At 65.1% G+C, this 56,042-nt stretch carries 56 protein-coding genes, 1 pseudogene and 1 riboswitch (1 of these 58 running past the window's edge); of the genes and pseudogenes, 25 read left to right on the top strand and 32 right to left on the bottom strand.

Annotation, left to right across the window (positions count from 1 at the left end; genetic code table 11):
• Positions 1-976 (bottom strand): beta-propeller fold lactonase family protein (locus KZ813_RS16630; protein ID WP_219756117.1); only part of this gene is annotated, 976 nt, incomplete at its 3' end.
• A 1-nt stretch (position 977) separates the two neighbouring features.
• Complete coding sequence (locus tag KZ813_RS16635; protein WP_219994278.1) at positions 978-1,343, bottom strand: DUF305 domain-containing protein; 366 nt, start codon at positions 1,341-1,343, stop codon at positions 978-980.
• Between the two features lie 163 nt (positions 1,344-1,506).
• Positions 1,507-1,583: riboswitch (Fluoride riboswitch) on the top strand.
• A gap of 23 nt (positions 1,584-1,606) precedes the next feature.
• Here KZ813_RS16635 and KZ813_RS16640 point away from each other — a divergent pair.
• Both KZ813_RS16640 and KZ813_RS16645 read left to right on the top strand, forming a co-directional pair.
• Positions 1,607-2,965 (top strand): voltage-gated chloride channel family protein, encoded by a 1,359-nt coding sequence (locus KZ813_RS16640; RefSeq protein WP_042489218.1) that lies wholly within the window; start codon positions 1,607-1,609, stop codon positions 2,963-2,965.
• On the top strand, positions 2,922-3,374 hold the full coding sequence (locus KZ813_RS16645) for a DUF190 domain-containing protein (RefSeq protein WP_204200589.1): 453 nt from the start codon (positions 2,922-2,924) through the stop codon (positions 3,372-3,374). Before KZ813_RS16640 ends, KZ813_RS16645 begins: the two co-directional genes overlap by 44 nt.
• 520 nt (positions 3,375-3,894) lie before the next feature.
• Here the strand turns inward: KZ813_RS16645 and KZ813_RS16650 are convergent.
• Positions 3,895-4,167, bottom strand: coding sequence for a DUF6894 family protein (locus KZ813_RS16650; RefSeq protein ID WP_219756118.1), 273 nt, complete (start codon positions 4,165-4,167; stop codon positions 3,895-3,897).
• Between the two features lie 924 nt (positions 4,168-5,091).
• Between KZ813_RS16650 and KZ813_RS16655 the strand changes: the two genes are divergently transcribed.
• Both KZ813_RS16655 and KZ813_RS16660 read left to right on the top strand, forming a co-directional pair.
• Entirely contained in the window at positions 5,092-5,724 is a 633-nt protein-coding gene (locus tag KZ813_RS16655; RefSeq protein ID WP_219756119.1) for a hypothetical protein, read from the top strand.
• Entirely contained in the window at positions 5,721-6,101 is a 381-nt protein-coding gene (locus KZ813_RS16660; RefSeq protein ID WP_219756120.1) for a hypothetical protein, read from the top strand. Before KZ813_RS16655 ends, KZ813_RS16660 begins: the two co-directional genes overlap by 4 nt.
• A 1,549-nt stretch (positions 6,102-7,650) precedes the next feature.
• Here KZ813_RS16660 and KZ813_RS16665 read toward each other — a convergent pair.
• The 3 genes from KZ813_RS16665 to KZ813_RS16675 form a co-directional block, all read right to left on the bottom strand.
• Positions 7,651-8,313: a heavy metal-binding domain-containing protein gene (locus KZ813_RS16665; protein ID WP_219756121.1), complete on the bottom strand. Its 663-nt coding sequence runs from the start codon at positions 8,311-8,313 to the stop codon at positions 7,651-7,653.
• Between the two features lie 284 nt (positions 8,314-8,597).
• A complete protein-coding gene (locus tag KZ813_RS16670; RefSeq protein ID WP_258046896.1) occupies positions 8,598-9,692 on the bottom strand; it encodes a hypothetical protein in 1,095 nt (364 codons plus the stop codon).
• A 173-nt stretch (positions 9,693-9,865) separates the two neighbouring features.
• On the bottom strand, positions 9,866-10,246 hold the full coding sequence (locus tag KZ813_RS16675) for a surface-adhesin E family protein (protein WP_219756123.1): 381 nt from the start codon (positions 10,244-10,246) through the stop codon (positions 9,866-9,868).
• A 323-nt stretch (positions 10,247-10,569) separates the two neighbouring features.
• On the opposite strand from KZ813_RS16675, the gene KZ813_RS16680 reads away from it, so the two are divergent.
• Entirely contained in the window at positions 10,570-10,773 is a 204-nt protein-coding gene (locus KZ813_RS16680; RefSeq protein WP_219756124.1) for a hypothetical protein, read from the top strand.
• 76 nt (positions 10,774-10,849) lie between these two features.
• Here KZ813_RS16680 and KZ813_RS16685 read toward each other — a convergent pair whose 3' ends face one another.
• The gene (locus KZ813_RS16685) at positions 10,850-11,041 is read right to left on the bottom strand and encodes a hypothetical protein (protein ID WP_219756125.1); all 192 of its coding nucleotides are present in this window, start codon (positions 11,039-11,041) and stop codon (positions 10,850-10,852) included.
• A gap of 113 nt (positions 11,042-11,154) precedes the next feature.
• On the opposite strand from KZ813_RS16685, the pseudogene KZ813_RS16690 reads away from it, so the two are divergent.
• Positions 11,155-11,404 (top strand): annotated as a pseudogene (locus tag KZ813_RS16690) (MerR family DNA-binding protein); the annotation flags it as partial.
• A gap of 15 nt (positions 11,405-11,419) precedes the next feature.
• On the opposite strand, the gene KZ813_RS16695 reads toward KZ813_RS16690, so the two are convergent.
• On the bottom strand, positions 11,420-11,689 hold the full coding sequence (locus tag KZ813_RS16695) for a metal-sensing transcriptional repressor (protein WP_219756126.1): 270 nt from the start codon (positions 11,687-11,689) through the stop codon (positions 11,420-11,422).
• A gap of 148 nt (positions 11,690-11,837) precedes the next feature.
• Here KZ813_RS16695 and KZ813_RS16700 point away from each other — a divergent pair, with 148 nt between their 5' ends.
• Genes KZ813_RS16700 through KZ813_RS16710 form a run of 3 tightly spaced genes read left to right on the top strand, consistent with a single transcriptional unit; the run spans position 11,838 to position 13,524 of the window.
• Entirely contained in the window at positions 11,838-12,983 is a 1,146-nt protein-coding gene (locus KZ813_RS16700) for a nickel/cobalt efflux transporter (RefSeq protein ID WP_219756127.1), read from the top strand.
• Positions 12,983-13,174, top strand: coding sequence for a DUF1289 domain-containing protein (locus tag KZ813_RS16705; protein WP_219756128.1), 192 nt, complete (start codon positions 12,983-12,985; stop codon positions 13,172-13,174). Before KZ813_RS16700 ends, KZ813_RS16705 begins: the two co-directional genes overlap by 1 nt.
• Positions 13,174-13,524, top strand: a complete 351-nt coding sequence (locus tag KZ813_RS16710; protein ID WP_219756129.1) for a DUF3147 family protein — start codon at positions 13,174-13,176, stop codon at positions 13,522-13,524. The genes KZ813_RS16705 and KZ813_RS16710 overlap by 1 nt, the downstream gene beginning before the upstream one ends.
• Positions 13,525-14,076: 552 nt before the next feature.
• Here the strand turns inward: KZ813_RS16710 and KZ813_RS16715 are convergent.
• The 15 genes from KZ813_RS16715 to KZ813_RS16785 form a co-directional block, all read right to left on the bottom strand.
• Positions 14,077-14,997 carry a cation diffusion facilitator family transporter gene (locus KZ813_RS16715; protein ID WP_219756130.1) on the bottom strand — a complete coding sequence of 307 codons (921 nt, stop codon included), beginning with the start codon at positions 14,995-14,997 and terminating at the stop codon, positions 14,077-14,079.
• A complete protein-coding gene (gene copM, locus KZ813_RS20245) occupies positions 14,997-15,380 on the bottom strand; it encodes a CopM family metallochaperone (protein ID WP_258046897.1) in 384 nt (127 codons plus the stop codon). The genes KZ813_RS16715 and copM overlap by 1 nt, the downstream gene beginning before the upstream one ends.
• Positions 15,381-15,435: 55 nt before the next feature.
• A complete protein-coding gene (locus tag KZ813_RS16725; RefSeq protein ID WP_219756131.1) occupies positions 15,436-16,122 on the bottom strand; it encodes a ZIP family metal transporter in 687 nt (228 codons plus the stop codon).
• Positions 16,123-16,640: 518 nt separating this feature from the next.
• A complete protein-coding gene (locus KZ813_RS16730) occupies positions 16,641-17,249 on the bottom strand; it encodes a DedA family protein (protein WP_219756132.1) in 609 nt (202 codons plus the stop codon).
• Positions 17,250-17,349: 100 nt separating this feature from the next.
• Positions 17,350-19,848, bottom strand: coding sequence for a heavy metal translocating P-type ATPase (locus KZ813_RS16735; protein WP_219756133.1), 2,499 nt, complete (start codon positions 19,846-19,848; stop codon positions 17,350-17,352).
• A gap of 197 nt (positions 19,849-20,045) precedes the next feature.
• On the bottom strand, positions 20,046-20,378 hold the full coding sequence (locus KZ813_RS16740; protein ID WP_258046898.1) for a hypothetical protein: 333 nt from the start codon (positions 20,376-20,378) through the stop codon (positions 20,046-20,048).
• A 65-nt stretch (positions 20,379-20,443) separates the two neighbouring features.
• Positions 20,444-21,331 carry a bestrophin family protein gene (locus KZ813_RS16745; protein ID WP_219756134.1) on the bottom strand — a complete coding sequence of 296 codons (888 nt, stop codon included), beginning with the start codon at positions 21,329-21,331 and terminating at the stop codon, positions 20,444-20,446.
• A gap of 28 nt (positions 21,332-21,359) precedes the next feature.
• Positions 21,360-21,701: a flagellar hook-basal body complex protein FliE gene (gene fliE, locus KZ813_RS16750; RefSeq protein WP_219756135.1), complete on the bottom strand. Its 342-nt coding sequence runs from the start codon at positions 21,699-21,701 to the stop codon at positions 21,360-21,362.
• Positions 21,702-21,768: 67 nt separating this feature from the next.
• Positions 21,769-22,137 (bottom strand): hypothetical protein, encoded by a 369-nt coding sequence (locus KZ813_RS16755; RefSeq protein ID WP_219756136.1) that lies wholly within the window; start codon positions 22,135-22,137, stop codon positions 21,769-21,771.
• Positions 22,134-22,634 carry an SRPBCC family protein gene (locus KZ813_RS16760; protein ID WP_258046899.1) on the bottom strand — a complete coding sequence of 167 codons (501 nt, stop codon included), beginning with the start codon at positions 22,632-22,634 and terminating at the stop codon, positions 22,134-22,136. The genes KZ813_RS16755 and KZ813_RS16760 overlap by 4 nt, the downstream gene beginning before the upstream one ends.
• Before the next feature lie 43 nt (positions 22,635-22,677).
• Complete coding sequence (locus KZ813_RS16765; protein ID WP_219756137.1) at positions 22,678-25,923, bottom strand: efflux RND transporter permease subunit; 3,246 nt, start codon at positions 25,921-25,923, stop codon at positions 22,678-22,680.
• A gap of 4 nt (positions 25,924-25,927) precedes the next feature.
• A complete protein-coding gene (locus KZ813_RS16770; RefSeq protein ID WP_219756138.1) occupies positions 25,928-27,088 on the bottom strand; it encodes an efflux RND transporter periplasmic adaptor subunit in 1,161 nt (386 codons plus the stop codon).
• Positions 27,088-28,365, bottom strand: coding sequence for a TolC family protein (locus tag KZ813_RS16775; protein ID WP_219756139.1), 1,278 nt, complete (start codon positions 28,363-28,365; stop codon positions 27,088-27,090). The genes KZ813_RS16770 and KZ813_RS16775 overlap by 1 nt, the downstream gene beginning before the upstream one ends.
• Positions 28,366-28,425: 60 nt before the next feature.
• Entirely contained in the window at positions 28,426-28,755 is a 330-nt protein-coding gene (locus KZ813_RS16780) for a hypothetical protein (RefSeq protein WP_308461922.1), read from the bottom strand.
• 238 nt (positions 28,756-28,993) lie between these two features.
• Positions 28,994-29,146, bottom strand: coding sequence for a hypothetical protein (locus KZ813_RS16785; RefSeq protein WP_219756140.1), 153 nt, complete (start codon positions 29,144-29,146; stop codon positions 28,994-28,996).
• A 183-nt stretch (positions 29,147-29,329) separates the two neighbouring features.
• Between KZ813_RS16785 and KZ813_RS16790 the strand changes: the two genes are divergently transcribed.
• The 5 genes from KZ813_RS16790 to KZ813_RS16810 all read left to right on the top strand — a co-directional run bounded on the left by KZ813_RS16790 (position 29,330) and on the right by KZ813_RS16810 (position 31,696).
• Positions 29,330-29,710, top strand: coding sequence for a MerR family transcriptional regulator (locus KZ813_RS16790; protein ID WP_308461923.1), 381 nt, complete (start codon positions 29,330-29,332; stop codon positions 29,708-29,710).
• Between the two features lie 105 nt (positions 29,711-29,815).
• On the top strand, positions 29,816-30,154 hold the full coding sequence (locus KZ813_RS20505) for an integrase core domain-containing protein (RefSeq protein ID WP_373369290.1): 339 nt from the start codon (positions 29,816-29,818) through the stop codon (positions 30,152-30,154).
• A gap of 175 nt (positions 30,155-30,329) precedes the next feature.
• A complete protein-coding gene (locus KZ813_RS16800; protein ID WP_219756143.1) occupies positions 30,330-31,079 on the top strand; it encodes a hypothetical protein in 750 nt (249 codons plus the stop codon).
• 256 nt (positions 31,080-31,335) lie between these two features.
• Positions 31,336-31,488 carry a hypothetical protein gene (locus tag KZ813_RS16805; protein WP_219756144.1) on the top strand — a complete coding sequence of 51 codons (153 nt, stop codon included), beginning with the start codon at positions 31,336-31,338 and terminating at the stop codon, positions 31,486-31,488.
• Between the two features lie 40 nt (positions 31,489-31,528).
• The gene (locus tag KZ813_RS16810; RefSeq protein ID WP_219756145.1) at positions 31,529-31,696 is read left to right on the top strand and encodes a hypothetical protein; all 168 of its coding nucleotides are present in this window, start codon (positions 31,529-31,531) and stop codon (positions 31,694-31,696) included.
• A gap of 37 nt (positions 31,697-31,733) precedes the next feature.
• Here the strand turns inward: KZ813_RS16810 and KZ813_RS16815 are convergent, their stop codons facing one another.
• On the bottom strand, positions 31,734-31,940 hold the full coding sequence (locus KZ813_RS16815) for a hypothetical protein (protein ID WP_219756146.1): 207 nt from the start codon (positions 31,938-31,940) through the stop codon (positions 31,734-31,736).
• Positions 31,941-32,237: 297 nt separating this feature from the next.
• Between KZ813_RS16815 and KZ813_RS16820 the strand changes: the two genes are divergently transcribed.
• On the top strand, positions 32,238-33,683 hold the full coding sequence (locus tag KZ813_RS16820; RefSeq protein WP_219756147.1) for a methyl-accepting chemotaxis protein: 1,446 nt from the start codon (positions 32,238-32,240) through the stop codon (positions 33,681-33,683).
• A 122-nt stretch (positions 33,684-33,805) separates the two neighbouring features.
• On the opposite strand, the gene KZ813_RS16825 is transcribed toward KZ813_RS16820, so the two are convergent.
• The 4 genes from KZ813_RS16825 to KZ813_RS16840 form a co-directional block, all read right to left on the bottom strand.
• On the bottom strand, positions 33,806-34,144 hold the full coding sequence (locus KZ813_RS16825; protein ID WP_219756148.1) for a hypothetical protein: 339 nt from the start codon (positions 34,142-34,144) through the stop codon (positions 33,806-33,808).
• A gap of 405 nt (positions 34,145-34,549) precedes the next feature.
• Positions 34,550-35,227 carry a hypothetical protein gene (locus KZ813_RS16830; protein ID WP_219756149.1) on the bottom strand — a complete coding sequence of 226 codons (678 nt, stop codon included), beginning with the start codon at positions 35,225-35,227 and terminating at the stop codon, positions 34,550-34,552.
• 315 nt (positions 35,228-35,542) lie between these two features.
• Positions 35,543-38,068, bottom strand: a complete 2,526-nt coding sequence (locus KZ813_RS16835; RefSeq protein ID WP_219756150.1) for a DEAD/DEAH box helicase — start codon at positions 38,066-38,068, stop codon at positions 35,543-35,545.
• Positions 38,069-38,096: 28 nt separating this feature from the next.
• On the bottom strand, positions 38,097-39,134 hold the full coding sequence (locus tag KZ813_RS16840) for a HamA C-terminal domain-containing protein (protein ID WP_219756151.1): 1,038 nt from the start codon (positions 39,132-39,134) through the stop codon (positions 38,097-38,099).
• A 160-nt stretch (positions 39,135-39,294) separates the two neighbouring features.
• Between KZ813_RS16840 and KZ813_RS16845 the strand changes: the two genes are divergently transcribed.
• The 3 genes from KZ813_RS16845 (at position 39,295) to KZ813_RS16855 (ending at position 41,936) form a co-directional block, all read left to right on the top strand.
• A complete protein-coding gene (locus KZ813_RS16845; protein ID WP_219756152.1) occupies positions 39,295-40,230 on the top strand; it encodes a DUF2971 domain-containing protein in 936 nt (311 codons plus the stop codon).
• A 587-nt stretch (positions 40,231-40,817) separates the two neighbouring features.
• Complete coding sequence (locus KZ813_RS20425; RefSeq protein ID WP_308461924.1) at positions 40,818-41,144, top strand: recombinase family protein; 327 nt, start codon at positions 40,818-40,820, stop codon at positions 41,142-41,144.
• A 12-nt stretch (positions 41,145-41,156) separates the two neighbouring features.
• The gene (locus tag KZ813_RS16855) at positions 41,157-41,936 is read left to right on the top strand and encodes a helix-turn-helix domain-containing protein (RefSeq protein ID WP_219756153.1); all 780 of its coding nucleotides are present in this window, start codon (positions 41,157-41,159) and stop codon (positions 41,934-41,936) included.
• 713 nt (positions 41,937-42,649) lie between these two features.
• Here the strand turns inward: KZ813_RS16855 and KZ813_RS16860 are convergent.
• From KZ813_RS16860 to KZ813_RS16870, 3 genes are all read right to left on the bottom strand, one after another.
• Positions 42,650-43,360: a hypothetical protein gene (locus KZ813_RS16860; RefSeq protein ID WP_219756154.1), complete on the bottom strand. Its 711-nt coding sequence runs from the start codon at positions 43,358-43,360 to the stop codon at positions 42,650-42,652.
• A gap of 101 nt (positions 43,361-43,461) precedes the next feature.
• Positions 43,462-43,896 (bottom strand): hypothetical protein, encoded by a 435-nt coding sequence (locus tag KZ813_RS16865; RefSeq protein WP_219756155.1) that lies wholly within the window; start codon positions 43,894-43,896, stop codon positions 43,462-43,464.
• 148 nt (positions 43,897-44,044) lie between these two features.
• A complete protein-coding gene (locus tag KZ813_RS16870) occupies positions 44,045-44,449 on the bottom strand; it encodes a hypothetical protein (RefSeq protein WP_219756156.1) in 405 nt (134 codons plus the stop codon).
• A 221-nt stretch (positions 44,450-44,670) separates the two neighbouring features.
• Here KZ813_RS16870 and KZ813_RS16875 point away from each other — a divergent pair, with 221 nt between their 5' ends.
• Both KZ813_RS16875 and KZ813_RS16880 read left to right on the top strand, forming a co-directional pair.
• On the top strand, positions 44,671-45,318 hold the full coding sequence (locus KZ813_RS16875; protein WP_219756157.1) for a DsbA family protein: 648 nt from the start codon (positions 44,671-44,673) through the stop codon (positions 45,316-45,318).
• 251 nt (positions 45,319-45,569) lie between these two features.
• On the top strand, positions 45,570-49,538 hold the full coding sequence (locus tag KZ813_RS16880) for a DUF8371 domain-containing protein (RefSeq protein ID WP_219756158.1): 3,969 nt from the start codon (positions 45,570-45,572) through the stop codon (positions 49,536-49,538).
• A gap of 237 nt (positions 49,539-49,775) precedes the next feature.
• On the opposite strand, the gene KZ813_RS16885 is transcribed toward KZ813_RS16880, so the two are convergent.
• The gene (locus KZ813_RS16885) at positions 49,776-50,444 is read right to left on the bottom strand and encodes an ATP-binding protein (RefSeq protein ID WP_219756159.1); all 669 of its coding nucleotides are present in this window, start codon (positions 50,442-50,444) and stop codon (positions 49,776-49,778) included.
• A 349-nt stretch (positions 50,445-50,793) separates the two neighbouring features.
• Between KZ813_RS16885 and KZ813_RS16890 the strand changes: the two genes are divergently transcribed.
• From KZ813_RS16890 to KZ813_RS16910, 5 genes are all read left to right on the top strand, one after another.
• Positions 50,794-53,172 (top strand): bifunctional diguanylate cyclase/phosphodiesterase, encoded by a 2,379-nt coding sequence (locus tag KZ813_RS16890; protein ID WP_219756160.1) that lies wholly within the window; start codon positions 50,794-50,796, stop codon positions 53,170-53,172.
• Between the two features lie 891 nt (positions 53,173-54,063).
• Positions 54,064-54,549, top strand: coding sequence for a hypothetical protein (locus KZ813_RS16895; protein WP_219756161.1), 486 nt, complete (start codon positions 54,064-54,066; stop codon positions 54,547-54,549).
• A gap of 279 nt (positions 54,550-54,828) precedes the next feature.
• Entirely contained in the window at positions 54,829-54,996 is a 168-nt protein-coding gene (locus KZ813_RS16900; protein ID WP_219756162.1) for a hypothetical protein, read from the top strand.
• Between the two features lie 333 nt (positions 54,997-55,329).
• Complete coding sequence (locus tag KZ813_RS16905) at positions 55,330-55,500, top strand: hypothetical protein (RefSeq protein WP_219756163.1); 171 nt, start codon at positions 55,330-55,332, stop codon at positions 55,498-55,500.
• Positions 55,501-55,848: 348 nt separating this feature from the next.
• Positions 55,849-56,042, top strand: the 5' portion of a protein-coding gene (locus KZ813_RS16910; RefSeq protein ID WP_219756164.1) for an HU family DNA-binding protein. It continues 82 nt past the right edge of the window; the window shows 194 of its 276 coding nt (coding positions 1-194); its start codon is at positions 55,849-55,851; its stop codon lies off the right edge, out of view.

The following is a 56,042-nucleotide window of genomic DNA, read 5'->3' on the forward strand; positions in this document are numbered from 1 at the left end:
CGGTGTCGATCGCGGCGAGCTCATCGGCATTCTCCAGCCCGACGTAGATGCGCCGGCCGTCGCCCGATGGCCAGACACCGTGCGGCATCTTGCCGACCGGGATGGTGGCGACGGGCGCGAAGTCGGACGTGCGGAACACCTTGACCACATTCTCTCCGCCGACCGTCACATACGCGAACTGCCCCTTGGCCGTGCGGGCGAAATTGACATGGTTCGTGATAGGCCCGGTATCCAGCACCTTCAGGATCGCGAAGGGTGGCCGAGCATCGAATGCGACCGTCTTGCCGATGTCCTTCAGCGTAAACCACACTTGCTTGCCGTCCGGCGTCGCGGCGATGTTGGGGCAGAAGGGGCTTGGCTGCGCCACCTGTCCGACCTGCGCGTGGGTCGCGACATCGAACACAGCCAATACCGGATTGAACGAAGAGCAGACATAGCCGTACCGGCCATCGGGAGAGAAGATCGTCATGCCCGGACCACCGGGCGTCTTGATGCGCCCCGTCTCCTTGTACGTCGTGGGGTCGAGCACGGCGATATAATCCTCGCCGCGGACCGTGACCCACACCTCCTTGCCGTCCGGCGTGAAGAACGCCTCGTGCGGACTGCGCCCGACATAGGTCGTGTGCTTGACGGTGTTGGTGGCGGTGTCGATCCACGACACGGCGTTCGATCCGATCGACACGACCGCCAAGGTCTTCCCGTCCGGCGAGAAGCCCAGGCCGTGAACCAGCACCTGTCCCTTGTAGAGCGGGGAGAAGTTCATCGGCTGGGGATCGCCGAGTTTGATGACGCCGAGCAGCCGGTTGTCGGCCGGGTCGGTCACCGACACCGTGTTGGAGAATTGTTCAGACGCATAGACGCGGTCGCGGTGGCTGACGGGCATGTCCTTAGCGTTCCACGGCGCCTGCTGGGCCATGGCGAGGCCCGGTGCGGCGCTCATCAGCAAGGCGGCCGAGCGCAGGATGGTCCGGATCATGTCAGTGCTCCATAGGGCTATGGTGGTCGCCGCCCTGCGTCGGGGCTGGCGTCGAAGGCGGTAGCGGCTGGCCGATCGCCAGCTTCATGGCGGCGATCTCCTGCTGCTGATCGATGATGATTTCCTGCGCGATGCGCTTGAGCTGCTCGTTATGGCCGTAGCGCAGCTCCGCCACCGCCATATCGATGGCACCCTGATGATGCGGAAGCATCATCGCCACGAAGTCGCGGTCGACGTCACCGGACGGCTTGACCATCATGCCCGCCATCATCCGGTCCATCGCGACAGACATCATGGTAGCGTAGCCATCGGCGGGGGCGGCCGCGACTGCGCCGGTAAGTAGGGCCGAAGCCGTCAGACCCAGCATCCAATCTCGTCTACGCATAAGCCTCCAGCGCATCGGTCTCGAAAGCGTAGACGATGCTCGTCGGGGTTTATTCCGTGGCCAAAGCCATTTTATCGGTCCTCACCAAAACGATAGTCTCATGCTTCTGCGGTTGGTTGACCGGGTCGCGGTCGGACAGCATATGCGCAGGCACGGAGATGGATTTCCGCCGGGCCATTCGGTCGAACCGCCCTCGCAAGGGCCGATGATTCCTACCAGGCGCCGCAAGGCAGCAAGGAGGAATCGTGCGCGCGACATTTCGCAATCTCTATGACCAGTTCAACATGGCAGCGTTCATTCGCGATCGCCGCACCCATGCCACGTCGGTACTGCGGTGGGCTTTGATCCTGGTCCCGATGGCCGCAGCGGTGGGAACGCTCTGCGCGGCCTTCCTGCGGAGCCTCGACGCCGTAACCCGGCTTCGCTTCGCCTTTCCCTGGCTGCTCTACCTGCTGCCGATCGGCGGGTTCGTGGTCGGACTGCTCTACCATCTGACAGGGCGCTCGGTCGAAGGCGGCAACAACCTCATCGTCGAGCAAATCCACGAACCGGGGGGCGGCGTGCCGCTGCGCATGGCTCCGCTCATCTTCTTCGGCACGGTCGTGACACATCTGTTCGGGGGATCGGCGGGACGTGAAGGCACCGCCGTGCAGTTGGGCGGCAGTCTTGCCAGCGGGTTTGGACGCGCGCTCAGATTGGATGCGGAAGCGACACGCACCCTCCTTATGACCGGGATCGCGGCTGGGTTCGGCGCGGTCTTCGGGACGCCGATTGCGGGCGCGGTCTTTGCACTGGAGGTGCTGGCGATCGGTCGGGTCGAGTATCGCGCGCTGGTGCCATGCCTGGTCGCGGCGCTGGTCGGTGACTGGACCTGTCTTGCCTGGGGCATTCATCACGGCGTCTACCATGTCGATGCGCTGGTGCCGGTCGACGCGCTGCTCGTCGCCAAGGCCGGTGTCGCCGGCATTGCCTTCGGTCTGACCGGGCTGACCTTTGCCGAGGCCAATCACGCGCTGGGCGGATGGTTGAAGCGCGTGATCCCCTATGGCCCACTACGACCCGTTATCGGCGGGCTGGCCGTGATTGCGCTGGTCTGGCTGCTCGGAACCCGCGACTATCTTGGCCTGGGTACGCTCGCCGCGACACCGGACAGCCTGACCATCGCCAGCTTCTTTGGTCCCGATACGCACTCGTGGAGCTGGGCGCTGAAGCTGCTCTTTACCGTCGTGACCCTGAGCGCGGGCTTCAAGGGGGGCGAGGTCACGCCGCTGTTCTTTATCGGCGCGGCGCTCGGCAATGCGCTCGCGCCGATGTTCGGAGTACCGTCGGGGCTATTCGCAGCGATCGGCTTCGTCGCGCTGTTCGCGGGCGCGGCCAACACACCGCTGGCTTGCACGTTCATGGGGATCGAGTTGTTCGGCGCGGCCTATGCGGTGCCGATCGCAGTCGCGTGCTTCGTCGCCTACCTCTGCTCAGGCCACAACGGCATCTACCTGTCGCAGCGCGTCGCTGTGCCAAAGGTACCTGCCGCACACCTCACACCCGACGCGACCCTGCGCGATGCCCGCACGCACCGCGCTTCTCGCCGGCGCACGCGCGCCTGATCCTGTTTCCTGTCGAAAGCCCGTCATGCCCAATCGTTTCACCGTCCATCACCGCGAAGTCGGGATGCTGCGCATCTATCTGAAACCGTCCGACAAGATCGGCCCGCGTCGCTTCTGGGGGGCAAAGCCGCTCTATCGCGAGCTGATTCGCACCGCGAAGGCGGACGGCATCATCAACGCCGTCGCGCAAAATACCCATTACGGCTTCAGCAATCACGAACCGATCCGGGAGAACGGCTCGGAAATTGCCGATCCGCATCTGACGATCTGTGTCGAACTGGTCGGCGATCGCGATCAGCTCGACCTCTTCTGTCGCCGGCATGGAGATCTGATCGGCGACAAGGTGATCGTCTACAAACGACTGGAGCATTGGACTATCACGCGCAAAACTGAGCTAACCAGAGCCTGATCGGCGTTCCCGTAAAGGAAGCCATAGCGGGACGGTGGTCCTGCTTATCGCGCCGAGAGGCGGCCGGAGCATCGGCTTTCCCAAAATCTGTTCCCGATTGCTTCTTCCCGAAATTGGCCTTTGAGGATGGGGAAACGGGAATGGTCGGGCTGAACGGATGGCCGCTTCCGAGAAGGGGTATAGCACGCCTGAGCGGCCGAGTTTTGGGCGTATGCGGCCATCCACCGGCGTGACCAAGCCAGCTGCTGGAGCAGCGGGTCCGAAGGGGCAAGGACCGACAAGTCACCGCCTCAGCGGGGGCAGCGCTGCGCTGCTTGGGGGCTACACGCTGCCCCCGCTGCCACAAGGCGGTGTCGCACTTCGGCTTGAAACCGCACTGTTCTGCGCGATCCTGCCGTCGGGGGATTAAGGCGCGGCAGAGAGGGCCTCGGTCAGGTTGGAGAACGCGAAACGCGGATGTCCGAGATCAAGCGTTCAGCAGCACATGGTGAAGACTGCCGACGACTACCTCGGGCGCGCTCTAGGTCCTCTCCGCATGCTCATCGCCGCTTGATGATCCAAGGAAGGGGGCGTCTACGGCCACGAACGTGAGACGGAACAAGGTGAGGTTCATGTCGTCCGTCACGCTGATGTGCCACATGTCACCGTTCCAGTAGGCTGCCGGATCCTCCTGCAGGAGCTGCGCCGCCAGCCGCGCAGCGAACGAGCGCACCGCATCCACCGAGGCGAGCTCGACACCCTCGCGATCCCGTCGCGCCGTGCCGTTGTGGACATCGAAGAAGAAGCGCGGCATCCCATGCTCCTGCCCAACTTGCACTTCGGTGCAGAGCGTTGTGTCGCGCTGCCACCAGCCCCGATCCTTGATGAGGCCATCGCATGGCCGCAGACCGAAAATCCTACATCTGGATCAGCAACGCAAGTATCACGCCGCCCACCCCCGTCCTTTCGCGAACTAAGGGGCGGGTGTACCGATGCCTTGCGCGGGGCAGCGCCGTCTTGGCGGGGTGCGCGGTCCATGGTTCCCCGCGCGACAATCATGCAGGCGAGGGGACATAAGGCCACGACGCCGATGCGGTGGTCGGCCGCTCCAGCAGGATCGACGGTGGACTCGGATGCAAGGCGACGTGGGGAGACCTGCCGCTTCGGGATTGATCCGCCAGCCATGAGACGCATAATATAGGTCGTTCGCCAGCAGGCGGACCGAGGCGTGGAAACCTCGCTATTAGCAGCCGTATGCCCGGCCCGAGTTGACTCGGCCGGGAGGCGGACGCGTATGTCCAAGGCTTCCGGGCCCAAAGGCGTCCGCGCTCGTCTGATAGCGGGTTTCCAACTTCCGGCTTTCGGGCCGGCACCGCCTCGACACCGAGGCGGTGCCGCCGGCTGATTAGCCTGGCTGCGCCGCCGCGTCGAAGGATCGCGTGCGAGATGCTGGAACACGAGCCCGCTGAGCGGAGGTACATTGGACTCCAAGTCCCTGTAGTCGGCAAAACCCTCGCCCCCGCGGCTGATGTCAGGCCGCTGCCGGACGAGCGCCCCCCTGGCGCTAGGCGCGGAATCTTGCGGGAGCTCCCATGCGGTCGGAGCCTCTCGCACCGGTTCGTCACCCATTCGGTGGCCGCCGCGGGCGATCTCAGGAGCGCAAACGGTGCCCGGTCGACGGCCGAGCTCGCAGCGACATCCCTGGACGCGTGCCGCCAGCTTTCCGAGGGCGCGTGAGATGGACCTGTCGCAGGCGGCCGCCTTTAACGGCATCGCACAGCGTCTTCGGAGTTGGACGATCCAGCCACGGCGGATCGGCGGTAGGACGTACCAGGGCGAGTGCCAGATCGCGAGGGTGCTGAGCGCAACCTACCAGCAGCAGTCCACCACCTTCGGTCGAACCGCGGGGATACTAGGCCTTTCCTCAGACGGTCGCGGCTTCGTGACCGGTGGCGGCGGCTTCGTCGATACCGTCCATCGCGGCCTGGTGAGCGCCGTGATGGAGGACGAGACCGGGCGCCACCTGAGCGAGGAACTGCCCGCCGCGGTCGCAGCGCTCGAAGGAAGCGTGTTGCGGCTGGATCGCGTGAACGGTCGGCTGGTCGCGGTCACCAACGTCACGGGACGGCAGCAGCGCATCACGCTACTTGGCTCCGAAGCGTTCATCGGTCGGCCGCCCTTCACCAGACGCGATGGCATCCTGCTGCTGGCGGCCATCGTTTCGGTTGGGCAGATCGCATCCCATCCGCTGCCGGCGCTCGCACTGGCGACGGTCTTCGGGGCCCTCCCCGTCATACGACTGCGTCGAATCGCGTTGATGCACCGGCGGCGCACCAGCCTGAGCGGCTACATCGAAGAGGTGACGTCGTGATCGCTCTCGTGCTCGCCCTGCAGATCCCCGCTCCACCGATCGTGGATTGGCAGCCATTCGGCATGCAACGCTCGCCCGATGGAGGACTCTTCGACCAGACCTCCGCCACCCGAAGCGGCGATGTGGTCAACGCGTGGGTCCGTCTCGTCAACGTGCGACTGGAGGGCGTCAACGAGCATCGAGAGCAGACTGACGCACGCATGGAGGTGAACTGCCGCCACCCTCTGATCCGCGTCGTGGCATATCGCATCGTCAGTCCCAACGGCGCGATCCTCAAGCGCGGCGCCTCCTCCCCGCGGGAGGCGACCTGGCGAAAGATCGGCATAGGTTCGCGCGGTGCGGACGTTAGGACGGCATTGTGCAACCGCGTCCACTGACGTCCCACTCGTGCCACCTCGCCTGCGCCGCCGTATCGCTGTGGCAGCGATGGTGCGGAGGCGCGACGGGCCGATCGCACACACCTCGACCTGGGTGACGTCATGCTCGCGCACAGTGCTGTTCGCGATTGCGCTCGTCCCCGTGGCCGCGTTAGCGTCCACGGCCCGTCCGAGTGCCGGCACGCAACGCGCCCGCACTGCGTATCCCCTTCAGGCGCTCACGCAGAGCGACATCACGCGAGAGGGGATGCGTGGGGCGGGATGTGGCTGGCTGTCCCACGTGGGCGGATCGCTCCACCTCGTCGAAGTCGGAGACCAAGCGATGGTGAAGCGCAACGGCCGCTTGTTGATTCTGCGTCCGCGCCAAAGCACAGGGAGAGCATTCCCCTTCACGCACGACGAATGGCGAGGCGGGAACATCAGGCTCAACATCCAGCGCGGATCGCCGCTGCCTGTCCGTGGGGGTGCGCTGGCACGTCATGCAGTCCTCGTGGTTTCCGTGAAAGGCTCAAAGTCGTCGACCAAGGGCGTCCTCGTCTGCGGCACCTAGCGCACCGCATCCCCTGTACAGGAGCGAGTGGACCATCGCTGCTTGCTCCGAGATCCAGCTGACGCAATCAAAGCGGCTCCTCCACCTCTGTAGCGCTTTCCTCCCGCACCGCAGTGCGCGACGACGCGCTCGACGCCGCATTCAGCGAGGCTCTGCCACTCACCTGACGGCGCCCGGGTTGAAGATGCGCTCGACGAGGAAGCACGAGCCTGCTGCGACCTCGTCGCCACCGCTGCCGTACATACCGAGCGCCGGATCCCTTGGCGTGTCCTAACCATCGGATTATGGAATGTTGACCCGCCGGCCATCGAAAGCAGGATGTTCAATGCGCGAAGTGAGAGGATCGGTCGTCTGGTGCGTTGCCGCGTCACTATGGCTCTCGGTGCTGGTCTCCATCGTCGACGAGATGGGACAATATCTCCATGTAGCGCCTCGCCTCGTTGCCGTGTGCAAAGCCGTAGCTCTTTGCGGGGCCATGGCCATGGCTGCGATCGGCGCCTTCAGCGTAGTGCGGCGGCGATCAACCCACGTTCCGCCCGGCAAGTCATCCTGAGTTGCTGGGCCGGAGCCAACATCTTTCCTTCCTCGCCGCCAGGACGGGTCGCTGCTCCACCTTGTGGAGGATCGTGACACTCGATCAAGGGCTCGAGACACGTGAGGGAACCTGCGCGCGATCAACCCGGATGCCGCGTCTCCGCCAACCCGACCCTCTTCGAATATGGCGACCAGGCACTGCAACAGCAACGTGACGGCATCCCGTACGGCGGCTCCGACGTTGACCGTCGGCGGTCGCGACTGGTCCTCAACAACGACCCGGATGCCTCCAGAGATGCCGCTCGGCGCCCTCCCGTGGGACGGTGTCGTCGATGCACGAAGCGGACAGTACAGGACGCAGCATTCCGCTGGAGTCACCTGCAGAATGGGTGATGTCACCTCACCAACCACCCACCTCGGAGCGGCTCCGGCTGCCACGACGGAGAACGCACGGGCGCCTTCGTCCTAGAATTCGATCTGTCCCGCGCGAAGGCGCTTCAGCTGAGCGATCCTCCCGAACGCCTGACCGAGTTCCTCCGCTCGAGCGTAGACGTCCTCGTCGAGGACCTCATCAAGATTTTTGATCACAGCGGCCGTGCCCTGCATGTTGACGGTCGCCGCGTTGTTGCCCGTCGTCCCGTAGTCGATGTCCACGCCGAGGACGCAGTTCGCGCCGAGTGCCAGCGCCTTGGCGACGAGGATCGAGCGTGCCGCCGCTTCACCCTTGTTGACCTTGAAGCTCATGCCGGAATTGACGTTCACCGCACCTGCGAAGTCGGAGAAGCCCTGGCTGAACTCGCTGAAGAACCCGGTGCCGACGGTCACGTTCGCGGTCACCATGTTCTTCAGGCGCACATCGGCGCGAGCAGGAAGCCAGGAGAGCGTCATCATCGGGAAGTCTGCGATCCGGGCCTCGACGAACCTCGATCGCTCAGCCAGCTCCCCATCGATCCCCTTGTGCACCTGCGCGATGACGGCGTCGCCGCATCGGGCGCACAACTCCGTGAAGGTGGTGCCCTGCACAAGGTTCACCAGCGCCACCAACCTCTCGGACTTCCTGTCGTTCGCCGTCTTGAACGCCGTACCCGGTGTAATCCTCGTTCCGCAGTTGCCGCAATCGTCCGACATTCGATCTAGCTCCGTATAGCTCTTCCAGGTCTCGAGCACCTTCCGACCACGCTGTCTCTCCGCGGATACTTCGGATCGACGCTTCGGTGGGTCGGTGCTTCCTTCGCAAGCAACTCTGGGCCATGCCTCCCCGCCACCAAAGTCGCCGGGTCAATCCGCGACGTGGTGCCGCAGGTCGTCGCAGGTCACGAGGCCCGCACCTCCGTGGGAGTTGATCGTCGATCCCACCGAACGCGCGCGGTCGCCCTCCGCTCGGCGCTGTCCTCCAAGCGGATCGTCGCTGGTCATGACGCTCTAGCCCGCATCCTACCCCCGCTCGACCTCGTTACCGGCCCTGGCACGTAGCTCCAGACGGTCGCCTCATCCGACCCGCCGATCGGCCCATCCTGCAAGACCTGCGGAGGCGACCACCCCGCCGGCACGTAGCCACGCTCCTTCAGGAATGCGAGCAGCGCCTCCGGATAGCTCTTGTAGACGATCCTCGCCGCTTCGGGACATTCGGCCTTGCTCCTCACGGTGCATCCCGTCGGCAGCACCCACTCTGCGTCGGCCGCATAGGAGCGCATCATCTCGGCCCACGCCGGCTCCAGCTGCCCGATCCTCGCCGCCGAGGCGACGTACGACGGACACGCTCCATTGCGATCGACTCCGTCCCCTCCACTTCGGCAGGTCTCACCCGCCCTCTTCATCTCCTCCCTGAACAGCCTGCGGAACGCGCCATTGCGGGAAACATCGATCACGCGACCACCGGTCACATTGCGTACTACAGGTGGGGCGAAGCTCATGGCGTACGGCGCGAAGGCGTAGAGGAACGCCTCGTCCACGCCGACGAAGTCGGCGACCCCGTCGCCGGACATGTCGTACGGTAGAGGCATCGCCTCTCCGTCGCTGGAGCCGAGATCGACCACCTTGAGCCGACCACTCGACAGACCCGCGACCTGGATGTGGTTGCAGCAGTGCGCGCCGCCGCTGAAGCTCTGCAGCATGACCACCGGCGATCCGCCTGCACTGTTACGAATGGCGGAGATGCGGTGGGTGAAACCCTCCGATGCCAACTCTCCGACTATGGTGACCGCGTCACGGCCAAGCGAGACCTCCACCACCGGCGCCACGGCGTCGTCTTCGACGCGCCGCCTCACCCTCAAACGAATCGGCCCGACCTGACGAACCGTCTCCCCGGGCATCCCACCCGAGGTCCACTCGAGCGTTTGGCCGATCGCCAATTCCGGTGCCCGCCTTGCAGGTTCCGTGGCAGCGTTGCCGGTGACGGCGGGTGAACGCCCTCTCACAGGTCTCTGCACCACGGGACCGGTCCGGTGAACCAAGCTCCAACCGAGCGCGACCACGAGCACGGCGACAAGCACGGTGATCCCCGCCATGAGAGGCAGTAGTCCTCTACCAGGCGAGATGTCCCCGGCATCGCGCGGCGGCCCGCCTCCCACCTGCTCACCAGCGTCCGACGCGACGAACTGGTGCCCGCAATAGCGGCAGACCAGAGCCGCCGTCCGCACGCGCTCCGCACATCTCGGGCACGGTTTGCCACGCAACCTGATCACAGCGGGTCACCCGCCGCGCAGGCACGCCTCGCCACTTCGTCGGCGATGGATTCCGGCGTGATCGGATCGTAGCCGACGCCGTAATCCGGGTAGCTGCGCGTTGAAGTCGCCTTGCCGTACGAGTCGTAGCGGGTGTCGGATAGCGTCTTGATGGTCGACGACGCGCAGTCGATGCTCAGCAGGGTCATCGACGAGCGCGAACTCTCACCGCGATTGCGGCTGTGATCGCCCTTCATCCAGACGTGCCGCTTGCCGCCCACGGTCCTGATGCGATCGGGATCGAGCGAGAACACGGATCCCTCCCGCGATGTCGTCACCGGGAACCACTCCGCCAAAGCTGGACCAGGTACGGCGAGCGCCAACATCAGCGCCAGCACCGAGCCTGAGCTCTTCACGTCTCCCACAGCCTTCCCCCCTCACCTTCCCCGGTGATGACTACAGGGACGCCTGGTGATCTTGAAGAGGCGAAAAGACCTGGAATCGAGCCGATTTCGCAGGTTTCTAGACCCGCGGGTGAATTGGCTACGGGCGAGTCGGACGGCATACGGCAAGTCGCTTTCTTCGCCAGCGATCACCATCGATCGTTCGCGCATGACACCGATCGAGCGGCTCATCGACCATCAACCACCATTCGGCTGGCTCGATTGGACTTGCGTCACCTGACCGACCACGAGACCGTACACCGGACCGGAGCCGCGACGTGGACATCCACGTAGACCACAGCGCCATCGTGCGATCCCGTCCTGTCCACGATCATGTCGATGACGACGGGATGAGGATGCCGGCGATGTTCCCGGCGGCGTTGAACCATGCTCGGGTCACGCCGATCGCGTCCTCGGGAGCGGTGACCGCGACTACCATCCGATATGAAGGCTTCAGTTCACTCTTCGAGGAAGGCCAGTGACATGATGCCTGCTACGACGGCGTTCGACGCGGTGTAGTTGCAGGGAGATATTGTCGCGCTTTGACGGAGCCCGATGTTAATCCGGAGCAACGGCCACCGAACGCGGTTCGTAGCGCACGGACTGGCCGAGCGTCCTGGCGCGCGCATCCAGCAACGTCACCGCGGCGGCATGCGTGCCGAGCGCCAGGCGGGACTGCGCGATCGCGGTGGCGTACGGGGGGTCGGTGTCGGCTGACAACGACTCAACCAGCTGATCCCTTTTCTCCATAAGTGATCGACGCGGACCAAACCGCGCTCCGGCGCGAGCACGAGCACGTCGACGCTTACAAGGCTGAGGATCGGGCCCTAGCGCGCGCCCCGGGGCGCACGGCGCCGCATCGCGTGCGCTGGCTGCGCTTCATCCGTTCCGCCCAGGCCGCAGGCTTCACGCTCGAGGAAATCACCGAATTGCTTCAGCTCGATGTGTCCGACGATCGCGCACGGGCAAGGGATAGCGGTCGTCCGGATCGCCGAACTCGATCGCAAGATAGCCGAGATGCAGACGGCGCGCAGCGCGCTCGCGCGCCTCGAGCAGGATTGCAACCGATCGGAAAATGGCCCCTGCCCTATTCTGCTTGCCTTCGATCAATAGGAGAGTGGCGGGCTGTCACCAGTATTTCGAGATCGCTCGGAACTGCTCGACGGCGACCTTGGTGCCCTCGCCCTCCTCCGCGTGAACGAGGCAATGATCGATATGGTCGTTGATGAGCGCGCGCTTGGCGCTGGCGATCGCGTTCTCGACCGCCTGGAGCTGCTGCGCGATATCGACGCACGGCCGTTGCTCCTCGATCATTGTGACTATGCTCTTGAGATGACCGTTAGCGCGGTTGAGACGCTTGATGATTGCCGGATGGCTGGAATGCTCTGTGTGGGCCATGCAGCCTATGTAGGAGATCCGAGAAGTATTTGTCGAGGATCCCCCTGGGGGGATAGGCACTATCCCCATGGGGGGATATTGCACTCCCGAAGTCGATGTGCCAGCGGCCATATGCCGCTTGGACATCTTGACACCACCGGGACGCCACATGGCCTCTTTTGCCGACCTCGTTCAGCAAGGCAGCATGAACCTATGGCTGTTTGTCCCGAGCGCGCTCTTGCTCGGTGCGCTGCACGGACTCGAGCCCGGCCATTCCAAGACGATGATGGCCGCCTTCATCATCGCCGTGCGCGGCACGGTCGGCCAAGCGATTCCGCTCGGGCTCTGCGCCGCCCTCTCCCACACCGTGATCGTGTGGGCGATAGCGCTGGGCGGCCAGTATCTCGGCCGCGGCTTCAATACCGAGACGACCGAGCCCTATCTGCTGCTCGGCTCCGCCGTGATCGTGCTGGGCGTCGGACTCTGGATGATCTGGCGCGCTCGCGCCGCTCAGAAGGCCGAGGCGGCCCACGACCATCATCATCAACATCACGGCGAGGAAGGGGTCCGGACGATCGAGCCCGGGCACGGCACGATGTGGCGCGAAATTCTCGAGGACGGCGTACCGCCCCGCTGGCGCGCCAGTTTCGCCAGCGGCCGGTGGAAGGCGGACGACATCACCGTCACGACCGCTCGCGGCTCAGGCGCCACGCAAACCTTCCGTTTCGTCGATCGCGGCGACTTCCTCGAAAGCATCGAGGAGATCCCCGAGCCTCACGCCTTCTCCGCGCACGTATCGCTCGGGCGCGGTGGACACAGGCACGACCATGAGCTGACATATGCCGAACACGGTCGCGAACACGAACACGGGCACGATCATGGCGCGCTCAACGAGCGTTTGAAGGTGACGGGCGACGACGCCTACATGGACGCCCACGAGCGCGCCCATGCCGCCGATATCAGCCGTCGCTTCGCCGATCGGCAGGTGACGACGGGGCAGATCGCCTTGTTCGGTCTCACGGGCGGTCTGATCCCCTGCCCCGCGGCCGTCACCGTGCTGCTGCTGTGCCTCCAGCTCAAGCGGCTCGCGCTCGGCGTCGTGCTGGTCAGCGCCTTCAGTGTCGGCCTCGCGGTGACGATGGTCAGCGCCCGCGTGATCGCCTCGCTGAGCATCAACCAAATCCAGAAGCGCTGGTCGGGGTTCGGCGACTTCGCGCGCAAGGCGCCCTACGCATCGGCTGGACTAATGGTCGTGATCGCCTGCTACATGGGCTATTCGGGTCTGAGCGGCGTTGCCCGCATCGGCGCGATCTGATGCGCTCGCCATGTGTCGAGCTGTGTGGCTTCGACGCCCGCACCGGATGGTGCCAGGGCTGCGGCCGCACGCGCGAGGAGGTGCGGCGCTGGCGCAACCTGCGGCCGGGTGACGCCCGGCGTGTCGCGAGCGACCTCCCGCACCGTTTGGCGAAGCTCGCCGCCCGCCACGCAAAAGACGAGGCCCGTTGATGTTCTATCTTGCCGCGAAGGCGCTTATCTCAGGCGCGCTGATCGCCGTCGCATCGGAGGTGGCGAAACGCTTCCCCGGCTTCGGGGCGCTGATCGCCTCGCTGCCGCTTGTCTCGATCCTCGGCATGATCTGGCTGTGGCACGACAAGCCCGATGCGGAGAACATGGCGGCCCATGTCGCCGCGACGTTCTGGTACGTTCTACCGTCCCTGCCGATGTTCCTGCTCATCCCCGCTCTGCTCCGGCATGGTTGGCCCTTCGCCGCGGCGCTCGGCGCAGGCTGCGCCCTCGCCATCGCGCTCTATCTGGGCATGACCGTCCTCGCACCACGTTTGGGATTGCAGCTTTGACCTCGCACACCGTCATTTGCACCGATCCGGCCTGCCAGGCCGGGAGAGCCGCAGCGTCTTCCAACGGGATCCGGTCGCCGTTTCGGCTCCGCATCTTCGCGAAGTGTGGTCCACTTCCTTCCGAGCTCGCCGAGGTCGTTCGCTTCGCAGCCACCCGCGAGGGATTGAACGAACCGGCGCTTCGTCGCGACGAGGACGGTGCCGTTCTCGAGCTTGTCGGTCCGGAAGACGCCTTGCGGCGCCTCTCGAACCTGTTGGAGAGGAGACCTGGCGGCGGTCTCCTGGTCCTAGACGAGATTACGTCCTAGCGATCTTCCCCATCAGCGACCTTCGCACGGCGCTGCATGATCGCGCTCACCTGTGGTCGCCACGGCCGGAGCCGTCCCCGCAGCGTCAACCCAAGGAGCTGGGCACGCCCACGGACGCCGTCAACCGTGCGCCGCATGGCGACGGCAACGGCGCCTACCGGCTCGCGGGCGCGGAGACGACGTTCCAGCTCGGCATCCTCAGCTGGGGTCCAACGGCGGATACGCGGCGCCCGACGGCTGTCCGTCACGGATGGACGTCGCCTTCATCGCAGTCCCTGCCTGAAGCCTCGGTCTGGATCGTGCTGTGCTCGATCTCGTAGCGGGTCTTCAGCACGGCCTGGATCGCCGACCGCGTACCGTCGACGTCGGCGCCGTCCTCGAGAACGACATGGACGGTGCAGTTCACCTCGTCGTTGCTCATCGACCAGACGTGCAGATCGTGGAGGCCGGCGACGCCGGGCACCCCGGCGATCGCCGTGCGAACCTCGGCGAGCTTCAGCCCACCCGGGACGCCTTCGAGCAGCACGTTGCTGGTGTCGCGGAGCAGAATCCAGGTGCGGGGCAGAACCCACAGACCGATGCCGACGGCGACGATCGGATCGACCCAGGTCCAGCCCGTGAAACGGATGACCAACGCGCCGACGATGACGCCGACCGAACCGATCATGTCGGCCCACACTTCGAGGTAGGCGCCCTTGACGTTGAAGCTGCCTTCCTTGCCCGCCATCAGCAGCCGCATCGAGATGACGTTCACGACCAGGCCGATCGAGGCGACGATCAGCATTCCCCAGGACTGGACTTCCTGCGGCTGGCTGAACCGCTTGATCGCCTCCACGAAGACGTAGATCGCGACGCCGAACAGCAGCACGGCATTGAAAGCGGCCGCGAGTATTTCGAACCGACGATAGCCGAACGTCCGCTTGTCGTCGGCTGCCTTCTGCCCGAGTTTGATCGCCAGTAGCGCGATGACCAGCGCCATCACGTCGGTCATCATGTGCGCGGCGTCGGAGAGCAGCGCCAGGCTGTTGAAGACGAACCCGCCCACGACTTCCGCGATGAAGTAGGTGAAGGTCAGCGCGAGCGCCCAGCTCAGCATCTTGGCGTTGGCTCCGGCGGTGTGGTCGTGCGAGTGTCCGCCCGCTTCGTGATTGTGTTCGTGTGCCATCACTTCCCTCCCTGCGTCGCGGCGCTGCGCTCGGTGAGCCAGCGCCTCATCTGGACGATCTCCGCCTGCTGCACTCGGATCACGTTCTCCGCCATCTGCCGGATTCTCGGATCACTGCCATTCGCGATCTCCTTGCGCGCCATGTCCACCGCGCCCTCGTGATGCGCGATCATGGCGGCCAGGAAGTCGGTATCGGGATCACCCGTCGGCTGCGTCGCCATGCCGCCACCGCCGTGGGCCGCGTTTGGGCCATGGATGGCGTCCTTCGATCCGGGCGACCCGGGATCGTCGGAGGCGAATTGACCCGCCGGCTTGCTGCCGGAGCAGGCAGGGACTGCGAACAGGATCGCAAGGCAGCACGCTCGTAGGATCGAGGGAGTCATTCAGTGCTCCAATGAAAGGCGGGGTGACTAACGGGATTGTCGGCCGCGCCGCCTCTCACCCCGCGATCTCCTCAAGGGCCAGCAGCGCAAGAAAGCCGATGAAGAAGAAGGCGCTGATGAGTGGACTGTCCGGCTTCTCATGCGCCTCGACCAGAAGTTCCTCGGTGACGAGGTAGAGCAGCGCCATGAGGCCGAAGCTGAGGAAACCGGCGATGACGATCGGCGACAAGGCCGCAACCGGAACGGCGACGAGCGAGCCGACAGGTAGGAGCAGCGCAAGCCCTACAACGATCAGGATGATGCGCAACTTCGACTGTCTCGTCTCGGCCAGTTCGGTGGTGACGGTGATTCCGAGGAACAGGACCTCAAGCGTGAGGGCTACGGTGAGCAAAATGCCTGCCTTTTCGCCGGCGACGAACGCCAATCCGAGCACGAGACCGTCAATCAGTATGTCGATCCCAATGGCGCCGAGGAGAGCTGCTGGCCCCTTGAACCGATCCTCGAAGCTCTTGAGACCGAGCATGACGATCACACCGAGCGAGCCGCCGATCAGAGTCGCGGCGGGACTCGCCTCGTGCTTCACCTGAGGCAGTATCTCGGTGGCAGCGGCCGCGAAGACGACGCCCGCCGCCAGGTGCTGCATGGCACTCGTGAAGGCAGGCCCGGGCCGCCGCATGGCGGCGATGATCGCCCCAATCACGACGGCGATGGTCGGGATGACGGTGTAGGTCAGCGCCAGCATGGAGGTTTCCTCAACTTCATCGATCATGCGCTCCGCCGCCTTGGCTCGCCTGGAGATGGAGGCGGCGGCTCAAAACCCCTCGGGATCGACCGGCCGCCACGCCGGCTACGAAGACGTTCGCCTCCCAGGAGGTGTAGGGCTCGTCCCAGGTCGCGGACAGGCAAGAAGCCGCCGATGGCGGGAGATGCGGACATCGTCATTGGCGGCTGCTCGACCTGACAAGCACGGACAGATGCCACTTCCCGCCGTTCCGTCGCCAGGCAGTGAAGCCGGCGCGATGGAGCCGGCCCGCCCATCGCACGAACACGAGGGTGGTGGATGCCGAGATGAGCCTGTGCCCGCGTACCACGCGTGTCGTGCGGATGAGCATCGTCGCCAGCAGCAGCCAGGAGCCCGCCGGGAGAGCCACGCGTGCGGCGTGCTGCGCCTTCAACATGCGGGTAGACTCCACCAGTTGGATAGGCGGCAAAGCCGAAGCGGCACAGCGTAGCGGAGTGCGCTTTGATAGAGCGGACCCATCAATGCCGCCCGGGCCGACCGTTGAAGGTCGCCACGCGCCAGAGATACCAGACTACCGCAGTTGCGATCACCACGTTGCTCGCGGGCTCGATGAAGCCGGCGACCTGGCCATACTGACGGCCAAGGCGAAATCCGGCGAGCACCAGCAGTGCTGTCCAGATCGCCGATCCGACGAGCGTCGCGACCATGAACGTGAGCAGCGGCATGCCGCTGACACCAGCAGGTACGGAGATCAGCGTTCGCACACCAGGAACCATGCGGCCGAGCAGTACGGCCCAACGGCCATGACGATCGAACCAGCCTTCGACCTGGTCGATCTCCCGCGGTGTCAGCGTCAGCCAGCGCCCGTGCCGTGCGGCGAATCGCTTCAGGCGATCGACGCCTATCCACCGGCCGACGTAGTACCACAGGACCGCTCCCGATGCGGACCCGAGCGTCCCCGCGACGATGGTGACCGCCAGACCTCCGCGACCCTGCGTCGCGGCATACCCCGCCAACGGCAGGATCACCTCCGAGGGGATGGGCGGGAACACGTTCTCCGCGAGCATCAGCAGAAAGACGCCGAAGCCGCCGAGCGCAGTGAGGACGGCTATGATGATGTCGAACATCGCGACTACCTCCGACGGCGACGGGTCGCAGATGAACCGGAGGTCGGGCGCAAACACCCGGGCACGATCGTTGCAGCGCGGTCGACCGCGGAGACTCGGATCATGCCGCGTTTCCTTCCGGATCGCGGTAGGCCAGCAGCCGCAGGGCGTTGACGACGACCAGGAGCGTGGACCCCTCGTGAACGCCCACCGCCGGTCCGATCCCCATGCCCAGGATGGTCGCGGGCACGAGGAAGGCGACGACGCCCAGACTGACGAAGACGTTCTGGCGGATGATGCCGCGGGTTCGACGGCTTAGCCCGACTGCGAAGGGAAGGTGCGCCAAGTCGTCTGCCATAAGCGCGACATCGGCAGTCTCGAGCGCGACATCCGAACCCGCGGCGCCCATCGCGATCCCGACGGTGGCGCTCGCCATCGCAGGCGCGTCGTTGACGCCGTCGCCCACCATGGCGACCTTGTCCTCGCCCGCGAGCTTCCTGATGGCATCGACCTTTTCCTCCGGCATGAGTCCGCCGAGCGCCACGTCGATCCCCACGTCTCTGGCGATCGCCTCCGCCACCTTCTGGTGGTCACCCGAGATCATGATCATGCGCGACACGCCCATCTCGTGGAGCCGCCGCAGCGCCACCCTGGCGGCATTCCGGGGCGTGTCCATCAGACCTATGGCGCCCACGTCGCGGTCGCCCTTGCGAACCACCATGGTCGTGCGGCCACCCTCCCGCAGCCGCTCGATCGCCTCCAAGGCCGCCTGCCCCAGCGCGGGAATGCCTTCCGCGCCGAACATCTCGGCCTTGCCGATCCACACGGTCTCGCCACCCACGTTGGCCGTGACGCCCCGGCCGGTCAGGCTCTTGAGCTCATCGGCGACGGGCAAGGTTCGCTCCTTCAGCCTTTCGCGACCGTCCTTGACGATCGCCTGAGCCAGGGGATGATCGCTCAGGGCCTCGACGGCGACGGCCAGCGCCAGGAGCTCGCCCTCATCGGCGCCATCGACGGGAACGACATCCGTGATGCGCGGACGTCCTTCGGTCAGCGTGCCCGTCTTGTCGAAGGCGATCGCCGTCAGGGAGCCGAGGTTCTCCAGCGGCGCACCGCCCTTGACCAGCACGCCGCCGCGAGCCGCCCGTGCCACCCCGGACAGCACAGCGCTCGGCGTAGCGATGGCAAGGGCGCACGGGCTCGCCGCCACGAGCACCGCCATCGCGCGGTAGAAGCTGTCGCGGAAAGGCTCGTCGACGACGATCCAAGCGAACAGCAGCAGGACGGAAAGCGCGAGAACCGCGGGCACGAAGACACGTTCGAAGCGGTCGGTGAAGCGCTGCGTCGGCGACTTCTGCGTCTCGGCCTCGCTCACCATCTTCACGACCTTCGCAAGCGCGGACTCGTTAGACCGGCGGGTCACCTCAATCTCGATTGCGCCGCCGCCGTTGATCGTGCCGGCGAACACTTTGCTCGCTCCGCCGACCGCATCAGGCTTGGCGCGTGCGGCGGCGGTGTCTGCGACCGGCACCTTGTCGACAGGGATGCTTTCACCAGTCACCGGGGCCTGGTTGATCGCGGTCGTGCCCCTGATGACGAAGCCGTCGGCGGGAAGGCGTTCGTTGGGACGGACGATCGCGATGTCTCCGACGACCATCTGCTCGACCGCTATCTCGCTCGTCCGCCCGTCGCGACGGACGGTGGCCCTTTCGGGAGCGAGCTTCGCCAGAGCCTCGATCGCCTTCTTCGCGCGGCCCATCGCATAATGCTCCAGCGCATGGCCGAGGCTGAAGAGGAACAGGAGCAGTGCGCCCTCGGCCCACGCGCCCAGCGCCGCCGCGCCGGCCGCCGCGACCAGCATCAGCGTGTCGATCTCGAACTTCCTCAATCGAAGATTGTCGATGGCCTCCCGCACCGTGAAGAAGCCGCCGAGGACATAGGCCGCGACGTAGCACGCGATCGGAAGCCATTCCGGCATCCCCGATCCCAGCTTCTCGATCGCGAAGCCGATGCCCAGCAGCGCGCCGCAGGCGAGCGCGAAGATCAATTCGGTGTTCGCGCCCAGGAAGTCGGCGTGGGAATGATCGTGGCCATCGCTGCGGCCATGCTCCTCCGCGACAGTGCCGGGGCCTCGTCCATGATCGTGTCCGGCGTGTCCGTCTGCCGCCATGCGCCTACCCACGACCACCTTGAGTCCGCGCAGCGCATCGCGGATGTCGGATTCGGCAATTTGCCGACGGTCGTATTCCACCCGGATCGCACCCCCGACGCTGGCGCTCGCCTGAACGACTCCGGGGATGGCGCACAGCGCGGCGCTGATCGTTCGGGCGCGTCGCTCGTGGGAGATCCCCTTCGCCCGCCACATGACGTGTCCGTACCGTCCGGTGATCTCCGCTCCCGCCGACCGCACGAGCTCCCGAAGCCGTGGCAGCGGGAGCATGCCGCCATCGAAGTGGATGCACAGCCGAGCAGGTGCCTCGCCGTCTCCACCGATCGCATGCACCCGCTGGACACCGTCCTGCGCCGCGAGCGTGGATATGAGACGGTTCAGGCAGGCATCGGCCGCGTCCGGCAGATCGGGCAGCAGCACGGGTATCTCGAGTTCGAGCCTGTCGTTCATGACCACCTCCCACCATTCCTCTGGGTTGATGCGCGATCACCGCGCAGGATCTCTTGCGCCACTCCGAAGAACACGGCGCCGTCGGGCGCGCAGCCTACGGCACCGAGCCAAGTCTCCGCTCTGCATCCACGGTCGATCGCGTCCGAGAGGTCATCGATGGCGCGCAACGACCGGGGGGGTGACAAGGCGCCCACGCGTCAATCCCCCTCCTTGAGAGGGTGACACACGCGCACCGACCCGTCAGCGCGAGTGAACGCGATGGAACCGCCCGCGATCACCGCCCGCAACCTACCGTTGCGGAACTCGTCCCCAGTGCCCCGCGCCTTCAGTATGTCGGTCCGCCCTTTTGGCAGCCAGGTGACCGCCATGCGCAAACCGTCGGCGAGATAATCCATGTCGGCGCGCGAGCCATCGTCACAGAAGACCATCCGCTGCCGGAGCAGCTCAGGGATCATGCCGGCGTTGTGAAGTTCGTCCGTCGATCTATTCTCCGATCCTCCGCATGCCGCGACGCCGAGCGATGCGAGCATCGCAAGCGCCAAGCGTGCGCCGCGTCGAGCGGAGGCTGACGCAGCCCGATCGGTCCGTCCGGCGCTCACCAAAGCACCCCGTGCACAGGCTTCACCTTTTCAGGAGCGTCGAGTCCTGCCGTTTGAAGCAGGTCTATCTCGATCGTCCGGCACATGGCGGTCAGTGGGACGTCGTGGACGGTGTTTGCAAACGGATCGGTCAGATCCTCGCCTATGCTCAGCACGGCGAGGAAGACCAGCCCGATCAACGTGGAGCCGATAGGCGTCGCGATGCCGAGGGACTCGACCAAGGCAATTGGTAGAAGTACGCAGAAGACGCGAGTGAACAGGTTTGGGAAGAAGCGGAAACCATTTGGAAGCGGCGTGTTCTTGATTCGCTCCATCCCGCCCTGCGCGTTCGCGATGTCGATCAGGATCCTTTCGATGGTTGACTGCTGGATCGTGTCGATTCTCCCGGCCGACAACAGATCGGCAAAGACGCCGGAGATCTCCTCAACGATGTAGTTGGCGGGGTTAGTGCGAAGCAGTGCCATGCTTGCACCGGAGGCGCCGATCATCCGCGCGATCTCACTGCGGGGGGACTCGCCTCTGAGCTGACAACGTAGGGCCTGGGCGAACGCGATCTGACGACGCACCACCACCTCCACCAACCTGTCGCCATCCGGATCTCCGAAGCCGAGGCTTCGCGTCACGCGTGCAAGACTGCGCGACGCGTTGATGAGGGCACCCCACAGCGTGCGCGCTTCCCACCATCTCGCGTAGGCCGCGTTGGTTCGAAAGCCCATGAACAGCGCGATCGCGGTCCCGAACAATGCCGTTGGCAGAGGCGGCTCCTTGATCGGCGTCATGAAGTGGAAGACGGTCACTGCCACGTCCCAGACGAACAGGAACGTCAGCGGCCGCCAGACCTCTATCATGATCTGCCGAAATCTCGGCGTTGCACCCACAATCATTCGATCTTAGCCTCAGTATGATCCGGCATCAGCCAAGTGGCATGTTCATGATGTCCTTGTAGGCGGACAGCAGCTTGTTCCTGACCTGGAGCGTCGCCTCGAAGGCTACACTTGCGCGGTTCTGGATCAGTGCCACCGTGGCGATGTCGTTCGTCTCGCCGCGCTCGTAGGACTCCGTCGCCATGTCCTCCTGCTGCTGCGTCTCGTTGACCTTCGCGACGACCGCCTTCAGCGTCTGGGTGAAGCTGGGGGCGTCACCTTCGGTGACGACGCTGGGCTGCGAAATAGACTGCGCTTCCCGGAGAGCCTTGCTTCGAGCGATCACATCGGCACGGATGGCCAGAACCCCGGAGATGGTGCGATCAGACATGGTCACGTCCTTTCTCGGTACGAGGCGGGATCATCGCCGCTTCAGGTTCGCTCAGATCCGCCACTTCTCACCTGCTGCCGTCCGGAACGCAGATCCGTACTCGCCCGGCATCGTCGACGAGCCTCAGCTGCACACCGGAAAACGTCGCGGTGACGCCGTCTCCCACGTACTGGAGCTCCTGCGTTGGCGCGCTCAGCGTCCTGGACGGCCCGCCTTCCTTCTCGAGAAGATCGAGCCGGAGGCCGTTGTCCTTGTAGTCGACCAGGAGCGTCCTTCCGTCTTCGCAATGGTACCGGTGGCGCCCGGGCTGTCCGGTCGCGACGCCGCTGTCCCTGGAGTGAACCTCCTGCCGTGTCGGCGGGTCGTCGTTCTTCGGCTCAGAACAGGCGCCGACGAGAACGATGCCAGCGAGGGCGAAAATGCGCCTCGGCTTCATCGCGCCGCCCCCCTGTAGCGCCTGGACGCCTGACGCCTCTCGGGGCCTGGCCCCGAGCGACCGGTGCGCCATCGGAGATAGGCTGCCAGTCGCTCGTCGGCTTCGGACATCAGCACGCGCATCCGCCGCAGCATGACGGCGGCGAACGGCAGGGATAGCGGCCCCCTTACGGAGCAGATGTGCGAGAGTGTGGTAGCGCCATCGTCGCCGTCCAGATGGTAGCTCTCGTGGAACGTGAAGACGTGTCGGAGTCCGCACGACCAAGCGAGGACGACCGGCTTGTCGAGCTGGTCGACATGCGCCGGCGAGCGGACATGCTCGAACCATCCGTTCATCACGAACGTGCATTCGGTGTCACCGACCTGTGCGGCATCGTCGAGCAGGACCATGGGCGCCCACGCCCGTCGATGCTCCGCTTCGGTCAGCGCGGACCAGATGCGGAGCGGCGCACCGTGGAGGACCTTCGTCGTCGTTGTCTGAGGCATGTTGATCCCCATCTGCCAGGATCGGGGGGACGGGAACTTTCCGCCCCCCGTCCCCTCAACCCATGTCGGCCACGAAGATCTGACCGTGGTCATCCCCCTCGTGCTCCTCGCTGTAGTGCTCAGGAGCCTCGATCGCCTTCTGCCCGAACCGCGCGTAGAGCGTGGGGAGGACGAAGAGCGTCAGCAGCGTCGCCGAGATCAGTCCGCCTATGACGACGGTCGCCAGGGGCTTCTGCACCTCGGCGCCCGCGCCATGGCCAAGAGCCATCGGCACGAAGCCCAGCGACGCGACCAGCGCCGTCATCGCGACTGGACGAAGTCGCTGCATCGCGCCGACATGCGCCGCCTCTGCCCGGTCCAACCCAGACCGGATCAGGTCCTGGATCGAGCTTACCATGACCAGGCCGTTGAGGACCGCGATGCCGGAAAGGGCGATGAAGCCGACCGCCGCCGAGATCGAGAAGTCCATTCCGCGCAGGAAGAGCAGCAGCACGCCGCCGACCAGCGCGAATGGCACGCCGGTGAAGACGATCGCCGCGTCGCGCACCGATCCGAGCGCCCCGTAGAGGAGGAACATGATCAGGATGAAACAGGCCGGAATGACCAGCTTCAGCCTTGCGCTCGCGGACTGCAGGTTCTCGAACTGCCCACCCCATTCGAGGTAGCTGCCCGGTGGCAGGCGCACCTGGCTGCCGATGGCAGCCTGCGCGTCCGCCACCACGCTTCCGACATCCCGGCCGCGCACGTTGGCCTGGACCACCACGCGACGCTTGCCATTCTCGCGGCTGATCTGGTTCGGCCCGTCCACGACTCCGATGTCGGCGACGCTGGAGAGGGGAACGAAGGATCCACCGGCGACCGGCACCTGCACCTGCTGCAGCAGGCCGAGGTCGGACCGCTGCGCCTCCGACAGGCGGATGACCACCGGGAAGCGACGATCGCCCTCGAAGATCTGCCCGGAGGTGCGGCCCCCGAGGGTGGCGGTGACGGTGTCCTGCACGTCCTGAGCAGTGACGCCGAGGCGTGCCATCGCATCGCGGTTGACGCGGATGTCGAGCATCGGGAGACCCGTCGTCTGCTCGACCTTCACATCCGCCGCGCCCTGCGTCTTGCGCAGGATCGACGCCACCTGTTCCGCCGTCCGGTTCATGGCGGCGAAGTCGTCGCCGAAGACCTTCACCGCGATGTCGCCACGCACGCCGGCGATGAGCTCGTTGAAGCGCATCTGGATCGGCTGGGTGATCTCGTAGGCGTTGCCTGGGAATCTCGCGAGATTGTCTTCGATCCGTTTGACGAGCTCCTCCTTCGCCAGCTTCGGATCGGGCCAGGCGTCGCGCGGCTTCAGGATCACGAACATGTCAGTCGCGTTGGGCGGCATCGGGTCGGACGCGAGTTCCGCGGTGCCCGTCTTGGAATAGACGAACTGCACCTCCGGCTGCTTTGACATCATGCGCTCGATCGGCACCTGCATCGCCTGACTCTGCTGCACCGACGTGGCCGGGATGCGCAGCGACTGGATCAGGAGGTCACCCTCGTCGAGCTGCGGCAGGAACACCTGACCCAGCGATCCGAACGCCAGAACCGCCAGCACCAGGCTGCCCAGCGCCGCTCCGATCGTGATCGTGGGACGCCTCATCGCCCGGTCGAGTCCCGGCTCGTAGCGCTTCTTCAACCAGGTGACGATGCGGCCATCCTCCTCATCGACCTTCTTGGACAGCCAGATGGCGATCATGGCCGGCACGAAGGTGAGCGACAGCACGAAGGCGAAGGCGAGCGCGATGATGACGGTGAGCGCCATCGGCACGAACGTCTTGCCCTCGACGCCAGTGAGCGTGAGCAGGGGGACGTACACGAGGATGATGATCGCCTGCCCGTAGACCGAGGGGCGGATCATCTCGCGCGCCGCCGCTGCGACGCTTCCGAGGCGTTCCTTGACGCTGAGCAGCCGTCCTTCGTGATGCTGGCGCTCGGCGAGCCTTCGCAACGCATTCTCGACGATGATGACGGCGCCGTCGACGATCAGGCCGAAGTCGAGAGCGCCGAGGCTCATCAGGTTTGCGGAAACGTCCGCCCTGAGCATGCCGAACCCGGTGAGCGTCATCGTGATCGGGATGACCAGGGCCGCGATGAGGGCCGCGCGGAAGTTGCCCAGCAGCAGGAAGAGCACGACGATGACGAGCACCGCGCCCTCGCCCAGGTTGCGGCCCACCGTCCTGATGGTCGAGTTTACCAGTTCGGTGCGGTTGAGCACCGGCTGGACCACGACGTCGGGCGGAAGCGAAGCATTGATGGACTTCAGCTTGTCGGCGACCGCGGTGGAGACGGAGCGGCTGTTCTCGCCGATGCGCATGATCGCGGTTCCGACGACGACCTCGGTGCCGTTCTCGGACGCCGAGCCCATCCGGATCGCCTGCCCGGTGCGGACGGTCGCGACCTGATCGAGCGTGACGGGCACACCGTTGCGCGTGGCGACGACCGTGCGTGCCAGTTCGGCGGTGTTGCGAACGAGCGCGTCCGAGCGGACGGCGAGACCCTCGCCGTTGCGGTTCACGAAGCCGCCGCCAACGCTGGTGTTGTTGCGCTCCAGCGCGTTTCCGAGATCGGTGAGCGTGATGCCGAGCGACGCGAGCTTCTGGACGTCGGGGACCACGAGGAACTGCTTGGCATAGCCCCCGATCGAATCCACGCCAGCGAGGCCGGGTGTGTTCTTGAGCAGCGGCGTGACGATCCAGTCCTGCGCGGTACGCAGGTAGGTCGCCTTGTCCTCGTCGCTCGTCAGGCGCTCGCCCTCGGGCGTGATGTAGCTGCCGTCCGGTTGCTCTCCGGGTTCGCCAGGCCTGTGCTTGTCGTCGGCGCGGTGCTGAAGGCGGACGGTGTACATGTACACCTCACCCAGTCCGGTGGCGATCGGGCCCATTTCGGGATTGACGCCGTCCGGCAGGTTCTCGGCGACACCCTGCAGCCGCTCCCCGACCTGCTGGCGGGCGAAGTAGATGTCGGTCGCGTCCGAGAACACGGCCGTGATCTGCGCGAACCCGTTTCGGCTGAGCGATCGCGTGTATTCGAGGCCCGGCGTGCCGGCGAGCGCGGTCTCGATCGGGAACGACACCTGCTTCTCGACGAGCTCGGGCGAAAGCGCCGGCGCGCGAACGTTGATCTGGACCTGGTTGTTGGTGATGTCCGGCACCGCGTCGATCGGTAGCCGGTAGAGGGAGAAGGCGCCGATGGCGGCGGCGATGACGGTGAGGAGCAGGACGAGCCAGCGCTTCTCGACCGCCCATGTGACGATGCGGGCGATCATGATGTCAGTCCTCCACCGCTTCGCTCTTGCCGAGCTCGGCCTTGAGCGTGAAGCTGCCGGTGGTCGCGATCTGTTCGCGGCCGGTGAGCCCGGAGCGGACGATCACGGTCTCGCCGGAGGCATCCCCCAGCTGGACCTGCGTCGCCTGGAAGCCCTTGGGCGTGCGCACGAACACGACGGACTTCCCCTCGTCGGTCTGAACGGCCGTGGTCGGTACGCGGACAGCGCCGCCGCCCCCACTGCCGGTCAGCTCCACGGTCGCGGTCACGGGCTCGCCTACGCGCCATGTGCCACCGCGATTGTCCAACGTCGCGATGGATGGCACGAGGCGGGTCTGGGGATCGAGCGCAGGCGACACGAAGGTGATCCGCGCCTTCGCCTGACGCCCCGCCGCCTTCACCGTCACCACATTGCCGGGCCGGATCCTGCCGGCATCCTCCGGCTTCAGGTTGAGAGCGAGCGAGACCTGGCCGAGATTGGCGATGCGGTAGAGTTCCGCATCGGCCGTGACCGTCTGGCCAAGGGTGACCGGGCGCGCGATGACCTGCCCGGAGATCGGCGCGGCGATGCCGAGGCGGTTCAGCCCCGCACCGCCCGCGCCGGCGGCCGACACCGTGCTCTGTGCCTGCGTCAGCGCGATCCGCGCCTCGATCGCGGCGGTCCGCGCAGCGATGAGATCCTGTTCGGGCGACACCTTCTGGGCGAAGAGCCGCTGCTCGCGCGCCAGATTGGAGTTGGCCAGCTGGAGACGCGCGCGCGCCGCCTGGACCTCTCCCTGGATCTGCGCCGCCTCACGGCTCTCGATCACGGCGATTGTCTGGCCGCGACCGACGGTCTGTCCAAGATTGCGCGTGAGGGAGACGACGCGTCCGGCGATGGCGGCCGAGACGACCTGCGTGCCCTGCGGATCACCCTCGATGATCGCCGGCAGCTCGATCGTGCCGGCGCCGCCGACAATCGGACGACCGATCTGGACGCCGGCGGCGGAGATCTGCTCCGAAGTCAGCGTGACGGCGTCCTTCGCAGCTCCAGCATCCCCGGCTGCGGCTGGTGCGCTGGACGCGGCTTCGTTCGTCGAGGCCTCGTTACCGACCTCCGCGCCGCCGCCGCAGCCGGAGAGGAGAAGGGCCGCGAACGCCGCACCCGCGAGATAGTAGGTCTTCATCACTGGTTCCCCCCATTGGGCGCAGGTGCGGTCAGCCGCTCCAGCTGCGCTCGGGCGTTCTGGTAGTTGGCGAGGGCATCGATCGCGGCGACGCGCGTGTCGGCCAGGGTGCGTTCCGCGTCGAGCAGCTCGAGCTGCCCGAACTTGCCTTCCCGGTAGCCGATGCGCGCGATGCGTGCGGCCTCCTGCGCGGCCGCGAGTGCGGGCCCGGAGGCCGCACGCGCGGTCGTCGCCGCGTTGGAGGCTTGCGCCTGCGCGTCGGTGATCGCCTGCTCCACATCGAGTGCGGTCACACGGCGGAGGGCGTCGGCCTGCGTGCGCTGCGCGGCGGCTTGTGCGATGGCGGCCCGGCCATTGTTGAAGAGGGGTATCGGGATCGACACCGCGAGAACGGCGGCCGTGTCGTTCGTCGCCTCCAGGCGACGCAGCGCCGGGCCGATGTTTATGTCCGGCACCCTGTTGGCGCGGGCGAGACGGACACCCGCGTCCGCGATGGTGAAGTCCGCATTAGCTGCAGCCAACGCCAGGGTACCGTCCGTGCGAACCGGCGCGGCCGGCCCGTAGACGCCCGCGGCAGGCAATCGATCCAGAAGGGTGGCATCCAGAGATCCGTCGATCGGCCTTCCGATGCGGCGAGCCAGATTGGTGCGGGCCGCTTCGGACAGGCGGGTCTGCCGTTCCACGTTCGCTTCGGCGTTGATCCGCGCGACATCGGCGCGCTGCTGCTCGAGCGGCGAAGCTCTCCCCGCCTGCACCCGGACGCTTGCGCCACGCAAGGCGTCCCCTGCGATGCGCGCCTGATCACGCGCCGTTGCGACGCGCCGTTCGGCGGCCACCGCTTCGACGTACAGCTGCGTAACCTGCAGTCTCACGTCCGCCGCGACGATCGCGGCCTGGATCTCGGCGCGGGACAGCTGCGCGCCGGCGACGGCCAGGCGCGCTCCTCGCTTCCCCCCGAGTTCGATCGGGATGGCGACCCCGATGGTCGACTCCGCGCTTCTCACTCCCTTGTACGGGCCGGATCCGCCGATGTTCTCGATCTGCCCCTGGAAGACGGGATTGGGACGGAGTCCCGCGACCGTGCGACCTGAACGGGCAGCCTCGACAGCGGCGCCTGCGGCATCGGCTGCAGGAGCGGAACCCCCGGCCGCGCTGACCGCCTGATCAAGCGTGTAGGTCGGCCCCACCTGCGCGATGGGCGCAGATGGTCCAACCTGCGCCTGCGCCAACGTGGCGCAAGACGCTGCGGCCAGCATGGCCGCGATAATGCGATGCATGAAGATGACACTCCTGACGATGAACGACGGGCGCGCTTCCGCACGCGCCCCGATCGGTCGTCAGGCTTGTGGTGGCCTCAGGTGGATCTGGCCTTGCCGGCCAGCGAGCAGGAGCAATCCACCGGGGAAAGGCCGCGACTCGATCTGAGCGAGCGAAACTGCGACCTGTGGCCTCGCCGGCTGCCCGATCTCGTGACCGTGGCAGGAGCTGTGATGGTGGGGATAGCCCTTGTCGGAGTCCGACGGCACCTCATCGCCATCGCCCGCGGCATGTACGCTGAGCTCGTAGCCCGCGATGCTGCCACCCGCCACGTCGGCGGCATGAGCCATGCCTGAGAAACCGGTGAGTGCCAGCATCAGGAAGGTCAGGAAGGGCAGCACGATCCGCACGACACTGGAGCGCCTAGCATGCGCGGGCTCCGCTGTCATCTCGATAACTCCGCCTGGGCGACGACGATGTCGGATCGGGAGACCGAGGCTTCGACCCCGGCCAACGCCGAGCACCGGAGATAAGCGAGGTTGATCGCGAAGCCCCGTCGTCCATCCCCTCGCGAAGGGGCGGCCGGACGGACGTCAGCCCCCCCATGGCGGCGGAGCTCATCGGCGTCTCGAACGTCCCAGATGCCCATCAAAAGCGACGACGACCTAGAGGCGTCCACGTGAATGAGCGCGCCGTTCGCGCCACCTCGCTGAAGACGTCGACAACGACGATCGCTCGCCTGCCGACGAAGCGCGCCACCATCTCGGCCTTGAGCATCACGCGACGCTCCAGCGTCGCCATGGTCCGTACAAGCCGCCGTTCGAAGAGCGAGCCCGGTCCCGCGATCCTGTCGCCAAGGTCTGGAACAAGCGTCGTATGCCAAAATCGCCTCGATTCGTGCGTCCGACATCCCATATGAACCCTCATGTCGATAGAGGGTCAAGGGGTGTCATGAGGATAGGTGAGATCTCGAGGAAGACCGGTTTGAAGGTCGAGACGGTGCGCTTCTACGAAGCGGAGGGACTGATCGGTCCGCCTCTTCGAAGCGGTTCGAACTACCGGGTGTACGACCGGAGTCACCTCGATCGGCTGTCCTTCATCAAGCGATCGCGGGATCTGGGATTCACGCTCGATCAGGTGAGGGAGCTTCTGAAGCTCGCCAACGATCCGCGGGGATCGTGCAGCGAGGTCGACGCCATCATCGAACGTCATCTGGTCGAGATCGATCGCAAGCTCGCCGATCTCGCAACGCTACGCGATGAGGTATACCGTCGCGGCGGAGCGTGCACCGCGTCCACGATCGCCGACTGCAAGGTCATCGACGCGCTCTCCTCGCACGGATCGAAGGCAAGCTCCCGATCATAGCACGGATCTCGTCGACCCACGGCGTGCCCCGGATCATCCGGGTGAACAATGGACCAAAGTCCATCCCGAAGGCACTTGGCCGCAGGCCCGTGAGAATGGCGTTGCTTGGCTTGCAGCCGGCCGGGCAAACCTATGGACGATGCCTTCGTCGAGTCGTCCAATGGCCGCCTGCGCGACGAGTGCCTGAAAACGCACTGGTCCGAGCCGCTGGAGCGCGCGCGGGGCAAATCGATGCCTTGTGGCGCGACGACGATGAAAGCCGTCCCCACACACCGCTTGGCTGGCTTACACCGGTCGAACATGGTGCTGCCGCGGCCAAGACCGCGGCCGAACGAACGCCGGAAACCTATCGGTGACTTCGATGAGAAAGCGGGGGACCGTCGTCACTCATCGAAGCCTCCATATCGCTCCTGCCACCGTCGACGGTCTCAAGGTGGGGCTTGAACAATTGGTCGACGACCAGCGGCACTCGCTGGCATGAAGTTCCCACATTGGCAAACCAACGCGAAAATAGCTGTGAAATCGCGGAGATCGCTCCACTTCGGCTCAGAAAGCTGCCTCGGCCTTGCCCAGTGGCGGTATCTCCAATCATTGACGAGAACGACCAGAGATCGGGCTGATGACCGCGCCAATCATTTTTGTCATGTGTTGGGTTACATTGATTTGCGCCAGCAGGACGCCTCTCGGCCGTCTTCTCAATAGGGTAGCTGTCGAGATCCCGGCCAAAGCGTTGAACCGCCTTGGGTCTGGACATGTGGCTCTGGTGGTGGTGGTGACCACATTGGTAGTCGTGCACCTTCATACCGAAGGCAGCGATCCAATCCGAATGGTGGCATTGGTTGCTCCAGACATAGTCGTGTGGCTTGCTAGCGTCGAAATCAGCGCCGTTTTTGAGGGTCTTGCCGCAGCGACGGCTGCAGCTGCGGCACTTAGTCGAGCAGGTCGACTGTCTTTTCTTATCGGCCTCCGTTCTCGCTGCTCTCGCTTTCTCAAAAGCAAGGCGAATGGCGGCAAAAAACGACGACCGCGTAAACGCAAGCCACCTGCGAACGACTATGAGGAGGGAGCGGCTTCGCGCAAGCGAGCCGAGCCGAAGCTCAGCGGCACGAGAAGGTCATCTTTGACCGTGCCATTTGAATTGAAGAACTGTACTTCTATGGAAACTTTAACTCGTGGCCCGCAGATCCAGCAGCTTACCGGCGAGTCAATCCATGCAAGTGAGGCAGCGCGCAACGCAGCAGGTCGAGATCGGCATCGTCTTCATCCCGCTCAGCGGCTACCTGCGCGCGGGGGAGACCAAGATCGAGTGGCCGCTGACTTGGCGGCGAAAAGGACCGGTCTGGAGCCTCAACAAGCGAAGATCTGCTGACGGGGAAGATTTCCCTCCCCCAACAAGATCTCCAAGCGGCTGGACCACATCCAGTTCAGGTACATTCCCGCGCTCAAGGCGTTCTTCTCCGACCTTCAGGGCAGGCTCAACGTCGTGGCAACGAAATCACTGAAGGGACCTTGAAGGATCCAGCTGGCACCGACCAGAACCAGGCAGGAACGGCCTGTTTGCCTCGCGATGGCAGGATGGCGGGCTAATGTTGCCTTACTGGCCATAGCTGAGGCAGAACTGTCAGATGTCCGATCCCAATCCGCCCACGCCGGAGGAGCTAGCGTTCCTAACAGACCAGGAGCTGCTCACCGAATGGATGAAGACCAGGTGGGATGAGGGTGACGCGAGGATGGAGGTGCTCGCCACGGAGATCGAGCGGCGCGGGCTGGATTTCTGACCGCCTGGATCACGCCACAGCGAACGAGCCTTACCTCACGATGAAGATCACCTACTGCCGGCAGAACCCCAAGGCGTCGATCTGCGAGCGCGAGCAGCCACACCCGCCGGAGGTCGGCTCATACGTTGAGCTCGCCGGCATCTTCCACCAGGTTCGCCGAGTCGAACACGTCGCCAGCGAGGCGATCGCGTACGTGATGCCTGATTGACAAGCGGTGTGACGCACGCGCCGCCGATTCCCAGCTTTCAGTTTTCGTCATCCGGCAGGATGAAGGCGGTCGACCGTGAGCGCGTCAGTTCCTGCACCGTGCGCTTTGTCTCGACCACCGCAGTGTAGACCGACGCCATTTCCAGGTGCCGCAGCTTGGCGCGCTCATCCGTCGCCCGCCTGGCATTCGCCTGCGCTGCGATCACCCGTCGCTGGTAGTAGTGGATGGAGTGCTGATCGAGCACGACGGTTCCTAACGAGCTGACGCTGAAGACGGAAGGTGCGGGGTGCCGCTACGAGCAGGCAACTGCCACATCCCCGGCGCAAGCGCGACGAAGATGGCTGCGCCAGCCGTGTTCGTGAGGTCAACTGGCGCAGCCTGCCGGTTGTCTATACCGACACTGATGGTTTAGCCGTCGCGTATTAAGACTTCGTGTAGGCAGATCGCCGGCGCCATCGACAAGATCGAAATTAGATCGTCGGCGAAGGTCGATTGTTAAGATTCACTCCGTACCTCCCCGCAGCGTCATGGGAGATGCACGATGATCGCCTGGTTCAGAAATCACGCACCGATACGAACCAAGTTCAAGGTCATCGTCGCCTTCCAGGTGGCTGTCGCTGCCCTCAGCCTCGGATTGATCTACATGGCGGCGGTGTCACCGCCAGCGGAGGTGTGGGACATCATGCTGGGTGGCTGCGCGATGGCATCGCTGCCGGTGTTGCTGACGTGGTTCAGCGGCAAGCTGATCAGCGACCCGTATGTCGCCACGGTGGTGCGCATGGAGGCGCTGACGACCGGCGATCTCGACAGCCCGATCCAGTTCACCGATCACCGCGACTGTGTCGGCCGCATGACACGGGCCATGCAGGTGTTCCGGCAGAACGCCGAGACGATCCGCGAGGCAGAAGCGGCTTCCGATCTGATGGTGCGTGCATTGGGCGCTGGCCTCACTCGCCTTGCCGGCGGTGATCTGTCGCTACGGCTCGAGACGCCCTTCGCACCGCATTACGAGAGCCTGCGATGCGACTTCAACGCGGCGCTCGAGGCGGTCGCCGCCACGCTGTCGACGGTCACCACGGTTGCAAGCGGGATTAACAACGGTGCCGGTGACATCCGCCAAGCCTCGGACGACCTGTCGCGTCGCACCGAGCAGCAGGCGGCAGCACTTGAGGAGACGGCCGCTGCGATGGAGGAGATCACCTCCACCGTTCGCCAAACCGCCGACGGAGCGGCGCGCGCCAACGCGCTGGTGTCGCAGGCGCAGAGCGAGGCGGAAGCGTCCGGCGAGGTCGTGCAGCGTGCCGTAGCCGCCATGGAGGGTATTGAGCGCACCTCAAGCGAGATCTCCGAGATCATCAGCGTCATCGACGGCATCGCCTTCCAGACCAACCTGCTCGCGCTCAATGCCGGCGTCGAGGCGGCTCGCGCGGGTGACGCTGGCAAGGGCTTCGCTGTCGTGGCCTCCGAGGTGCGCGCCCTCGCGCAGCGTTCGGCCGATGCCGCCAAGGACGTGAAGACGCGCATCACCGCCTCGACCGAGCAGGTTGAGGTTGGCGCCAAGCTGGTGAGTGCCACCGGGAGCGCGCTCCACGGCATCATCGACCGTGTCGGTGAGATCAGCGGGATCGTGTCCGAGATCGCCGGATCCGCCGAGCGTCAGGCGATCGGGCTCAAGGAGGTCAGCACGGCTATCTCGGAGATGGACGGTGTGACGCAGCAGAATGCCGCCATGGTCGAAGAAGCGACCGCGGCCACCCGCACGCTGGCGTCGGAAGCCGAAGAGCTCGCCCAGGAGGTTGCTAGGTTCAAGTTGGCGGCGGCCGAGCCTGCGCCTGCGGTCCCCGCCCGTGCTGCTATGCAGCCGGTCCATCAGCTGCAGGAGCGTGCCGCCCAGGCAGGCCGGCAGGCAGCGCAGGCGGTGCGGCGACAGGTTCGTGGCGGCGCAGCCGCTGCCGTGGCCGTCGATGATGATTGGTCATCGTTCTAAGCGGCGGTGACAATGGACAGCAGCGATGATGCGGCACGCTGGGAGTGCCTGTCGCTCGACCTTGCCGAGCTTCTGCAGGCCATCAGGAGGCTGGAATGTATCGCCCAGGAGTGTGGCGCGGATCATAGCAACGTGACCGCCATCTCGGCGGCGTTGACGCCGCGAGACCAACGGCCATCGCCTCTGCCCTCAGCCGATCCCATGTCAGGCAAGTAGCCACGCCAGCGCCTTCCCACGTCAGTAAGGAACTCCGCATTCACGATTTCGACAGCTCGTATGATCTGACCGCGCGCGAGCGACCTGGACACGACGAAGGTGATGAGTCGTTCTGCGACGCGGCGGTCCAACAGCCGCTGCCGGAAGAGTGACGCCGACGCCTGCAATTGAATCTGCATGTCGCGGATGGTGATGCGGACCAGGCTCGAGGCAGGATCGACGTCGAAGAAGAAGCTCGCAACCATGATGGTGCGGTGACATCATCCTTGCCGTGGATCGTTGATCTACGTCCACGAAGGGGTGCGACTGCCCATGGCGTCGAACGTTTACCTGCTTGTACGACAAACAGGTGATTGACGATGCCGAGCCACCAGGGTGGGTCGCTGCTGGCCGTTGGAAATCATGTGTTTGGTGACACTCAGCGGGCGCGTCCCGGCTGACCCGCTTTTCGCCAGCGAGCAGGAAGCTGCCTCGCTCGTTCCGGCTTGGAGAGCCATCCAAGCGGCAAAGGGCTTTCAATCGATCCACGGTCTGTCGCCAGCGCCTCACGCGTGGATGCATGGAAACGGTGACGGCACGGTCGTGTCCGGCCTCGAACGTCGTTCAACTCATAAGCCGGGCGATCAGCCGATGCTTGCGGAACAGAGGACTCATCCTGTCGTGCGCGATCCCGCAAGCGCCAGCTTATACGCTGCCTCACCGACAAACGCTCGCATGGCCGGACGGGTAAGCCTCACGGTTTGCCCCTCTGACAAGCATGCCGCAAACGATGGCGTCAGACCTTCGATCGCTGCTGTGTCCGCCCGACTGAATGGCTTGGCCATTAATAGCGCATGAGCGCCTGCTGGGTTCTCTCGCACAACACAATCGCCAAACGCTCGCGAAGGCCTGTAGGTCGATGGCAGCCCTGTGATGTCGCCGTCGAACTCGCTTGCAAGGTCGACCGGGGGTGCGTTTGTCACGGCCGTCGGGACAGGAGCCCCGTGGCCAAAGTCACGCCGGTAAAGCGCTGGGTAGAGCGCATAGCGGAAAGCCTCCGGCTGCATCCTCATCTCAAGTTTCCCGCCGAATCGACGCGCCGCTGCGTTGAGGCAGGTAAGATCCGCTGCCTTCATGCTGGCGTCGAAGAAGCCCGAGCTGTTCGGCACAGTGCGCACAAAGGCGGCCACGGCGGCCCGGCGCCCCTTCTGAGCCACCACGCAGTCGGCGAACTCGGCGAGGTAGGGTTCTGTCTGCGAGGGTTTGGTCGTCTGTGCGTATGCCGACTGGGTCAGCCCGATGCCGGTAACCGCTATCAGCGAGATCGAAGCGACGGCATTGATCCTCATCGTAACCTCTCCCGCGCCGTCGACTTGTATGTCCACGAAGCGGAAGCCATCCTGCCATATAGGATGGGCTTCGTCGAGGAATCCGCCGGTCTGCAGCGAGCCTTGAAGTTGGCGACGTTAGGCTGGCAAACCGTCCGTTTGGGACCCAGATGTGGACGTTGACGGCGGCTTGAGCGCCGCCCGGAAGCTGACGTTCGTATATGTGGGAATCGTCCGGCAACCGTAAGCCGTTGATTGCCAGTCCGCGTCGGAGGCGGCGACCGCCTGAAGGCGACGAAGCCTCGCTGAAGTGGACTTGCGCCTCCCGCAACGAGATCAGCGGGCCACCCGGCGTATTTCCTCTACCAGCAACGGTGACAGCTCGTACGCTTCGAGAGTGGCGTCCTTCAGCCAGACACGCGCCTCCGCGATCGTCATGTCCTTGTTGACCGCGGCATCGTTGAGAATAGCTGCGGCGACACGCGACAATCCGAGGCCCATGAAGCTGATCATCGACCTGTCGGAGGCACCGACCTCAAGATAGAGAGATATCGGGGGGACCGAGCCGGCCATCTCCGACAAGCCGATCTCATCCATAACCTGTAGAAGCACGGCGCAGTAGCACGACATCAGACGGACCACCTCGAACCGGATCACCTTCTCTATCGTTTCGAGCGTGTTGCGGATCACCGCCCGCGAGCTTTTCTTTTTGTCGTAGTTGATAGCGTTGTCGATGATCTTCGGGAGCGGGTCGCCGCTCATCCAGAACACCGCCATTAGGGCATGGTACCGGTGCGATCCGTGGCTCTCCGGAAGCCCCAGCAGGTGCGTGTGGCAAAGCCTCAGCAACGACGCGTAGGAGGTGTATGCTGCGCTGTCGCGCGGATGCGCGGGGATCAGCGCGCGCACGCTAGCCTTGTCCCTACCCGCTCTGGCGAGAAGCGCCGCGTGAAGCGCCTGCTGCCGGTGCGGTGACAGATTCGGACTCTGGCGCACGACTTCAACGGGCAGAGTCAGCACTTCGACCGCCTCGTCGAGTGCGGCCTGGACTCGTTCGGCTGACGCCGACGGCACGCCCGCCGCGGTCAGCCGCGACAGGGTGGTTGGCAGCTCGCCGCGCGAATGATCGTCCAGGAGCCGGACGAACAGGGTCTCGAGGTCGCCGTCTGACTTCCTGTCGTCATTATCGTCGTACGCAATCGTCGCGACGAGATCCTCCAGCCGCTGCGTAACACCGTCCTGCAGGGCCGGCACGATCTCGCTGTCCCTCTCGTGATCGAGTGGCTTAGCCTTCCACTCATCATAGTCGATCAGGAAGATGTTGCCCTGGAACTCGCGGCGGAGCCGGCCAGCGCGACCCGCAAGGTTCCAAAAGTCGGTACCCTCCAGAGGCCTCTGCCTCCCCTTCTCCGGCCTACACATGAAAACGTTGCGGGCCGGCAGGTTCACACCCTGAAGAAGCGTACTGGTGCACACCAGAAAGTCGATCGCACCATCCGCGAAGGCATCCTCCACCGCCTGCCGGACCTGCGTTGGCATGTTGGAGTAGTGGAAGCCAACACCTCCGCGCACCGCCGCTGCCAGGACGTAAGAAGGGTGCACCGACTGGTCGACGAGCTGCGCAAGCGCCTCGCGCCGCGGCGTCGTTTCCCGGTCCGCAAACAGGTCGGCTAGCTGGATGGCTAGGTCCTCCGCCTCGGCGGCGCCGTTCGCATAGACGATAGTTGGCGCGCCCTTGCCGAGAGCGGCCGATATTTGGACGAGGCGCTCCTTCTTCGACGCGATCGTCTGTCCGATCACAAACTCGCCGACGAGCGCCTCTTCGCCGCCCGGCTCGATGCTTGAGACAGAGAATTCACCTTGACGCGACGAGGTCACGCGCACGATCAGGAAGTTCTGCGCAACTGTCGGCTCAGTCGACGGAAGCGTCTCCACGCTATCAAGGCCGAAGGTGCGGCCAAACACGTCCAGGTTGCGGATGCCTGGGCTGGCGAAAAGCAGCTGCGCATCCGCGCGCCGGCGAAGCAGGTCGTCCACAACCCACTGCAGCAGGATGCCGCGACCCTGGTCGGCGATACTGTGGGCCTCGTCGACGATGACGATCTCGGCGCTCATGTCTGCATGCGCTGCTAGCATCAGCTGGGTCCGCTCCTGCGTCATCACGAATATTGCACGCTTCGGCAGCGGCTGATCTTCGTCGAGCGGCACGGTGAGGATCTCCGGCGCCGCCTCCGTGCCGCGAAACAAGTCAGCCAGATCGCGCGCGACCTGCGCGATCAATGCACGGGTCGGCACGAGGTAGACGACGGTGCGCTCCTCCGCTTCTTCGAACACGCGGGCGAGATGGCCCTGGAGTATGAAGGATTTTCCGGCGGACGTTGGCGCAGCGACGGCGATGCTGCGCCCTTCGCCAAGTTTGCTCCAAAGGTCGTGCTGGAAGCTCGTCAGCAACGCGGGGCGATCCCGCAGCAGGACTCGGCGGCGGTCCGAGAGGGCCATCTCCTCGATTGCGAGATCCAGCGGAAGGTCCGCGGCGGCACGACCGACGTCCTCGCGCGTCTCCAACGCCGGAAAGTTGCCCAGCCGAGCCAACACCACCCGCAGCGCCTGCTGCATGGGCAGCGTCTTCGCGCCCACCACTTCGTAGGTCATGGTCGCCGAGCGGTATGCCTGGCGCCGGTGCATCGGATCATTCGAACAGGCTAGGATTGCGGAGGCCTGCATCAGGCGGACTGCCTCCTCCATCGTCACCTCGGGGTCGATCGGCCTTCCCAGCTCGCGTGCGAGCCACGTCCGATGCGCGAGCGCAGCCGCATCATGGAAGCGGCTGTTCCCCCAAATCTGATCGGCCAGTTCCTGCATCGGTCCACGCCCCCTTCGTACCGCGGGTCTACTTCTTGCCGGCGCTCTTCTTCGGTGCCTTTCCAATGGCCGGATGCTTCCAACCGATCTTGTCCTGGAATAAGTTGCGCAGCGTCGCCACCGACGGAACCGGCATGATGAACATCTCTACCTCCTGATGCTCCATGCCCTTGGCCTTGAGCGCTTTGGCGATCTTCGGAGCAGTCTCCTCCAGCTTCGCGAGAGCCAGCCGGCGAAACTCCTCCTCCGCATCCATCTCGCATGCCAGCGCGGCCGCGAAAGCGTCGAAATCAAAGGCGACGAGGCAGGAGATGACGTCGTGGCGGTTTGCGTATCCCGATCCATAAGGATCGAGGAAGTCGAGCATCGCCTTCTTGGCGTCCGGGGTGAGGCCGGACAGGTCGAGGTGACGCTTCACAAGCGTGATCTCGTGCTTGATCTTCTTGTCGTCTAGGGACTCGGCAATCGACTTCGCCGCTTCTTTTAAGGCTTGGTCGAGGTCGCCGTAGAGCTTAGACTCACCCCAATATATGTAGAGCCGCCCCGTGACTGCGCAGTATCGTACATGCACTCCGTCCGCGCCATGCACCGGCATCTCGGTGTTCGTCTTCAGCGACATCTTCGCAACGATCTGGGGGGCCTCGAGAAGCCACTCAGTCAGTAGATAAAGGATGAGCTCGCCGGCCTCGCCGTTGCGGTTTGTCGCAACATGAGCGCGTTTGAACAGATCGAATGCCTCCTGACGAAGCACCTCGAACATCTCCGTGAATTCCTCCGCCGAGACCTTCCCGTATCGTTCATTAAGCTCCGCGACCTGCTGACGGGGCAGGCAGAAGTTGACGATGTACGTCGAGACAGTGTCCACCAGCTCCGACACCATCGGCTTGCGCTGCCGGAACGCAGGATAGTGGAGACGGAGCGTCAGCGCCTTACACTCGGTCTCCACGGTATGATCTACCCCCTTCAGCCGCGCTGACAGCTTCGACAGATCACGCTGCAGCGACGCCAGCGCATCCTCGAGGGCCCCGATTAAGGGTGCAGCCGGAACGGCTGGGGTATCGGTCAAGGGAGCGCAAGCTCGCAGGGCACGATCGTCATGCTGTCGGTATGCTCACTTGTCGTCGGCGCTCACACATGTTCAAACTCGCTTGCTATGCTCGGGCGCGGCACGCCGTCAATCGAACGAACCTAGCAGGCAACTCCGCGACCGGGGCACAGGAACGATAATGCCGGACAAGGTATACAAGTACAAACCGTTCGGCGTAAATACCCTGCGGGCGATAACCGAGGCAGAAGTCTTCTACGCTAAGCCGTCCACCTTCAACGATCCGCTCGACTGCGATCCAACGATCGACGTTGACATAGATCGCCGACACCTCGAGCGACTGCTCTATCGCATGATTGTCAAGCGGAAGAACGAGGATGAGGCCCGGAGCGAAATTGGGCGGCTACGCTACTATGCGTCCGAGCACGGTGACTACCGGACCGAGCCGGAGGTCGAAAGCTATCTGATGCGCACGCTCGCCAGCGCCATCAAGCGGGAGCTGGACCTAGAGTTCGGCGACCAAGGTGTCCTCTCGCTGTCCGCGACATGGAAGAGCGGGCTAATGTGGTCGCACTATGCCGACGAGCACCGGGGCATCTGCATTGAGTACGACACCCGCGACCAAGAGCACCCGCGCCTCCAAGCGGTGGACTACAAGGGGCCGCGCGCGATCAAGACGAGCGATCTGTACCGGTGGAAGGTTCGAGATGACGCGGCCGCAAAGGAACAGGTGTTCAGGACCTACTTCTACACCAAGTCGAACGAGTGGAAGTATGAGAAGGAGTGGCGGGACATTCGCGACCGCAACGGCGTGACCGACGCGCCCTTCTGCATCACCGCGATCCTGTTCGGACTCCGATGCAACGGGTCGGTCATCAAAAGTATCGTCAAGCTCCTCAACGATCATCCCCACATCAAAATTTGGCAGGTGCTTCCCAAAGACGAGGGATTCGGTTTGCGCCGGTATCTGGTCGATCGAGACGAGATTGATGCGATGGCGGTACAGGAGCCCAGCTTCCTCATGTTCAAGGACATCATTTGGGACGACCTGGACGATCTGGAGGAGCTCGGTCCTGTCGCCGAGATCGCTGTGTCTGAGGCGGATCCGGTATCCTGAACCTCCTCAATGGCCCTTCAATCCGGGCTGAGCTTCGCCGGTGCCGTTCCGGTCAGGACTTATCTTTAAGCGACGAGACAGCGGCTGCCATACCTCGCACGCGTTCACGGTCGTTCTCGGAACGTTGCGGCATCACGGACATCAGAACCTTAAGGAACCTGATTGGGGCGAAGGTCCATTCTCTCCGGGCGATGGACGGCAGCATTTGCCACGTGTGGATGCTCACGAATGGTGGTTGCCTGTTGTCGACACCGCGCGTTTAAGGCGTGGAGTTTTAGGACGGGATTGTGCGCTTCGGTATGACGCAGGCGCCGGCGTTCACAGAACGGTCGTTTGGGGAGCATGGGTTGTTCGGCGTTCTCGGTTACGCGCACGTCAGCACCGGAGATCGGGACATCGCCGGAAGGCGGTTGCGGTGGAGGCGGCCAGTTCGGTTCGGGTGTTCACTGACGCTCTGCCCGCCAGGAGCGTGGAGCACCTTCGGTTTGCCGGACTGTTGGGCTTTGCTCGCGAGGACGACACGCCGGCGATCGTGCGGCTCCACCGGCTGTGCCGCTCGCTTTGGCGAGCTGCTCACCGCCGTCCAGATGCGATGCGAGCGCGGGATATCGCTCCTCAGCCTGAAGGAGTCGATCGACACCTCGCGCGCGGTCGGCAAACTGATTTTCCACTTGTCCGGTGCCATGATCCATTTCGGGCGACGGCTGACCTCCGAACGCACCTTCGACGGCGTCGCCGCGGCACGGACCCAGGGTAAGCCGCCTGCATACCGGCCGGGGAAGAAGACGAGGCCAGCGCGGCGCCCAAGCTGGTGGCGGCCAGCGCGCCATCCGCAGAGGCTGCGCGGCAGCTCGAGCTCGGCAGTGTCGACCATGTACCGAAAGATGAAGCGGCCCATCGCGCGGTCCGCGTAGGACCCACTCGCTATGCAACCTGGCAACCCCGTCGCTCTGAGCGAGCGTGAGAAGGAAGTGCTGCGCCTGCTCCTGGTCGGCCACGACGCGAAGTCCATCGCCCGCACGCTTGATCTGTCGGTGCACACGGTCAACGATCGGCTGCGGGAGGCCCGCCGTAAGCTGGGCGTGTCGAGCAGCCGCGAGGCCGCTCGACGCCTAGCGGACATGGATGGGACCCGACCCAATTTCGTCGTACACAAGGAATTCGGGCATGCGGAGGCCCCGTCGTATCCGGAGAGAACCGACCACCCAGCCGTGCCGCGACCCACGCAGCATCGCCTGGCATGGTTTACCGGAGGAATGCTCATGATGTCCCTTGTCATCGCAGTCGTTGCGCTCTCGACGTTGGTCGGTGGTCCGAACAGCGCGCAGGCGCCCGCCTCGAGCGCGCAATCGGTTTCGCCTCCTGCCGAGACCGAGGCGTCATCCGCAGCACGCAGATGGGTCGAGATGCTCGATGCCGGCCAGTGGGATGCCAGCTGGCAAGCGGCCGCCGAGGTGTTCAAGCGCTCCATCACCTCGACGCAGTGGCAGGCGAAAAGCCAGTCCGTGCGCACCCCGCTTGGGCACGTTTCATTACGCGTCCTGCAAAGCGCGGTGAAGACCACGACCCTGCCCGGCGTTCCGGCAGGGGATTACGAGGTGCTACAATTCCAAACTCGGTTCGCCACGAAGCCCGACGGACTGGAGACCGTGGTGCTCTCCAAGGAAGATGGAAGCTGGCGGGTCAGCGGATACTTCATCCGCTGATCGCGCAGTCCCCGCGATCGTCACAGGCAGTTGCCCGTGGTGCAGACTGCGACCACAGCCAAGAACGGCAGCGTTGGCACGGCGGCTATCACATAAACGACCGCCACCACCGCCGGCGCCGTATCGCTCCACTTCGATGTTCGGAAGGCCGCGATGCTCGCCAGACCGAGTCCTATCAACACCGCCGCCCAGATCCAATCAGATGCCGGTGTTCGTGGAGTCGTATGAGCGATGGTTATCAAGGCGACTGGAGGGAGCAGCAATAAGATCGCCAGGATTCTGAGAGTCGCGCACATGGTCTCAGCATGATCGGCTATCTCAATGCCCGCTAGTGGCGCGAGCGCTTTCCAACAAGCGGTCGAGCCCCTGGCCGGCGCAGCGGATGAGGGCAAAGCAGGAGCTGCGAAAAAGACACGCGAGGCCGGTGCTGGCGGCTAAGGGAGCGCTGGGCTGCTGGAGGAGCTGCACGCAGGCCTCTTCCGCCACGAGGCGTGTCGCGCATCGGCCCGCCCCCGCATCATAGCCTTGCACCGAAGTCCGACCGTCGCCCGCGCTCGGCGTGCAGATCATGACCGGCCTTCCTACCCGCGCATGGCCCAGCCTATCGCCAGCAGGGCGCAGGCGCTCCGCCGCGGTCACGCAAGTGGCCTGGCCGCCGCCGCGCCCCTGTCGCTAAGCGATCAAGGCATACGGCGGCGATCGGTGGGCGACGACTAGCGCACGCGCGTCTCCACGAGACCGGAATTGCCCGTCTTCGAGTTGACTGCGTATACGACCAGTCGGACGTCACGCACGTTCGGCATCGTTACCGTGCCCGCGTAGGTTCCCGGCGCCGCCTTGAACGTCAAAGGCGTCACCGACAAACGCCGCCTTCCGGACAAAAGCATCGCCTTGACCGAGTAGTCGCTCGCGTCCCAGCGTCCGCCAGGAGTGATCGGGCACCCGCACATGAGCTCGACCTTCGCAGTGACGGTGAGCGCATCCCCCTTGCGCTCGCTCTGAGGGGTTATGGCCAACCCAGGGAGCTCGACCATCCAACCGTTGCCGGTGGCGATCGCCTCGCCCGGGACGATCCAGCGCTGCGACCTTACGTGGATGGCGGACCCCGGTCTGGCAAGCGGGCCCTCCACGTCCAGGTCGACGAGGGTCGGTTCATCGATGTCCAGATCCGCCCGGAACGCCGCCGCATCGTCATCGGCGATGGTCCGCGACCTACCGGCCGCATCCATGATGCGTTCGGTGCTGCCGGTTCCACCCGAGGTGACACCGCGAGACAGCACCTTCCCGGTCCTCGCGTCAGTCAAGGTTATCCGGGCTCCGCCGGTGTGGTCCCCGACGAACTTGCCGTCCTGGCTCAGCACCCGTACGACCACGCTCGTAGTCTCGGCCGCCACCGGCGTGGCAAGCGCCAGCGTCGCGACCAACAACGATACTACTGTTCTCATCTTGATAGCTCCTGTGTTCCGCCGCAACCAGCATCGCGCCGTGCTCGAACTTAGAAGATGCCCGAGCACGGCGCGATCGATCAGCGCCAGGCTTGGCGCGCAGATGATTCGAAGATCACGCCAAGCTGAAAGGACATGATCAGGATGGCGCATGAGGAGAGAAGGGTCGAGTCGAACCAGATCGGGTCATGGAAAGCGAAGGTTCCTTTGAACATCTTCATCCAACCGCCATTGAAATTCTGCATCATGGCGACACCCAGACCGAGTACGGCGATCGCCATCGACGTGTACCTGAGCAGGAACCGGTTCGCGTACGGAACCATCAGTATGGCGACTCCCAGGAGCCCGATGGCCGAGCGCTGAACACGGCAGAACGGACAGGCATACGTCGCCTGCGTGAGATCCAGCGTCCATGTGAAGAGGCTGATCGCGATGGAGACCAGCCCGGCCACGAGCAGGAAGCGGCGGGTGGCGATGTAGGCGAACGTCGGCTCGCTATTTCGAATGCTGAACATGATTGCTCCTCGACCACAGCCCACGACTCCGCATCGACACGTCGAAGTTCGTCGACGAGGTGTCGCAAAGGGACGGCGGGCTGCCATGGATGCCCACGGCCGATGACTTCGCGGCCGCAGGTACGCTTCAGAAGCGGCTTGACGCCGCTCAGGCGTGGAGCGGCGGCCCCCTCAGCGGAGGTCGGAGGCGTCGCGACTCGGCCAGTGCGCCGAGAGGAACCCAGAAGATCGAGATGGCGATGATGAAGGCGATCGCGGCCGCCAGCAGGCAGGGATCCACCGCCGATCCGTACGCACTGCGCAAAGCCGTGAACGCACATGCGCCGGATGGCCTGGCGACGTCGTCGCTCACCGAGCCCCGCTGGCGGAACTCCGGAACGGAGACCGGAAGCACCTGAGGACCACCGGGAGTGCAAACGGCGAGCCTCACCTCGCCTCCGGCCACATCGGGCGCATACCCTCCGGGCACGACCAGACGCATCGCGAGCGTAAGTGCGATCAGCAGCACCGCGAGGCAACCTCGCGCGAGAAGATGCTGTCGGATGACGGCCATGGCGCGGTCATACCGAGGCCGCTCCACCGAGTCACGATGATTGACGGCGGAAACCAGGCGATCGAAGCCGATCCGACACCGGCGGTTGGACGATGACGGGCTCTTGCCCGCGGCCCCCTCTCCGCGCATTGCACCCGGGCAAGGCCACCTCGCGGGATCCGTGGCCGTTGTCCGCTTCGATCACCTCGATCAGCTGGTCTCACCATGGGAGTTCATCATTCATGGCGACCGCCTTCGGCCGACGTCAGGCGATGCAGGCGGGAGCCCTGATGGCAGGTGGCTACATCGTCGGGCAGGTACTTCGCAGGAACGCCCCGATCGGCCGGGATGTCGGACCGGCGGCAAGCTCGATCGACTTCGAGGAGGGATCGCCGATCGATGGGCCGATCGGCGCATCCCTGCGGCTCGTGGTGTTCTCCGACTACCGCTGCCCCGCGTGCCGACGCGCATACCCCGCCCAGGCGGAGGCTGTGCGTGGCGATGGCGACGTGCTGGTCGTCCACAAGGAGTGGCCGATCTTCGGCGCAGCGTCCGAGAAGGCGGCCTCCCTGGCTCTCTCCTGCGTCGAGCAGGGCATCTACTCCGCCGTGCACCGCCGCCTGATGACGGACGGCCGAGCGATAGGAGACGGCATGCTGCGCGAGATAGTCACCTCCGAGGGCGGCGATTGGAAGCGCGCCACCTCGTGGATGGCCACGCACGACAGGTCCACCGCCGCGCAGCTTCGAGCCAATGCCCGTCAGGCTTTCGCCATCGGCTTGACCGGCACCCCCGGCTTCCTCGCGGGTTCTCTGCTGGTCATGGGGGCCATCGAAGTCGTCGACTTCAAGCGCCTTTTCTCCCGCGCGCGTGCTCACACGGAAGTCTGATCCAAGTCCGCCGAACGATGGACGACCGCCTCGCACGACACCGCCGTCAGCAGAACGCGGTGATCCGTTCGGACACGCACTGCTGACGAGACCGAGCCTGCCAACCGCGTCCATCCCGCCGTGAAAACCGTCGGCGTCGCCCAGGGGCCGGTCGTCCTTGGCGGCAAGCACCACGTCCATTCTCCTTCTACCGGCGTATGACTCGCCTGGAATGCCTGTCGCCCGGAGGCGGATCGGGTTAGCTCGCCATCATGAGAAGCACCGGGAACGAAGTGCACGTGAACCGCAGGGTTCGTCTTCTGGAGGGCGTGCGGTCCGATGAAACAGAGGCCGGAGACACGTTGGAAGGCTCCGAACGGACGGTCCTGCTCGGCTCGCCGGGCATGGGGAAGTCCACCCTCCTCCGCCAGTGCGCGGCTCGGACAGGTGGGACGTTCCTCACCGCCCGGGAGCTCGCGACCAGAACCAGGCCAGTCGCGGAACCGGTCTACATCGACGCACTCGACGAATACCGGGCGTCGGGCTCGGGTCGCGACAAGATCCACGCCATCGCACAGGCGATGGAGAGGCTGGGCGTGGAGAGATGGCGCCTCTCCTGCCGAGAGGAGGATTGGCGCGCCGCGGACGCGAAGGTGCTGGATGCGAATGTCGTGGCGACGCTGCTGGCGCTCGGGGATGTGGAAGCGGCGCGCATCCTCGAGGCGCACGGAGTCGACGATCCGGCCGCGTTCATCCATCGCGCCAAGTCGCTCGGCGGCGAGCCGTTCCTGGGAAATCCACTGCTTCTACTGCTTCTCCACTCCACGGTGGCAGGAAGCGGGGATTGGCGCGAAGGCACGTGGCCAAGCAGCCGCTTCGAGCTATACACGCGCGCCACCCTCCTCATGGCGGCCGAGTACAACGACGAGCGATTGGCTGCACGACCCGATCGTCCGGGGCCGTCCGCCATCATCGACGCGTCGGGACGAACCTTCGCGCTGACGATCATGTCCGACGTGGACGGACTACCGCATCGAGGTCTCAGCCGCGCGGATGCCGTGGGCGTGGACGAACTTCTCGCAGCGGGGATCGACACCGCGGCCCTCGATGCCGCGCTCGATAGCGGTCTGTGGCAGCGCACGGGAGATGGCTGGGTCCCGACCCACCGCACCATCGCCGAGTTCCTCGGCGGGAAGGCGCTGGCCGATGCCGTCAACGGGGCGGGCCGGGTCGCTCTGCCGTTGAATCGCATCGTAGCGCTGATCAACGGGGACTCTGACCATCCACCCACGCCTCTTCGCGGCCTCCACGCCTGGCTGGTAACACACCTCTCCAACTCGCGTCGGTCCGTCACCGAAGCCACTCGCCTCGTACGCAGCCATCCGGAGAATGTGCTGTTCTATGGGGACGCCGCGGCATTGTCCCCTTGGGATCGTCAGCACGTCCTTGATCAGGTCGGGCGTCGCGACCGATGGTTCATGCGGCTCGACCATTCCGCTTCAACCCTGGCAGGTCTCGTCTCACCGGATCTCGAGGACGGATTGGCGAACCTGCTCGTCGATGCGTCCGAGACCGTGCACCGCAGAACTCTCGTGGCCGAGGCTCTACGCGTCGCGCCGCTCGCCCCCCTGCTGCCGCTGCTCGCGAAGATCACCCTCGACCCCAGGGAGCAGAAGCCGCTCCGACGTCGAGCCGCCGAAGCCTTCATGAGCGGCCATCCGGACGGGATCGCCGCGGCGACCCTGCTACTGGGCGGTCTGGCGCGACACCATGACGAGACCTCCTTCGCCATCAGCATGTCGGCAGGTGCGAAGCTGGTACCGGACGGGATGTCGATCTCCGCCCTGCGAGACCTGCTGCGGTCGATCCCGGCGGCTGACGGCACCATGCTGGGGTATACGCAACCACTGAGAAACGCACTTCGCCGTTGGCCTACGCCGCGCCTGTTCGATGCCGGGAAGCTCTTCACGACCACGCAGGTGGCCTCATCCGACCGCCTCGCCGAAGCTCGCGCCGTACGCGACGTTGCGCTGGAGGCCGCCATCCTCTCCGCTCGGACGTTGAGCGCGGAGCGGCTCGTGCGCTGGATAGAAAACGCACACTCCGCCGACGAGCACGTGCTTGCGAGAACCATCGTCGAAGCCGTGAGAGCATGGCTGAATGCTGAGCCGCGGAGATCGGCCGAACTCCTCGACGTTCTGGCAGAGTGGGAGCCGCGAACCGTCGTGGAACGGCATCGTCGCCTGACAGGTGACGCACCCGGCCTCGCGGCGACGCGGCATCTGGTTTCCCGCGTGTGTCGGACGGCGCCGCCAGATCACGAGCTGGTCTGCCTGGCGGTAGAGCTCACCACCACGATCCGCGACCCCCGCGCGTACTGGCGCCTCTACAGGCACGTCGACCGGCATCGCCCGGCTCGTCCGCTTGATCAGCTCACCCGCAGTCCCTGGTCATCCCTCCGACGCGATGTCGCGATGCGACGCGCCGAGGATTCTTCGAAGATGAAGGAGACCCTCGCCAGCAACGCCGTCTTCGTTGACCGGGTCCTGACGAGCGGCACGCCGGCTGAGCTCACGCAGACCCTCGACTGGGCCGCGCGACGCTACCTCGAGCGGGGCGGTGGGTGGAACAAGCTGGAGGCACTCGTAGGCACCGCGCAGGCACACGGGATTGAACGATGCTGGGACAACCTGCTGCGACGGCCGCCGCTGGACCTTCATGCGCTCACCCTGCTCGACCCCCGTGACATCGCCGATGGAACATCAGCGTACATGGCGGCTCTCGCCAGGGCTCTCGAGACAGGAACCGATATCCACATCGACGAGCCAAGCGCCATCCTCGCCCTCAACTACGCGCACATGACCACGGAAAGGTACGCCGCGGAGAGGATCACCGCGCTGGCCGTCGCGGCTCTCAACACCGCTCGCGGGCGCCGCATGCTTGGGGGGCTATGGTACACCGAGCTGGTGGAAGGACGTGGACTGCTTCTCGCATCGCACACGCGCGGTCCGGCCTGGATCGAAGTCGCAGCCCCAGTCGCCGCGGCGCTCCTCGACGCCTGGCCGAAGATCGACGGCGTCGCGCTGGAACAACTGCTTGCGATCCTCGTCGGCCATCATGACGAAAGTCTGATCCTCAGGATCGCCGAGCGGGCGCTCGCCACTCCGGAACAGAAGCCCGCGAGCAGGGAGGCGTGGGCACACGTCGCCTTCAGCCTATCGCCCGCCGATCACGCCGGCGTCTTCCTGACCGATCTCGTCGGCGCTGCGGGTGCTGGGCGATTCGTAGACGATCTCGGTGCGTTCAGGGAAATCGGATCGCTCGATCCGATGCGAGCCGTGAAGCGGGACGAACTCTTCGTCGCAGGCGTCGGCTGCACATGTCCTCCCCCCTCGCCCGCCGCGATGACGCCGGGCTCACCCGGCGAGTTGGTGGCCGACGCGATCGCGAGGCTCAGATCTTCGCCGACGCAAGCCGCCAGCGACGCTTTCGGACGCCTGATCGCGAACTCCGCGCTCAAGGAGTGGCACGACCTCCTGGCGCATCACGGCCGGGTTCAGGCGGGTCTGCTCAGGGACATCAACTTCAAGGCGCCGTCGCCCATGGCGCTCGCGCGTGCTCTGAACGCCGGCCAGCCGGCGAATGCCGCGGACCTCCTCGCTGTGATCGTGAACGAGATCGACAGGATCGCCGCGGAGCTGAGAGGCGGGGACCTCGCCTCACCTCGTCAATTCTGGAACTCGCCTGGTCATCCGAATTGCAGTCCTCGGACCGAGAACGACTGCAGAGATCACATCGCGCAGCGCCTCCGCGACCGCCTGGAGCGATACGGTCTGCCAGTGACACGGCTCACCACCGAGAGTCGCCACGTCGCGGACCGCCGCGCGGACTTGCGCGTGGAAGGTGACGCCGGATCGATCGTGCCCATCGAGGTGAAAAGACATTGGAACCGCGAACTCTGGAGCGCGATCGACGGACAGTTGGAGGACTACGCCGCTCACCCCGAGGCCAGCGGAGCGGGGCTGTACCTCGTGCTGTGGTTCGGTAGGGCCGCGGGACGGAACCTCCCGACGGGCGGACCGAAGGAGTTGCACATCGAGGATGCCGCCGGTCTCGAAGCCGCCCTCAGATCGACTCTGTCGCCCGAGCAGGCGGTTCGTCTCGAAGTCCGGGTGCTCGACGTTCAGCTACGGCCGCCTCGATCGGCGTCGAAGAGGGTGAGCAGCTCGGCGTCCTCATAGGCCGGCGACCCGGCATCGGGTCCGGCAGCATCGCCGCGTCGGACCACAGCGTTTCGCCAACAGCCTCGTCGAAAGCGAACCCGGAAAGGTTGGCCTGTTCGACGAGCACCGACCGCCCGCTGCGCTGTCGGGGTTTCCTGGCGCCGTTCCCGATCAGGAGGTCTCCGGCTCGACTTGGTGACTGCGCCATCTGAAGGCGGTCCCAGTTCCCGATCGATGCGCCACGTCCACGCTTCATCAGAAGCCGACCCAATCCTCCGGGTCGGGACCGGTACGAAGGGGAAGCGACACCTTCACGAGCGTGCCGGATGGTCCGCTCTCGATGCCGATCGATCCCCCGGCGCGTTCGACCAGCTGGACAACGATGCCACTCCCCAGCCCGGTACCAGAACTGGCTGCTCCGGCCACGATGCCGGGACCATCGTCCTCCACCGTCAGGACCACGTCCTCGCCCGTCACGTCCAAGGTGATGGCCAGCCTGCCCGCTCTTCCCTCGAGAGCATGCCTGACGGCATTCGCCACGACCTCGACCGCGACCAGCAGGAGCCGCCGTGCGACGTTGCCGGCGACCCAGGTCTCAGCCGCACGGAGGGTGACGACGCTCTTCTCCCCATTCGAAGAGGCTGCGGCGACGGCACCGCAGACGGTCGTCAGATCCTTCGCGACGTCGACCATCGGCCGGACCGGTCGCGCGAGCAGACGGTGGACCTCGCCGAAGGCGGCGAACTGCCCGATGGCTCGATCGATGAGGTGGAGCCTTCCTCCGGGAGGGGCGGCCTTGACGAGCTGCAGAGTCGCCATGCCGGCCGCGAGCTGGTTCGCCACCCGGTGGCTGAACTCATGGAGCAGAAGCGCGTCATCGCTCACGAGCGCGAAGGATGATCGTGCGATGGGTGCTCCGGACATGATCGTCTCCCCAGCCGACGTCTCGGCCCTCTTAGAATACTACCTATAGGTAGTAAATGGAATGACCGTGATCCGGTTCCATGTCGACCCCGCCGCCCATCCCGTCGGGCGGAGCGGGATCGTCGGTGGTGCATGTGGTCGGGTGGATGGCGCGCCGTGCCGACTGGACGCAGCGGCTTAGGCATCTAGCGCCTTCGTACCTGCGCGTCGTTCCGGAAGCCTTTCCTTCGGGGGCCCATGCCGAAGCGATGCGACGGATGTGGACCATGCCGACGCTCTCGCGGTAAGGGCGGAAGCCTTAAGCCTTTCGCGCTATCAGCGAAGGCCTCCAGCACGATCCGGCGCTCCAGTGATCCAGCATCTTCCGTACTCCGGCTATCTGCTCGCCGTCGCCATAGGGATCTGCGTGACCGCGGCCTGGTCCGTGTCACTGCTGACTGTCGAGCTCTCACGCGCTCCCAGGTTGAAGCTCGGGTGGCGTCATGCGGCCCTGACCCTCTCCGCCGGCCTCGGCGTCTGGGCGACCCACTTCAGCGCCATGCTCGCCTACCGCCCGGATCTTCTGATCGAGTACGACCCGCTGCTCACCGGCGTCTCGGCAGGTGTGAGCATCGCCTTGGTCGGCATCCCGTGCGCCGTCCTCACCCGACCGCTCGGGCGTTCGGCTCGGCTGTCGCTGGCGGTGATCGCCGGCGGCGGCATCTGGTGCATGCATGCGACCGGGCTCGCCGGCATGATGGCATGCCGTCACGGCTATTCCTGGGGAACGAACGTCCTGGGGGCCGCGAGCGGCGTAGGTCTGTTCGCGATATGGCAGATGAAGCGGAGATGGCCCCGACCCCGCCTGGCTGGAACGCTCTTCTTCTCGACCTCCGTCTGCGCCATCCACTTCATCAGCCTGTCCGGCGACACCGTTCTGGCCCGCATGTCCACGCTGCATGGCAGCCTGGTGTCTCCGGGGCTCATCGCCGCCTGCATCGTCTTCGCCGTTTCCGCCACCTCCCTATCCTGCCTCCTTTTCGCCTCGCAGATCAGATCGAGACGCGAGCGCGAGGAGCGGACCCTCAAGGCGATCATCGGCAGCATGTCGGACGGACTCGTCTTCGTGGACTCCCGGGGCAGGTTGAGCCACTACAACCAGCGCTTCCTCGACCTCTTCGACACGCCGAGCGACGCACTGTCGTCGGGCATGACCATCGATCGCTTTCTGGACGTGGTGGCACGCTTTCGTCGGTGGACTCCGCAGAAGCGGGACATGGTCGGCGTCGCGTTGAAGGCATGGTCCACCTCTGCGGACAGCTTCGACCGCGAATGCGACATGGAGGACGGACGCACCTACCTGATGCACGGCCGACCCGTACCGGGAGAGGGCGTGGTTCTGACCTTCACCGACGTGACCGCGGAGCGTCGTGCCATGGGCGAACTCACTCACCTCGCCCATCATGATACGCTTACCGGCTTGGGAAACCGCCGCGCATTGGCCGAGCAGACGAACCTCATGATGGATCGTGCCTCCGCCTTCTCGCTGCTGCTGATCGACCTGGACGAGTTCAAGCAGGTGAACGACGCATTCGGCCACACGGTCGGCGACAAGCTGCTCCTCCACTGCGCCGATCGCCTGCGCTCCATGCTCGGTGACACCGGATTCCTGGCGCGCATGGGCGGAGACGAACTTGCCATCCTCGTCTTCGAGAGTGAGGACCGGGCGATGCGGATCGCACAGACGGCGGTCGAGCTATTGGCAGGTCCCGTGACCATCGACGGGTGCAGGATCGTACCGGGTTGCAGCATCGGCGTAGCGACCTGGAGGCTCGGCATCTCGTCCGAGGACCTCATGAAGCAGGCCGACATCGCGCTCTACGAAGCCAAGCGCACGGGGAGACGGCGCGCCTGCCGGTACGAGGAAGGGCTCGCGGAGCGGCTGACCACCCGGCAGGAGATCATCGAAGGACTGCACGACGCCATTCAGAACGGCGGGTTCGCCCTCGCCTTCCAACCCGTCGTCGATCTGGCCGATGGCGCCGTGAGCGGCTACGAGGCGCTCATACGTTGGCATCATCCGCGGCGCGGCTGGATACCCCCGAACGTGTTCGTTCCGGTGGCGGAGGAGTGCGGTCTCGTCGGTGAGATCGGCCGCTGGGTGATCCATCACGCGTGCGAACAGCTGGCTACCTGGCCTCCCCACCTGAGCGTCGCGATCAATGTGTCCGCCGTCCAGCTCGGGTCGGACAAGGTGCTTGACGAGCTAGCGGCGGCGATCGCACTCCACGGTCTCGGGGCCGAGCGCTTGGAGGTGGAGATAACCGAGACCGCGCTGATAGGTAATCCGGCGATGGCGGCATCCCGCCTCGAGCGTCTGCGAGCGATGGGCTTCAGAGTGGCACTCGACGATTTCGGAACCGGACAATCGTCGCTCTCGCATCTTCAGGAGTTCCGTTTCGACCGGATCAAGATCGACCGCAGCTTCGTAGAGCGCGCGATCTCGGATCCTCGCTCAATGGCCATCCTGCGCGCCACGGTGGCGATCGGACACGACCTCGGCGTGACCACCCATGCCGAAGGTGTCGAAGCGGTCGAGCAGGTGGACCTGCTGCGCAGCATCGGCTGTGATGCGATACAGGGCTACCTGGTCGGCCGCCCCGTCATCCCGACGGCTGCCAACCCTCTACCCACCTGGCCTGCGCGCGCCCTGTGGCCCCGTTGCCAAGCTGAACGGGATGTGGCCTGACGTCTCCCACCACCTGGAGAATTGTTGGCTCCATCGACCCAGGGGATCGACCTCGCCCGTCAGATCGTCGCTTCGCGGCGGCATCGCAGGACGGGGTGACGGCCAGCGCTGCGCCCTCGCAAGTACGGTCGGCCGGCACGGCAGGACTCCGGTGCGCCAGGCCCTACTCGCCTGGCTTCCTGCCGGATCGTACGTCACCCGCATGGCTCCCGCTGCGATCCTGATTCCCTCGGCGACCTTGATCTCCGGCGGCGACGCCGCATGGTTGACAATCGAGGCGGCGGCGGTTCAGCCCCCACCATCGCCGCATCAGCTTGCGCAGCCTTCCACCTCGCCCGTGGTGATAGTGGAGGTGCAGCGCGACCGTCGCACTCCGCGCGAGCGTTGTATTGAGCCGGAGGAGCGCTCCGGTCAGCCCATGACGTACCTGGCGCGAAAGACCATAGATTTACGTTGCAGCCAACGATAGATCGATGGCCATAATACACGGCGCGGGCTCTTCATCAATCCTTTCACGATGAGAAGTCGAGCAAGATGCGACCACCGTCTCGTAATTGCCGCCTTACGACTTGCGCGCGTATATCGCCATTGTACCCATTCGCACAAACCCACACTCCCTACAGGCTTCGACGCGTCGCGTAGGATTGTTCCTTCCTGCACTGAACATGAGGATCTCACGCTGGATTCCGCACAAGCGAAGGTGTATCGCCTCCCTGTTGCAGACACTGGCGCTGTCACGAGATTGGCGAGCGGCAAACTGCCGGTGCTACCACGAGATCGAATGCGGGCAGCGTTTCTCCATCTTCATGCCGCAATCGGATGGCGACGGTATGATCACGATGATGCGACGCGCTTAACCGTTCGTAGGCAATCGTCGGCTAGCGTCCTCGGATGACCGAGCACATCGACATGCTTGACGATCTCGACAGACATTACGGAGCCACTAGACAGTGGCTGGCCCTGCTGCGCCGGGCTTGCGCATCGCCGACGCCCGACGCGGCCGTCCTCTGCCGTGCCAGACACGGTTTGATCGCCACCAGCATACGTAGATCCAAGTACATCCAAGACACCGTCTTCCCTGCGGTCGCCCGGAACCCAGCCATCCTGAGCCAGTTGTCGGCACTCGATGGCGACCTGAGCAGGAAGCGCGCCCTGTCAAGTCGGCACGTCTCGAAATGGTCGCTTGACGCTGTGCTAGGCGATTGGAGCGGCTACAGGACGGCGTCCGCGCGCGTCGCCCGCGGGATCGAGGATCGCATCCGGCTCGAGCAGTCCATCCTGCTTCCGGCGCTTCGCGCTCTCGCAACGAAGGGAAGTGATGCCGAGAATGCACGTGCGGCGGCTGACCGCCAGCCTTCGGTCAGGCGTCTCGAGTGACTTGCCGCGAGGAGGAACCCGGCGCAACGAGCCGGCTGCAACAGGGTCTCAAGGTCGACAGATGCTGAGCCGATGTCGCGGCTGAGAGTTCAGACCTACTTTCGGGCGCGCCCATCAGGCATCGCCACGTCGCATAGGACGCGATGGCTGGCGACCGCACCTGAGGTAGGGACACTTGCGGCCGTACACGCCGTGCGATAGCTCCGGCGTGACGGACCAGAAGGATCCAGACGCCCTGCATCCGGTCTCGCGAGCGTCGCGTCACGGCGGCAGTACGGCATGGAAGACGATACGGCACTAACGTCGGCCTACGCTCGGGCGCTGCGGGCGCGACTCGGCACCCGCGCGCTGCCCATCGCGCTTGCTCAGATGAACGCGGCTACCGGCAGCTCGAAGGAGGCCTGGAGCCGGGTCGTGGAGGCGCTGAAAGGCTTTCCGCCATCGTGAAGAAGCGTCGAGCGACATCACGGCGACGTGGCATCGCAGGCTAGCGCCGCTGAGCCTGGACAGGTTTTCCGGCGCATCGGGCCGAAGGCGGCCAGCCATACCGGTCTCCAGCCAACGCGTCGGCGTCGACGTCGGCAGGCGCCGCTCACGGCTGATCACAAGGAGCGTCAGTTGAGGCACCTGTGTACTCACCACTTTCACAAAGCGATGGAGCCCATCCGACTCGCAGGCGCCGCTCGCACAGTGCGGCCAGCGTCAGCGACAGCATCCGCGAGCACTTGCGATGTACTCGCGCGTTGACCTAAGTCGGCCGAACTGTCGCAGGAGACGGTGATGCCGACGAAGGAACAGGTCGAACAATACCGGGAGCAGGCGAAGGCCTTGCGAGAGATCGCCGAAGACACGCGGTATGGCGGCGAGGCGGCACAGGCGCTGCGATCCGCCGAAGCCTTCGAGCGGCTTGCCGACAAGCTCGAGGACAGTCTGCGCTACGATCGACGCTAGTGGCACTCCGCACCCGCCGCTCCGCGGGCACCAACCGCAGCACTCATGCGTCGCGCGACGGAAAGCCTCTTGCACATCGCCCGTCGCCCTCCGCGCGAATATCGAGATCCGCCCTTCGCTCCGCCGTCGTCGGCGCGAGCCGCATCATGACGCTAAGACATCCGGTCGAATGAGCATCGGCGGAGCCTCCGGTGGAAGTCTCGGGCGATCCAAGTGGCCTGGTGACGCGGCATGGCGCGCCAGCGCCACGGCCCACCTCGGACGGTGGAGCGGGTCAGTGAACGGGACTTTGCACACCGCCTACCCGGAAGGTAGCTGCTCGACGGACGAAGAGGAGCAGCAGCAGGGATGAACATCGACACACTCGCCCACCGCGTCGCGGCGGTCGCCGGCACGACCAAGGGCGAAGCCAGAAAAACGATCCTGATCGTCTTCGATCAGATGGCCCACGCCGCCTCAGGTGGTGAAACGATACACATCTCGCAGTTCGGCAAATTCACGGTCAAGGACCGAGCCGAAAGGCAGGCGCGAAATCCGAGGAC

The sequence above is a fragment of the Sphingomonas folli genome (genome assembly GCF_019429525.1).
Lineage (GTDB): Bacteria > Pseudomonadota > Alphaproteobacteria > Sphingomonadales > Sphingomonadaceae > Sphingomonas > Sphingomonas folii.

What these genes read in the sequence shown, in the direction of transcription:
- KZ813_RS16830 (WP_219756149.1), bottom strand. Translation starts at nt 35,227, where the DNA reads ATGAGGATCAATGCCGTCGCTTCGATCTCGCTGATAGCGGTTACCGGC.
- KZ813_RS16855 (WP_219756153.1), top strand. Translation starts at nt 41,157, where the DNA reads ATGCAACCTGGCAACCCCGTCGCTCTGAGCGAGCGTGAGAAGGAAGTG.
- KZ813_RS16735 (WP_219756133.1), bottom strand. Translation starts at nt 19,848, where the DNA reads ATGAACGACAGGCTCGAACTCGAGATACCCGTGCTGCTGCCCGATCTG.
- fliE (WP_219756135.1), bottom strand. Translation starts at nt 21,701, where the DNA reads ATGTCTGATCGCACCATCTCCGGGGTTCTGGCCATCCGTGCCGATGTG.
- KZ813_RS16635 (WP_219994278.1), bottom strand. Translation starts at nt 1,343, where the DNA reads ATGCTGGGTCTGACGGCTTCGGCCCTACTTACCGGCGCAGTCGCGGCC.
- KZ813_RS16665 (WP_219756121.1), bottom strand. Translation starts at nt 8,313, where the DNA reads ATGTCGGACGATTGCGGCAACTGCGGAACGAGGATTACACCGGGTACG.
- KZ813_RS16695 (WP_219756126.1), bottom strand. Translation starts at nt 11,689, where the DNA reads ATGGCCCACACAGAGCATTCCAGCCATCCGGCAATCATCAAGCGTCTC.
- KZ813_RS16740 (WP_258046898.1), bottom strand. Translation starts at nt 20,378, where the DNA reads ATGCTCGCATCGCTCGGCGTCGCGGCATGCGGAGGATCGGAGAATAGA.
- copM (WP_258046897.1), bottom strand. Translation starts at nt 15,380, where the DNA reads ATGACTCCCTCGATCCTACGAGCGTGCTGCCTTGCGATCCTGTTCGCA.
- KZ813_RS16845 (WP_219756152.1), top strand. Translation starts at nt 39,295, where the DNA reads ATGCCGGACAAGGTATACAAGTACAAACCGTTCGGCGTAAATACCCTG.
- KZ813_RS16645 (WP_204200589.1), top strand. Translation starts at nt 2,922, where the DNA reads ATGCCCGCACGCACCGCGCTTCTCGCCGGCGCACGCGCGCCTGATCCT.
- KZ813_RS16905 (WP_219756163.1), top strand. Translation starts at nt 55,330, where the DNA reads ATGCCGACGAAGGAACAGGTCGAACAATACCGGGAGCAGGCGAAGGCC.
- KZ813_RS16865 (WP_219756155.1), bottom strand. Translation starts at nt 43,896, where the DNA reads ATGTTCAGCATTCGAAATAGCGAGCCGACGTTCGCCTACATCGCCACC.
- KZ813_RS16745 (WP_219756134.1), bottom strand. Translation starts at nt 21,331, where the DNA reads ATGATTGTGGGTGCAACGCCGAGATTTCGGCAGATCATGATAGAGGTC.
- KZ813_RS16730 (WP_219756132.1), bottom strand. Translation starts at nt 17,249, where the DNA reads ATGTTCGACATCATCATAGCCGTCCTCACTGCGCTCGGCGGCTTCGGC.
- KZ813_RS16755 (WP_219756136.1), bottom strand. Translation starts at nt 22,137, where the DNA reads ATGAAGCCGAGGCGCATTTTCGCCCTCGCTGGCATCGTTCTCGTCGGC.
- KZ813_RS16725 (WP_219756131.1), bottom strand. Translation starts at nt 16,122, where the DNA reads ATGCTGGCGCTGACCTACACCGTCATCCCGACCATCGCCGTCGTGATT.
- KZ813_RS16820 (WP_219756147.1), top strand. Translation starts at nt 32,238, where the DNA reads ATGATCGCCTGGTTCAGAAATCACGCACCGATACGAACCAAGTTCAAG.
- KZ813_RS16715 (WP_219756130.1), bottom strand. Translation starts at nt 14,997, where the DNA reads ATGGCACACGAACACAATCACGAAGCGGGCGGACACTCGCACGACCAC.
- KZ813_RS16710 (WP_219756129.1), top strand. Translation starts at nt 13,174, where the DNA reads ATGTTCTATCTTGCCGCGAAGGCGCTTATCTCAGGCGCGCTGATCGCC.
- KZ813_RS16825 (WP_219756148.1), bottom strand. Translation starts at nt 34,144, where the DNA reads ATGGTTGCGAGCTTCTTCTTCGACGTCGATCCTGCCTCGAGCCTGGTC.
- KZ813_RS16880 (WP_219756158.1), top strand. Translation starts at nt 45,570, where the DNA reads ATGAGAAGCACCGGGAACGAAGTGCACGTGAACCGCAGGGTTCGTCTT.
- KZ813_RS16765 (WP_219756137.1), bottom strand. Translation starts at nt 25,923, where the DNA reads ATGATCGCCCGCATCGTCACATGGGCGGTCGAGAAGCGCTGGCTCGTC.
- KZ813_RS16705 (WP_219756128.1), top strand. Translation starts at nt 12,983, where the DNA reads ATGCGCTCGCCATGTGTCGAGCTGTGTGGCTTCGACGCCCGCACCGGA.
- KZ813_RS16885 (WP_219756159.1), bottom strand. Translation starts at nt 50,444, where the DNA reads ATGTCCGGAGCACCCATCGCACGATCATCCTTCGCGCTCGTGAGCGAT.
- KZ813_RS16800 (WP_219756143.1), top strand. Translation starts at nt 30,330, where the DNA reads ATGACCGCGCCAATCATTTTTGTCATGTGTTGGGTTACATTGATTTGC.
- KZ813_RS16805 (WP_219756144.1), top strand. Translation starts at nt 31,336, where the DNA reads ATGTCCGATCCCAATCCGCCCACGCCGGAGGAGCTAGCGTTCCTAACA.
- KZ813_RS16700 (WP_219756127.1), top strand. Translation starts at nt 11,838, where the DNA reads ATGGCCTCTTTTGCCGACCTCGTTCAGCAAGGCAGCATGAACCTATGG.
- KZ813_RS16655 (WP_219756119.1), top strand. Translation starts at nt 5,092, where the DNA reads ATGGACCTGTCGCAGGCGGCCGCCTTTAACGGCATCGCACAGCGTCTT.
- KZ813_RS16895 (WP_219756161.1), top strand. Translation starts at nt 54,064, where the DNA reads ATGACCGAGCACATCGACATGCTTGACGATCTCGACAGACATTACGGA.
- KZ813_RS16835 (WP_219756150.1), bottom strand. Translation starts at nt 38,068, where the DNA reads ATGCAGGAACTGGCCGATCAGATTTGGGGGAACAGCCGCTTCCATGAT.
- KZ813_RS16870 (WP_219756156.1), bottom strand. Translation starts at nt 44,449, where the DNA reads ATGGCCGTCATCCGACAGCATCTTCTCGCGCGAGGTTGCCTCGCGGTG.
- KZ813_RS16670 (WP_258046896.1), bottom strand. Translation starts at nt 9,692, where the DNA reads ATGGCGGGGATCACCGTGCTTGTCGCCGTGCTCGTGGTCGCGCTCGGT.
- KZ813_RS16685 (WP_219756125.1), bottom strand. Translation starts at nt 11,041, where the DNA reads ATGGAGAAAAGGGATCAGCTGGTTGAGTCGTTGTCAGCCGACACCGAC.
- KZ813_RS16785 (WP_219756140.1), bottom strand. Translation starts at nt 29,146, where the DNA reads ATGGCGACGCTGGAGCGTCGCGTGATGCTCAAGGCCGAGATGGTGGCG.
- KZ813_RS16760 (WP_258046899.1), bottom strand. Translation starts at nt 22,634, where the DNA reads ATGGGGATCAACATGCCTCAGACAACGACGACGAAGGTCCTCCACGGT.
- KZ813_RS16875 (WP_219756157.1), top strand. Translation starts at nt 44,671, where the DNA reads ATGGCGACCGCCTTCGGCCGACGTCAGGCGATGCAGGCGGGAGCCCTG.
- KZ813_RS16900 (WP_219756162.1), top strand. Translation starts at nt 54,829, where the DNA reads ATGGAAGACGATACGGCACTAACGTCGGCCTACGCTCGGGCGCTGCGG.
- KZ813_RS16810 (WP_219756145.1), top strand. Translation starts at nt 31,529, where the DNA reads ATGAAGATCACCTACTGCCGGCAGAACCCCAAGGCGTCGATCTGCGAG.
- KZ813_RS20425 (WP_308461924.1), top strand. Translation starts at nt 40,818, where the DNA reads ATGCGATGCGAGCGCGGGATATCGCTCCTCAGCCTGAAGGAGTCGATC.
- KZ813_RS16650 (WP_219756118.1), bottom strand. Translation starts at nt 4,167, where the DNA reads ATGCCGCGCTTCTTCTTCGATGTCCACAACGGCACGGCGCGACGGGAT.
- KZ813_RS16775 (WP_219756139.1), bottom strand. Translation starts at nt 28,365, where the DNA reads ATGCATCGCATTATCGCGGCCATGCTGGCCGCAGCGTCTTGCGCCACG.
- KZ813_RS16770 (WP_219756138.1), bottom strand. Translation starts at nt 27,088, where the DNA reads ATGAAGACCTACTATCTCGCGGGTGCGGCGTTCGCGGCCCTTCTCCTC.